53 protein-coding genes and 1 riboswitch are annotated in these 56,764 nt (G+C 59.4%); of the genes, 14 read left to right on the top strand and 39 right to left on the bottom strand.

What is annotated here, in order from left to right:
* The first annotated feature begins 76 nt into the window (after positions 1-76).
* Both QZR14_RS25740 and QZR14_RS25735 read left to right on the top strand, forming a co-directional pair.
* Positions 77-619 (top strand): TetR/AcrR family transcriptional regulator, encoded by a 543-nt coding sequence (locus tag QZR14_RS25740; protein ID WP_250604168.1) that lies wholly within the window; start codon positions 77-79, stop codon positions 617-619.
* Between the two features lie 259 nt (positions 620-878).
* The gene (locus QZR14_RS25735) at positions 879-4,349 is read left to right on the top strand and encodes a hybrid sensor histidine kinase/response regulator (RefSeq protein WP_250604166.1); all 3,471 of its coding nucleotides are present in this window, start codon (positions 879-881) and stop codon (positions 4,347-4,349) included.
* A gap of 88 nt (positions 4,350-4,437) precedes the next feature.
* On the opposite strand, the gene rmuC is transcribed toward QZR14_RS25735, so the two are convergent.
* Together rmuC and QZR14_RS25725 are read right to left on the bottom strand one after the other, a co-directional pair.
* Positions 4,438-5,802 carry a DNA recombination protein RmuC gene (gene rmuC / locus QZR14_RS25730; protein WP_311998076.1) on the bottom strand — a complete coding sequence of 455 codons (1,365 nt, stop codon included), beginning with the start codon at positions 5,800-5,802 and terminating at the stop codon, positions 4,438-4,440.
* 175 nt (positions 5,803-5,977) lie between these two features.
* On the bottom strand, positions 5,978-6,301 hold the full coding sequence (locus tag QZR14_RS25725) for a sel1 repeat family protein (protein ID WP_250604164.1): 324 nt from the start codon (positions 6,299-6,301) through the stop codon (positions 5,978-5,980).
* A 962-nt stretch (positions 6,302-7,263) separates the two neighbouring features.
* Between QZR14_RS25725 and QZR14_RS25720 the strand changes: the two genes are divergently transcribed.
* The 3 genes from QZR14_RS25720 (at position 7,264) to QZR14_RS25710 (ending at position 9,666) form a co-directional block, all read left to right on the top strand.
* On the top strand, positions 7,264-7,488 hold the full coding sequence (locus QZR14_RS25720) for a hypothetical protein (protein ID WP_003223079.1): 225 nt from the start codon (positions 7,264-7,266) through the stop codon (positions 7,486-7,488).
* A gap of 277 nt (positions 7,489-7,765) precedes the next feature.
* On the top strand, positions 7,766-8,248 hold the full coding sequence (locus QZR14_RS25715; RefSeq protein WP_250604162.1) for a hypothetical protein: 483 nt from the start codon (positions 7,766-7,768) through the stop codon (positions 8,246-8,248).
* A 146-nt stretch (positions 8,249-8,394) separates the two neighbouring features.
* Complete coding sequence (locus tag QZR14_RS25710) at positions 8,395-9,666, top strand: OmpP1/FadL family transporter (protein ID WP_250604160.1); 1,272 nt, start codon at positions 8,395-8,397, stop codon at positions 9,664-9,666.
* Positions 9,667-9,879: 213 nt separating this feature from the next.
* On the opposite strand, the gene QZR14_RS25705 is transcribed toward QZR14_RS25710, so the two are convergent.
* From QZR14_RS25705 to cobO, 14 genes are all read right to left on the bottom strand, one after another.
* On the bottom strand, positions 9,880-10,440 hold the full coding sequence (locus QZR14_RS25705; protein WP_250604158.1) for a glutathione peroxidase: 561 nt from the start codon (positions 10,438-10,440) through the stop codon (positions 9,880-9,882).
* A gap of 55 nt (positions 10,441-10,495) precedes the next feature.
* Positions 10,496-10,618, bottom strand: coding sequence for a hypothetical protein (locus tag QZR14_RS25700; RefSeq protein ID WP_268989378.1), 123 nt, complete (start codon positions 10,616-10,618; stop codon positions 10,496-10,498).
* Positions 10,615-11,823 carry an MFS transporter gene (locus QZR14_RS25695; protein ID WP_250604156.1) on the bottom strand — a complete coding sequence of 403 codons (1,209 nt, stop codon included), beginning with the start codon at positions 11,821-11,823 and terminating at the stop codon, positions 10,615-10,617. Before QZR14_RS25695 ends, QZR14_RS25700 begins: the two co-directional genes overlap by 4 nt.
* Positions 11,824-11,876: 53 nt before the next feature.
* Positions 11,877-12,281, bottom strand: a complete 405-nt coding sequence (locus QZR14_RS25690; RefSeq protein WP_007919794.1) for a MarR family winged helix-turn-helix transcriptional regulator — start codon at positions 12,279-12,281, stop codon at positions 11,877-11,879.
* 201 nt (positions 12,282-12,482) lie between these two features.
* On the bottom strand, positions 12,483-13,214 hold the full coding sequence (locus tag QZR14_RS25685; protein ID WP_311998065.1) for an adenosylcobinamide-GDP ribazoletransferase: 732 nt from the start codon (positions 13,212-13,214) through the stop codon (positions 12,483-12,485).
* 1 nt (position 13,215) lies between these two features.
* On the bottom strand, positions 13,216-13,791 hold the full coding sequence (cobC, locus tag QZR14_RS25680; protein WP_311998064.1) for an alpha-ribazole phosphatase family protein: 576 nt from the start codon (positions 13,789-13,791) through the stop codon (positions 13,216-13,218).
* Positions 13,788-14,843 (bottom strand): nicotinate-nucleotide--dimethylbenzimidazole phosphoribosyltransferase, encoded by a 1,056-nt coding sequence (cobT, locus tag QZR14_RS25675; RefSeq protein ID WP_311998063.1) that lies wholly within the window; start codon positions 14,841-14,843, stop codon positions 13,788-13,790. Before cobT ends, cobC begins: the two co-directional genes overlap by 4 nt.
* Entirely contained in the window at positions 14,840-15,361 is a 522-nt protein-coding gene (cobU, locus tag QZR14_RS25670; protein WP_311998062.1) for a bifunctional adenosylcobinamide kinase/adenosylcobinamide-phosphate guanylyltransferase, read from the bottom strand. Before cobU ends, cobT begins: the two co-directional genes overlap by 4 nt.
* A 149-nt stretch (positions 15,362-15,510) precedes the next feature.
* Positions 15,511-16,962, bottom strand: a complete 1,452-nt coding sequence (locus tag QZR14_RS25665; protein WP_250604146.1) for a cobyric acid synthase — start codon at positions 16,960-16,962, stop codon at positions 15,511-15,513.
* On the bottom strand, positions 16,959-17,951 hold the full coding sequence (cobD, locus tag QZR14_RS25660) for a threonine-phosphate decarboxylase CobD (protein WP_311998061.1): 993 nt from the start codon (positions 17,949-17,951) through the stop codon (positions 16,959-16,961). Before cobD ends, QZR14_RS25665 begins: the two co-directional genes overlap by 4 nt.
* Entirely contained in the window at positions 17,944-18,852 is a 909-nt protein-coding gene (gene cbiB, locus QZR14_RS25655; RefSeq protein WP_311998060.1) for an adenosylcobinamide-phosphate synthase CbiB, read from the bottom strand. The genes cobD and cbiB overlap by 8 nt, the downstream gene beginning before the upstream one ends.
* Positions 18,849-19,499 carry a 5,6-dimethylbenzimidazole synthase gene (gene bluB, locus QZR14_RS25650; RefSeq protein ID WP_311998059.1) on the bottom strand — a complete coding sequence of 217 codons (651 nt, stop codon included), beginning with the start codon at positions 19,497-19,499 and terminating at the stop codon, positions 18,849-18,851. The genes cbiB and bluB overlap by 4 nt, the downstream gene beginning before the upstream one ends.
* Positions 19,496-20,896 carry a cobyrinate a,c-diamide synthase gene (locus tag QZR14_RS25645; protein WP_250604138.1) on the bottom strand — a complete coding sequence of 467 codons (1,401 nt, stop codon included), beginning with the start codon at positions 20,894-20,896 and terminating at the stop codon, positions 19,496-19,498. Before QZR14_RS25645 ends, bluB begins: the two co-directional genes overlap by 4 nt.
* The gene (cobO, locus tag QZR14_RS25640) at positions 20,893-21,504 is read right to left on the bottom strand and encodes a cob(I)yrinic acid a,c-diamide adenosyltransferase (protein ID WP_250604136.1); all 612 of its coding nucleotides are present in this window, start codon (positions 21,502-21,504) and stop codon (positions 20,893-20,895) included. The genes QZR14_RS25645 and cobO overlap by 4 nt, the downstream gene beginning before the upstream one ends.
* A gap of 81 nt (positions 21,505-21,585) precedes the next feature.
* A riboswitch (cobalamin riboswitch) is annotated at positions 21,586-21,811 on the bottom strand.
* A gap of 163 nt (positions 21,812-21,974) precedes the next feature.
* Here cobO and QZR14_RS25635 point away from each other — a divergent pair.
* Both QZR14_RS25635 and QZR14_RS25630 read left to right on the top strand, forming a co-directional pair.
* Complete coding sequence (locus QZR14_RS25635; protein ID WP_250604134.1) at positions 21,975-22,559, top strand: hypothetical protein; 585 nt, start codon at positions 21,975-21,977, stop codon at positions 22,557-22,559.
* A 66-nt stretch (positions 22,560-22,625) separates the two neighbouring features.
* Positions 22,626-23,939 carry a PQQ-dependent sugar dehydrogenase gene (locus QZR14_RS25630; protein WP_311998058.1) on the top strand — a complete coding sequence of 438 codons (1,314 nt, stop codon included), beginning with the start codon at positions 22,626-22,628 and terminating at the stop codon, positions 23,937-23,939.
* Positions 23,940-24,072: 133 nt separating this feature from the next.
* Here QZR14_RS25630 and QZR14_RS25625 read toward each other — a convergent pair whose 3' ends face one another.
* From QZR14_RS25625 to QZR14_RS25605, 5 genes are all read right to left on the bottom strand, one after another.
* Positions 24,073-24,609, bottom strand: a complete 537-nt coding sequence (locus QZR14_RS25625) for a C40 family peptidase (protein WP_250604130.1) — start codon at positions 24,607-24,609, stop codon at positions 24,073-24,075.
* A gap of 219 nt (positions 24,610-24,828) precedes the next feature.
* Positions 24,829-25,446, bottom strand: coding sequence for a C40 family peptidase (locus tag QZR14_RS25620; RefSeq protein WP_007919826.1), 618 nt, complete (start codon positions 25,444-25,446; stop codon positions 24,829-24,831).
* A gap of 214 nt (positions 25,447-25,660) precedes the next feature.
* Entirely contained in the window at positions 25,661-26,365 is a 705-nt protein-coding gene (hda, locus tag QZR14_RS25615) for a DnaA regulatory inactivator Hda (RefSeq protein WP_008082931.1), read from the bottom strand.
* Between the two features lie 206 nt (positions 26,366-26,571).
* A complete protein-coding gene (locus QZR14_RS25610; RefSeq protein WP_250604128.1) occupies positions 26,572-27,645 on the bottom strand; it encodes an AI-2E family transporter in 1,074 nt (357 codons plus the stop codon).
* A 34-nt stretch (positions 27,646-27,679) separates the two neighbouring features.
* Positions 27,680-28,732, bottom strand: a complete 1,053-nt coding sequence (locus QZR14_RS25605; protein ID WP_311998057.1) for a DUF2066 domain-containing protein — start codon at positions 28,730-28,732, stop codon at positions 27,680-27,682.
* A 373-nt stretch (positions 28,733-29,105) separates the two neighbouring features.
* Here QZR14_RS25605 and purM point away from each other — a divergent pair, with 373 nt between their 5' ends.
* Genes purM through QZR14_RS25590 form a run of 3 tightly spaced genes read left to right on the top strand, consistent with a single transcriptional unit; the run spans position 29,106 to position 31,536 of the window.
* The gene (purM, locus tag QZR14_RS25600; protein WP_034156237.1) at positions 29,106-30,164 is read left to right on the top strand and encodes a phosphoribosylformylglycinamidine cyclo-ligase; all 1,059 of its coding nucleotides are present in this window, start codon (positions 29,106-29,108) and stop codon (positions 30,162-30,164) included.
* A complete protein-coding gene (gene purN / locus QZR14_RS25595; protein WP_095119952.1) occupies positions 30,164-30,814 on the top strand; it encodes a phosphoribosylglycinamide formyltransferase in 651 nt (216 codons plus the stop codon). The genes purM and purN overlap by 1 nt, the downstream gene beginning before the upstream one ends.
* Positions 30,815-30,822: 8 nt before the next feature.
* Positions 30,823-31,536, top strand: coding sequence for a DUF3108 domain-containing protein (locus QZR14_RS25590; protein WP_095114118.1), 714 nt, complete (start codon positions 30,823-30,825; stop codon positions 31,534-31,536).
* A gap of 274 nt (positions 31,537-31,810) precedes the next feature.
* On the opposite strand, the gene QZR14_RS25585 is transcribed toward QZR14_RS25590, so the two are convergent.
* Entirely contained in the window at positions 31,811-33,436 is a 1,626-nt protein-coding gene (locus tag QZR14_RS25585) for a methyl-accepting chemotaxis protein (RefSeq protein ID WP_311998056.1), read from the bottom strand.
* Positions 33,437-33,566: 130 nt separating this feature from the next.
* Positions 33,567-34,622 carry an amidohydrolase family protein gene (locus QZR14_RS25580; protein ID WP_311998055.1) on the bottom strand — a complete coding sequence of 352 codons (1,056 nt, stop codon included), beginning with the start codon at positions 34,620-34,622 and terminating at the stop codon, positions 33,567-33,569.
* A 129-nt stretch (positions 34,623-34,751) separates the two neighbouring features.
* Between QZR14_RS25580 and QZR14_RS25575 the strand changes: the two genes are divergently transcribed.
* Positions 34,752-35,168, top strand: coding sequence for an OsmC family protein (locus QZR14_RS25575; RefSeq protein ID WP_311998054.1), 417 nt, complete (start codon positions 34,752-34,754; stop codon positions 35,166-35,168).
* Positions 35,169-35,229: 61 nt separating this feature from the next.
* Positions 35,230-36,096: a pirin family protein gene (locus QZR14_RS25570; RefSeq protein WP_311998053.1), complete on the top strand. Its 867-nt coding sequence runs from the start codon at positions 35,230-35,232 to the stop codon at positions 36,094-36,096.
* Positions 36,097-36,320: 224 nt separating this feature from the next.
* On the opposite strand, the gene QZR14_RS25565 is transcribed toward QZR14_RS25570, so the two are convergent.
* From QZR14_RS25565 to QZR14_RS25550, 4 genes are all read right to left on the bottom strand, one after another.
* Positions 36,321-37,049 carry a dienelactone hydrolase family protein gene (locus QZR14_RS25565; RefSeq protein ID WP_250604117.1) on the bottom strand — a complete coding sequence of 243 codons (729 nt, stop codon included), beginning with the start codon at positions 37,047-37,049 and terminating at the stop codon, positions 36,321-36,323.
* A 68-nt stretch (positions 37,050-37,117) separates the two neighbouring features.
* Complete coding sequence (gene htpG / locus QZR14_RS25560; RefSeq protein ID WP_311998052.1) at positions 37,118-39,022, bottom strand: molecular chaperone HtpG; 1,905 nt, start codon at positions 39,020-39,022, stop codon at positions 37,118-37,120.
* 82 nt (positions 39,023-39,104) lie between these two features.
* Positions 39,105-39,557, bottom strand: coding sequence for a PaaI family thioesterase (locus QZR14_RS25555; RefSeq protein WP_123449649.1), 453 nt, complete (start codon positions 39,555-39,557; stop codon positions 39,105-39,107).
* The gene (locus QZR14_RS25550) at positions 39,554-40,030 is read right to left on the bottom strand and encodes a PaaI family thioesterase (protein WP_311998051.1); all 477 of its coding nucleotides are present in this window, start codon (positions 40,028-40,030) and stop codon (positions 39,554-39,556) included. Before QZR14_RS25550 ends, QZR14_RS25555 begins: the two co-directional genes overlap by 4 nt.
* Positions 40,031-40,188: 158 nt before the next feature.
* Between QZR14_RS25550 and QZR14_RS25545 the strand changes: the two genes are divergently transcribed.
* Entirely contained in the window at positions 40,189-40,425 is a 237-nt protein-coding gene (locus QZR14_RS25545) for a hypothetical protein (protein ID WP_007959016.1), read from the top strand.
* Positions 40,426-40,502: 77 nt separating this feature from the next.
* Here QZR14_RS25545 and QZR14_RS25540 read toward each other — a convergent pair whose 3' ends face one another.
* The 12 genes from QZR14_RS25540 to sdhC all read right to left on the bottom strand — a co-directional run bounded on the left by QZR14_RS25540 (position 40,503) and on the right by sdhC (position 54,942).
* Positions 40,503-40,904 carry an MAPEG family protein gene (locus tag QZR14_RS25540; protein WP_095119944.1) on the bottom strand — a complete coding sequence of 134 codons (402 nt, stop codon included), beginning with the start codon at positions 40,902-40,904 and terminating at the stop codon, positions 40,503-40,505.
* Positions 40,904-41,641 (bottom strand): DUF599 domain-containing protein, encoded by a 738-nt coding sequence (locus tag QZR14_RS25535; protein WP_095119943.1) that lies wholly within the window; start codon positions 41,639-41,641, stop codon positions 40,904-40,906. The genes QZR14_RS25540 and QZR14_RS25535 overlap by 1 nt, the downstream gene beginning before the upstream one ends.
* Before the next feature lie 266 nt (positions 41,642-41,907).
* Positions 41,908-43,221, bottom strand: a complete 1,314-nt coding sequence (gene brnQ, locus QZR14_RS25530; RefSeq protein WP_250604111.1) for a branched-chain amino acid transport system II carrier protein — start codon at positions 43,219-43,221, stop codon at positions 41,908-41,910.
* Between the two features lie 362 nt (positions 43,222-43,583).
* Positions 43,584-44,465, bottom strand: a complete 882-nt coding sequence (gene sucD, locus QZR14_RS25525) for a succinate--CoA ligase subunit alpha (RefSeq protein ID WP_008082972.1) — start codon at positions 44,463-44,465, stop codon at positions 43,584-43,586.
* Entirely contained in the window at positions 44,465-45,631 is a 1,167-nt protein-coding gene (sucC, locus tag QZR14_RS25520) for an ADP-forming succinate--CoA ligase subunit beta (RefSeq protein ID WP_007919879.1), read from the bottom strand. Before sucC ends, sucD begins: the two co-directional genes overlap by 1 nt.
* 199 nt (positions 45,632-45,830) lie before the next feature.
* Positions 45,831-47,267, bottom strand: coding sequence for a dihydrolipoyl dehydrogenase (lpdA, locus tag QZR14_RS25515; protein WP_123465866.1), 1,437 nt, complete (start codon positions 47,265-47,267; stop codon positions 45,831-45,833).
* Positions 47,268-47,364: 97 nt separating this feature from the next.
* The gene (gene odhB, locus QZR14_RS25510; protein WP_103307282.1) at positions 47,365-48,588 is read right to left on the bottom strand and encodes a 2-oxoglutarate dehydrogenase complex dihydrolipoyllysine-residue succinyltransferase; all 1,224 of its coding nucleotides are present in this window, start codon (positions 48,586-48,588) and stop codon (positions 47,365-47,367) included.
* 42 nt (positions 48,589-48,630) lie between these two features.
* Entirely contained in the window at positions 48,631-51,462 is a 2,832-nt protein-coding gene (locus QZR14_RS25505) for a 2-oxoglutarate dehydrogenase E1 component (RefSeq protein WP_250604109.1), read from the bottom strand.
* A gap of 251 nt (positions 51,463-51,713) precedes the next feature.
* Positions 51,714-52,418 (bottom strand): succinate dehydrogenase iron-sulfur subunit, encoded by a 705-nt coding sequence (locus tag QZR14_RS25500; protein WP_095050238.1) that lies wholly within the window; start codon positions 52,416-52,418, stop codon positions 51,714-51,716.
* An 11-nt stretch (positions 52,419-52,429) separates the two neighbouring features.
* A complete protein-coding gene (gene sdhA / locus QZR14_RS25495) occupies positions 52,430-54,202 on the bottom strand; it encodes a succinate dehydrogenase flavoprotein subunit (protein WP_250604107.1) in 1,773 nt (590 codons plus the stop codon).
* A 3-nt stretch (positions 54,203-54,205) separates the two neighbouring features.
* Positions 54,206-54,574 carry a succinate dehydrogenase, hydrophobic membrane anchor protein gene (gene sdhD / locus QZR14_RS25490; RefSeq protein ID WP_003222999.1) on the bottom strand — a complete coding sequence of 123 codons (369 nt, stop codon included), beginning with the start codon at positions 54,572-54,574 and terminating at the stop codon, positions 54,206-54,208.
* Complete coding sequence (gene sdhC / locus QZR14_RS25485; protein ID WP_016773673.1) at positions 54,568-54,942, bottom strand: succinate dehydrogenase, cytochrome b556 subunit; 375 nt, start codon at positions 54,940-54,942, stop codon at positions 54,568-54,570. The genes sdhD and sdhC overlap by 7 nt, the downstream gene beginning before the upstream one ends.
* A 363-nt stretch (positions 54,943-55,305) precedes the next feature.
* Here sdhC and gltA point away from each other — a divergent pair, with 363 nt between their 5' ends.
* The gene (gene gltA / locus QZR14_RS25480; RefSeq protein ID WP_003222994.1) at positions 55,306-56,595 is read left to right on the top strand and encodes a citrate synthase; all 1,290 of its coding nucleotides are present in this window, start codon (positions 55,306-55,308) and stop codon (positions 56,593-56,595) included.
* Positions 56,596-56,764: the final 169 nt, after the last annotated feature.

Genomic DNA, 56,764 nt, shown 5'->3' with positions numbered 1-56,764 from the left:
AGCTAATTTTTTGCTTTTGCGGAGTGTGCTACTGCCTCGCGCTTAAAGCAAATTCTTTGTGTTAAGGTCTGCCCCCATGGCTATTAAAGAAGGTTTACGCCCCGGCGGCCGCAGCGCCCGGGTGCAAGATGCAATTCATTCCGCAGTCCGTGCGCTCCTGCAAGAACAGGAGCGCTCAAGCGTGACTGTCCCGCAGATCGCCGCGCGCGCAGGCGTTACACCGTCGACGATTTACCGGCGTTGGGGTGATCTGTCGGCGTTATTGGCCGACGTCGCCCTCGCCCGCATGCGCCCGGACAGCGAACCGGCGCAGACCGGCAGCTTGCGCAGCGATATTCGCGCATGGGCCGAGCAGTATCTCGACGAGATGAGTTCCGAGCCCGGACGCCACATGATGCGTGACGTGCAGGCGAGCGCTACGCCGGGTTATTGCGTGACGATCATTGGCGCGCAGTTGCAGACGATCATTGACCGCCATCCGGATGAGTCGGCACCGAGTGTCGATCGGCTGATCAATCTGGTGGTCGCGCCGGTGGTTTTCCGGATTCTGTTTTCGGCGGCGGCGCTGGAGGTGGATGAACTGCATCGGCTGATCGATATTGCGTTGAACCAGCGCTGAGGCCGCCCCCCATGTAGGAGCTGCGGCACGCTGCGATCTTTTGATCTTGATTGCAAAGATCAAAAGATCGCAGCCTCGTTTCACTCGACAGCGCCTACAGGGTTTTGTGCTCGGCAACGTCACCGCAAAAACCACCCGGTTCCCCTCCTGCGACACCCCGCCACGCCAAGACCTTGGTCGACACTGACTAACCGCCCCGCGCATGCGAGACTGTCAGCCCGGGCAGGATTGCCGGGGAGTCTTTTGTCGGGAGTGTTGCATGTCGCTGTCCACCGGGCTGATCGCCGCCGTCGCCCTGGCCTATATGGCCATCATGTTCGCCATCGCCTTCTACGGCGACCGCCGCAGCACGCCGTTGCCGCCGCGCGTGCGTGCCTGGGTATACAGCCTGTCGCTGGCGGTTTATTGCACCAGTTGGACGTTCTTCGGCGCAGTCGGCCAGGCAGCGGAACAACTGTGGTCATTCCTGCCGATTTACCTCGGGCCAATCCTGCTGCTGGTCGGCGCGCCGTGGGTTCTGCAGAAAATGGTGATGATCAGCAAACAGGAGAACATCACCTCCATCGCTGACTTTATCGCCGCGCGCTACGGCAAATCGCAATCGCTGGCAGTGGTCGTGGCACTGATCTGTCTGGTCGGCGTCCTCCCCTATATCGCCCTGCAACTCAAAGGCATCGTCCTCGGCGTGAACCTGTTGATCGGCGCCGGTGCCGACGCCATGGGCACCCGCGCCCAGGACACCGCGCTGATCGTGTCGCTGGTGCTGGCGTTGTTCACCATTGTTTTCGGTACGCGCAACCTCGATGCCACCGAGCACCACCGCGGCATGGTGCTGGCGATTGCTTTCGAATCGCTGGTCAAACTGTTCGCTTTTCTCGCCGTCGGCGCTTTCGTCACTTATGGCCTGTATGACGGTTTCGATGACCTGTTCAACCAGGCCATGCTTGCCCCGCGCCTCGAGGAATACTGGAAAGAAACCATCAATTGGCCGTCGATGGTGGTGCAGACCGGCGTGGCGATGATGGCGATCATCTGCCTGCCCCGGCAGTTCCACGTCACGGTAGTGGAGAACATCGACCCGCAGGATCTGCGCCTGGCGAAATGGGTGTTTCCGGCCTACCTGGCCCTGGCCGCGCTGTTTGTCGTGCCGATCGCTCTGGCCGGTCAGATGATGCTGCCGAGCGACGTACTGCCCGACTCCTTCGTGATCAGCCTGCCACTGGCGCAGGCCCATCCGGCGCTGGCCATGCTGGCGTTTATCGGTGGTGCGTCGGCGGCGACCGGTATGGTGATTGTCGCCAGTGTGGCGTTGTCGACCATGGTCTCCAACGACATGCTGTTGCCGTGGCTGCTGCGGCGCAATAACGCCGAGCGCCCGTTCGAAGTGTTCCGCCAGTGGATGCTCTCGGTGCGCCGCGTCAGCATCGTCGTGATTCTGTTGCTGGCCTACGTCAGCTATCGCTTGCTCGGCTCCACCGCGAGCCTGGCGACCATCGGCCAGATCGCGTTCGCCGCCGTGACTCAATTGGCGCCTGCCATGCTCGGCGCGCTGTACTGGAAACAGGCCAACCGTCGCGGCGTTTTCGCCGGTTTGGCCGCTGGTACTTTCCTGTGGTTTTACACGCTGATCCTGCCGATTGCCGCGCACAGCCTCGGCTGGTCGCTAAGCAGTTTTCCGGGACTGGCGTGGCTGCACAGCAATCCGCTGAACCTGCCGATCACCCCACTGACCCAAGGCGTGGTGCTGTCGCTGGCGGGTAACTTCACCCTGTTTGCCTGGGTCTCGGTGCTGTCGCGCACGCGCGTGTCGGAGCACTGGCAGGCCGGGCGTTTCATTGGTCAGGAAATCAGTGCCCGGCCGAGTGCACGCTCAATGCTGGCGGTGCAGATCGACGACTTGCTGCAACTGGCCGCGCGCTTTGTCGGTGAAGAACGTGCACGCCAGAGCTTTATCCGTTTCGCCTACCGTCAGGGCAAAGGCTTCAACCCGAACCAGAATGCCGATGGCGAATGGATCGCCCATACCGAGCGTTTGCTGGCCGGTGTGCTCGGCGCATCTTCGACGCGCGCTGTCGTAAAAGCCGCCATCGAAGGCCGGGAGATGCAGCTGGAAGACGTCGTGCGCATCGCCGACGAAGCCTCGGAGGTGCTGCAGTTCAACCGCGCCCTGCTGCAAGGTGCGATCGAGAACATTACCCAGGGCATCAGCGTGGTCGACCAGTCACTGAAACTGGTGGCCTGGAACCGGCGCTATCTGGAGCTGTTCAACTACCCGGACGGCCTGATCAGCGTCGGCCGGCCGATTGCCGACATCATTCGCTATAACGCCGAACGAGGTTTGTGTGGCCCCGGCGAAGCGGAAGTGCACGTTGCCCGGCGTTTGCACTGGATGCGTCAGGGCCGCGCGCACACCTCTGAACGACTGTTCCCCAACGGCCGGGTGATCGAACTGATCGGCAACCCGATGCCGGGTGGCGGTTTCGTCATGAGTTTCACCGACATCACCGCGTTCCGCGAGGCCGAGCAGGCGCTGACCGAAGCCAATGAAGGGCTGGAACAACGGGTCAGCGAACGCACCCAGGAACTGTCGCAACTCAACGTCGCGCTGACCGAAGCCAAGGGCACCGCAGAAGCCGCCAACCAGTCGAAAACCCGTTTCCTTGCGGCGGTCAGTCACGACTTGATGCAACCGCTGAACGCCGCGCGGCTGTTTTCCGCCGCCCTCTCCCATCAGAACGACGGCTTGAGCAGCGAGGCACAACAACTGGTGCAACACCTCGACAGTTCGCTGCGCTCGGCCGAGGACTTGATCAGCGATCTGCTGGATATTTCCCGCTTGGAAAACGGCAAGATCAACCCGGATCGCAAGCCGTTTGCGGTCAATGAGCTGTTCGACATTCTCGGTGCCGAGTTCAAGGCGCTGGCGCAGGAACAAGGCCTGACCTTCCGCGTGCGCGGCAGTCATTTGCGTATCGACAGCGACATCAAATTGCTGCGACGGATTCTGCAGAACTTCCTCACCAACGCCTTCCGTTATGCCAAGGGCCCGGTGTTGCTCGGTGTGCGTCGACGTGGCGGCGACCTGTGCCTGGAAGTGTGGGATCGCGGGCCGGGGATTCCCAAAGATAAACAGCAGGTGATTTTCGAAGAATTCAAACGCCTCGACAGTCATCAGACCCGCGCCGAAAAAGGCCTGGGCCTGGGTTTGGCGATTGCCGATGGCTTGTGCCGGGTGCTCGGCCACACCTTGCGTGTGCGCTCGTGGCCGGGACGCGGCAGCGTGTTCAGCGTCAGCGTGCCGCTGGCTCGCTCACAAGCCATACCGGCAAGCGTCGCCGCCGAATTGAATGGCAAGTTGCCTAGCGGCGCGCGGGTGCTGTGCATCGACAATGAAGACAGCATCCTGATCGGCATGAACAGTCTGCTCAGTCGCTGGGGCTGCCAGGTGTGGACGGCGCGCAATCGTGAAGAATGTGCAGCGCTGTTAAATGACGGCGTGCGGCCGCAATTGGCGCTGGTCGACTATCACCTTGACCACGGCGATACCGGCACTGAGCTGATGGCGTGGTTGCGCACAAGTCTCGGTGAGCCGGTACCTGGGGTGGTGATCAGTGCTGACGGGCGACCGGAGATGATTGCGCAGGTGCATGCGGCGGGGCTGGATTATCTGGCCAAACCGGTGAAACCGGCGGCGCTGCGGGCGTTATTGAGTCGGTATCTGCCGCTTTAAAAGTGAAAAGATCGCAGCCTCCGGCAGCTCCTGCATTGGGATGGCGTACATCCTGTAGGAGCTGCCGGAGGCTGCGATCTTTTGATCTTTACTCAGGAAGTTCGACGAGGCCATCGACATCGGTCATCGCACGCTCCAGCAAGTCCGCCGGCAAGCTTTTGCTCGCCCGTGCGCCGAGCAATTTGAGCTGTTCACTGCGACTGACCAGATTACCGCGCCCTTCTGTCAGCTTGTTGCGTGCTGAACTGTAGGCTTTATCCAGCTGTTGCAGGCGATTGCCGACCTCGTCGAGATCCTGAATGAACAGCACGAACTTGTCGTACAGCCATCCGGCGCGCTCGGCGATTTCCCGGGCGTTCTGGCTCTGGCGTTCCTGCTTCCACAGACTGTCGATCACCCGCAAAGTCGCCAGCAACGTCGTTGGACTGACGATGACGATGTTGCGGTCGAAGGCTTCCTGAAACAGCGCTGGCTCAGCCTGCAATGCCGCCGAAAATGCGGCCTCGATCGGCACGAACAGCAAAACGAAGTCGAGGCTGTGCAGCCCTTCCAGACGCTTGTAATCCTTGCCGGCCAAGCCTTTGACGTGATTACGCAACGACAGCACGTGCTGTTTGATCGCGACCTGCCCGAGGCTGTCGTCGTCGGCAGCAACGTATTGCTGATAGGCGGTGAGACTCACCTTGGAGTCCACCACCACTTGCTTGTCGCCCGGCAAATAGATGATCACATCGGGCTGGAAGCGCTCGCCATCCGGGCCCTTGAGATTGACCTGGGTCTGGTACTCGCGACCCTTCTCCAGACCAGCGTGTTCGAGCACACGTTCGAGAATCAGCTCGCCCCAGTTGCCTTGGGTTTTCTGGCCTTTGAGGGCGCGGGTGAGGTTGGTGGCTTCGTCGCTCAGGCGCAGATTGAGCGCCTGCAAGCGTTCCAGTTCCTTGGCCAGCGAGAAGCGCTCGCGGGCCTCGGCCTGATAACTTTCTTCCACGCGTTTTTCGAAGGATTGAATGCGCTCCTTGAGCGGATCAAGCAACTGCCCGAGCCGTTGCTGACTGGTCTCGGCAAAGCGCTGCTCGCGCTCATCGAAGATCTTCCCGGCCAGCTCGGCAAACTGCGCACGCAGTTCATCGCGCGAGCCTTGCAGGTCGTTAAGGCGTTGCTGGTGGCTTTCCTGTTGCTCGCGCAGTTCGGCGTTCAGTGAGGCGGCTTGCGCGTCGAGGCGGCGCAGCTCAGCTTCCTTGTTCGCCCGTTCGAGGTTCCACGCGTGAGAGGCATCGCGGGCGTCATCACGCTCGATCTGCAGCAGTTCGACCTCCCGGCGCAGCGCCGCCAGGTCAGCCTGCTTGGCGGCGTTGGCCTGGCCAAGATCGGCAACTTCATCGCGGCTGGCGTCGAGCTGCGCGGTGAGTCCGTCCTGTGCCAGTTGCGCCATGGCCAGCCGTTCTTCGAGCAGGGCGACCTCGGCCTGGCCGTTGCTCGCCCGGCGTTGCAGTTGCCAGGCCAGCGCCAGCAGCGGCACCCCCGCCCCTGCAAGCCCCAGCAATACGCTGGTCAAGTCAATCGCCATAGCCACTCCCGCCGATCTTATAAAGCCTGAAGGTTAACCAAGGTGTCAGGTCTTGGACAGCTCAGTCTTCGAGCAGACCGAGTTCCTGCTGCGCACGACGGTCGCCGGCGCGGGCGGCCTGGCGCAGCAGATCCTGACCGATGCGCCGATCCCGAGCGTTACCGCACTCGCGGCACATCAACAGACCGAGACGGCTTTGTGCAGCCACCACGCCTTCACGCGCAGGTTGTTTGAGCAAGCGGCCAGCGAGATGTTTGGCATTGTGACTGTCGCTCAGGCGCGGGCTGTCGAGCAGCCATTCTGCGACGCGAACGGAAAATCGCTTGGGCGGGGTGACAGGAGAAGGTTGTGAGGTAACAGAGTCTGATACTGAGCGAAACTTCATAAAGCACTGTGGGACGAATCGGAAGGCGCGCCACTCTACTCTCTTTTTCTTACAGGTAAAGTCGAAAAACAACCCGGCACGCCCGTCCTAGAGCAAGCGCTCGGGACAATCCACAGAAGCTGTGGATAACTCAGTGGACAACCGTCCTCCAACCGCCGCAAAGCCTTATGGAATGGGGCTCGCAGTCAAACTGACGATTTTTTCACCAACAAAAAAAAGCGATGTTTTTCATTGACTTAAACTTTCGATACAGGCAGCCAGTGGAGTCAGGATCGGTATGACAGTGCCGTTACAGCTTGCGCAACTAATGTGCACAAGTACCTGTTACCCGGTTATATCGATGCGCTTTTTCGGGTCGTTTTGCTAACCGGTCCGGGGATAAACCGGTCTGGCGCGCGGCTTGATGAACACACCGTCACCGACCGACGGTCAATAGCTGCGCCAAATGCGGGCAATTCTGCGAACCTCAAAGCAGACTCAACAGGCGTCTGCAATCTTTTTCTACGCGAAGTTTGCTTTAGCCGTTTCGATCCGTTAGTATCCGCAGCGTTAGTACCAAGCTGAAAGTCAATTCCGGTCGAACACATCCCCACGGTCAACCTTCTACCAAGAAGCCCTACCGAAAAAAGCGGGAACGACCCCTCGATGGTTTCCAGGTAAATCTTGCGACAACACAGCCTTCCAATGATGTGAAGGGTGTTGCGAAGAGCACTTACTCTGACCGAACCAACCTGCAAATTGATCAGGATCTTCACCCCGGGCCCAGAACCTTTGCCCTCGTTGTGATGCCTGCCCTCCTAAGTACCTACCTGCCAGCCCAAGCGCGCCAACTTAATTGCGCTTCAAACTGGCTGCTTTGTTCCAGTCGGGTTCTTCGTTCGACCAATGGTGGTCGACGTTACTGGAACGTTTTAACGTTGCACGGTTCTTATCCGTGTCATTTGTAGGAACACCTAATAACTATGTCTACTCAAATCCACACTCAGGATGCCATTCGCACCCTAACCAACGCTTTTGCACCGATGAACTGCCTGATCATGGCCGCTCGCAAAGGCTGCTTCAGCTTCACCGTCGTCAATGAACACGGGATCGCCCGCCACAGCGAGCGTCTGTACCCCGATCAATACTCCAGCGCCGAACCGCTGCAGGCCGTGATCGACCGTACCCGTCAGGCATTGATTGCCTGAGAGCCGAAAAGGCTGCAAAAGCAAAAGCCCCGCACACAATGCGGGGCTTTTTATTGCCCGTTGTTTCACTTTTGGCCTCCAGCGCTTAAGCACCAACCGATATAACGGTTATAACTCGAAGCCGGAAATATTTTAAAAACAGGCCTTTACGTCGCGAATATGACACTACACTTCAACTCAAGCGGCGTGATCCGCTTGCGGCGAGCCTGAACCGATCCACAGCTGCCAAGCCCCCCCCCTTCAGGACTCGCCATCAATAACAAGAACCGAGGGTTATATGGGTATCGCTGCCAGCGAACTGTGCCGCTACGTGATCCGTCCCACGCTGATTTATCTGGGACGCCACAGCGCGACTGCCGAATCTCTGTTGCTGGGCATTGCCGCCAGCCAGTCAGCCCTGGGTTCCGCCCTGCATGACCGCCGTGGTCACGGCCTCTACCGTATCGCCGAGCATCGCCACCAGGCCCTTTGGGATGATTATCTGGCGCTCGATCCGGAACGCGCCAGCCTGGTTCGCGGCCTCGCCAGTCAGCATGCTTTCCTGACCGGTCCGCACCTGGAACTGACGGTCAATCTGCGTTACGCCACGGCCATTGCCTGGCTGCTGGTAGAAGAACAAAACCCCATCCTCCCCGATTCCAGCGATTTACTGGGAATGGCGCGCATCTGGCGCCAGACCTTCCAACCCCAAGGTCGTCTGCGCGACTTCACTTACGCCTGGCACACCTGTGTTTCAACGGTGAATCAGGTCGCTTGCTGACCGTCCGGTTTTAAAAGATCTGCCAACAGGCTGCGAATCTGGTCGGATTGTCCTACAAAACCACTCTAAATCAAGGCATACGAGCTATAGCGCTAGGGCGAAAATGTTGGTAATTTTCGCCCCGGTGATCACCAGGAGTTCTAATAATGAAAAAAGTCATGCTCAAAACCACCCTTAGCCTCGCCGTTACCCTTGCCTCCACTCAAATTTTCGCGGCCGGCTTTGCCCTCAACGAACAAAGCATCAGTGGGATGGGGACTGGTTTTGCCGGGCGATCTTCTTCTGCAGACGACGCAAGTACTGTTTATGGCAACCCTGCCGGCATGTCGCGCATCAAGCGCGAACAAGTCACCGGCGGTGTAGCCGTTGTCGATGCTCATACCGATATCAGCAATACCAGCTCCAGCCCCAACGGCGGCAGCAACAAAGGCGACATGGTGCCTTTGACCGCTGTACCTATGGGCTTCTACGTCAAACCAATTGATGAGCACTGGGCATTCGGCCTCGGCGTTTATGTGCCGTTCGGTCTGATCACTGATTATGAAAACGGCTTTGCCGGCCGTTACTTCGGCAGCAAGTCCGAAGTACAAGTCATTACCTTCCAACCGACCGTCAGCTACGCGTTCAACGACAAAGTGTCGATCGGTTTCGGCCCAACCATCAACCGCATCGACGGTTCGCTGGAATCCAATCTGTCGATCACCCAAGCTTTGCCGGATGGCAAGGTCAAGATCAAGGGTGACGACACTGCACTGGGTTACAACGTCGGCTTGCTCGTACAAGCCACCGACACCACTCGCGTCGGCCTGACCTACCACTCGAAAGTCGACTACAAGCTCGAAGGCAACACCAAGGTCAACTACGGTGCGCTGGCCGCAGTCGGTCTGGGCGCCAGCCAGAAGTACGATGCTTCGCTGAAGATCACCACGCCGGAATCCGTGGACCTGTCGGTCACCCAGGCCATCAACGATCGCTGGAACGTGTATGCCGGTACCACCTGGACCCGCTGGAGCCAGCTGGAAAAAATCACCGTGAAGAACTCCGGGGTACAGCCACTGCTGGCCGGTCAGTTCGGTTCGATCAACGAAGACCAGAACTGGCATGACTCCTGGGCCTACGCCGTGGGTACTTCGTACCAGTTGAACAAGGAATGGGTACTGCGTACCGGCCTGACGTTCGACCAGTCGCCAACCAATAACGAAGACCGTTCGCCACGCATTCCGACTGGCGACCGCACCATCTTCAGTATCGGTGCCGGCTGGAGCCCGACTGACGACCTGACCATCGACGTCGCCTACTCCTACCTGAAGGAAGAGTCGGTCAAGATCCGCAACGAAAACAATCGTGGCCAGACCTACGACGCCAAGTATGAAAACTCGGCAAACGGTTTCGGTGTCGGCGCGACCTACCGCTTCTAATGCTGCACGGCGAGGCTGTTCCCTCGCCCACAAAAAAGCCCCGTTCTCTTTGCAGAAAGCGGGGCTTTTTATTGCCTTGAGTTTGCTCACCACCACAACACACTTCCCATGTGGGAGCGAGCCTGCTCGCGAAGGCGGTGTATCAATCAATACACATGTCGACTGGCTGACCGCTTTCGCGAGCAGTCTCGCTCCCACAAAAAATTCAGCGCATCAGGGCTTCAGCGGTTTCGAGGCGATCGCCTTTTCGATCGCGGCAATAAACTCCGGATCATCCGGCTTGGTCAGGCTGGAAAAATTGGCGATCACCTTGCCCTGGCGATCGACCACATATTTATAGAAATTCCACTTCGGTGCGCTGCTCTGTGCGGCCAGCACCTGGAACAGATGCGTAGCGTCATCACCGCGAACCTTCTGCGGCTCGGTCATGGCGAACGTCACGCCATAGTTGGCGTAGCAGACCTTGGCAGTCTCGGCGCTGTCCTTGGACTCCTGTTTGAAGTCATTGGAAGGCACCCCGAGCATTTGCAACCCTTGCCCTTCGTAGCGTTTATGCAGCGCCTCAAGGCCTTCGAATTGCGGCGCGAAACCGCAGAAACTTGCGGTATTGACCACCACCAACGGTTTGTCGGCGTACTGCTTGCACAGGTCAATGGACTCCTTGGCGCGCAACTTGGGCAGCGAGCCTTGCAGCAATTCGGGACAGTCAGCGGCTTGAGCCAAACCAGTCAACGCCATCAGCAACGCGGGAACAGCACACCAGCGCATCAGCATGTCGAGCATCCTTTAGCAGTCGTTCAGAATTCGACGTTACGCGTCATGCCCGCTTCTAGCAAATGCTCATGCCCAACTGCATCAACGCCAGCCCGCCCTGCTGCCAGCCCCACCACACCAGCGCCAGCAAAGCGGCGCCGAGTGCAGTGATGGCCAATCGTGGCCAGAATCGACTCATGCGCCGCTCGCTGCGGCTTGCAGCCGCGCGACCGGACGCTCACGCACCGGCCAGTTCAGCGCGGCCGCCAGCAGGCTCAGCAGAATTGCCACTTGCCAGATCAAGTCATAACTCCCGGTTCGGTCATACACCACCCCGCCCAGCCAGCCACCAAGAAACGACCCCAACTGGTGGAAGAGGAATACGATGCCACCCAGCATGGACAGGTTTCGCACCCCGAACAAGGTCGCCACCGTACCGTTGGTCAACGGCACCGTCGACAGCCACAAGAAGCCCATGGCCATGCCGAACAGGTACGCCGAGGTAGTCGTCACCGGCAGCCACAGAAACAGCACGATCACCACTGCGCGCAACAGGTACAAGCCCGTCAGCAAGCGTGGTTTGGACATGCGCCCGCCGAGCCAGCCGGCGGTATAAGTGCCGAAGATATTGAACAGCCCGATCAACGCCAGCACCGTGGTACCGACACTGGCCGGCAGATGCTGATCGACCAGATACGCCGGCAGGTGCACACCGATGAACACCACTTGAAAACCGCAGACGAAAAAGCCGAATGCCAGCAGCCAGAAGCCGGAATGCGAACAGGCTTCACGCAGGGCTTCGGAGAGGGTTTGTTCATGGCCGAGCACCGGCAGCGGCTTGTCCTTGAGCATGCTTACCAGCGGCACGATCAGCGCCACCAGCAGGCCCAGGACCAACAACGCCGCCGACCAGCCGAGCCAGCCAATCAGACCGAGCGTGCCCGGCAACATGGCGAACTGGCCGAAAGAGCCGGCGGCGCTGGCAATGCCCATGCCCATGCTGCGTTTTTCCGGCGGCACCGCGCGGCCGACAACGCCGAGGATCACCGAGAACGAGGTGCCGGACAGACCGATACCGATGAGCAGACCGGCGCTCAGCGACAACGTCACCGCCGAATCCGACAAGCCCATGCACACCAAGCCCGCCGCGTAGAGGACCCCACCGACGAGCACCACTTTCGCCGCACCAAATCGGTCAGCGAGCGCCCCGGTGAACGGCTGCGCCAGGCCCCAGATCAAGTTCTGCAGGGCGATCGCGAAAGCAAAAACCTCACGCCCCCAACCGAACTGCGCGCTCATCGGTGACAGAAACAGGCCGAAACCGTGCCGCACGCCCAATGACAACGCCAGGATCAGCGCACTCCCCAGCAACACCCAACCGCACGTACGCCACATCGATGTCATTGTTATTCTCCGCTTGCGGGTATATACCCGCTTGAGTTTGGAAAAAACCGGCCTCAGGCCAGTTCATCCAGCAATCTGAGCAAGGTTTCACGCTTCTCGGCGCCCAGTCGGTCGATCAACCGCTGCTGCGCCGCTTCCCAGGCCGGCAGTGCCGCAGCCAGGCGTTGCACACCGGTCTCGGTAAGTTTGACGATGCGGTTGCGCATGTCCTCGCCTTCGGCCAGCGCCACCAGCCCCTCGCCTTCGAGCACGCGCAGATTGCGCCCGAGGGTGCTGCGGTCCAGACCCATCGCCTCGGCGAGTTCGGAAATACTCGGTTGATCCAGACGCTGCAGATTGCACAGCAAAGAATACTGGGCAACGTTGATCCCGAAGCCGTCGAGAGCGCCGTCGTAATGCCTGCTGACGCCACGCGCGGCGCGACGCAGGTTGGTGCACAAACACTGAGAAGGAAGCATGATGCGTGTATATACCCGCGACTGTGTTAAATCAAGTTACAGATGAGTTTACCCGTAACATTTGTGATGCCTGACAAACCGCTATCGCTGGCAAGCCAGCTCCCACAGGGTTCAATAGCGCCCACAAAATCTACGATCCAATGCAAAACCTGTGGGAGCTGGCTTGCCAGCGATAAGGCCAGCACATCCAGCGACAATCTCTCAGATCAAAACCCATCCAACCAACACCACCATCTCTAGCAATTCCAGCAACGCCCCCGCCGTATCGCCGGTTGTCCCGCCCAACCGCCGCATCATCACCTGCCGCAACCAGACAAACACAACAACCGAAATCAGCAACGCAACGACAGCCCCGAAACCGGCGATCAGCAAGCAGGCCAGCGCACTACCGCCCAGCACCCACCAGCCGGCCTTGCGCGGCAAATGATCCGCCAACGCCTGCCCCAACCCACCCGCACGCACATACGGCGTGATCAGAAAAAGTCCGAGCAACGCCGCCCGCCCAAGCAGCGGCACAATGATCAACGCCAACTCTTGCCCTTGCTCGATCAGCGCCAGCAACGCGGCAAACTTGAGCAGCAACACCAACACCAGCGTCACTACCGCAATCGGCCCGCTGCGCGGGTCTTTCATGATCGTCAACGTACGCTCGCGATCACCAAAACCGCCGAGCCAGGCATCGGCGCTGTCGGCCAGACCATCCAGGTGAAGTGCCCCGCTGAGCAACACCCACACCGTCAGCAACAACGCTGCATGCAGCAGCAACGGCGCCCCCGCCAACGCCAGATTCAGCGCCCACAGGATCAGGCCAAACAGCAACCCCACCAGCGGATAAAACAGCAGCGATCGCCCAAGCTGTTCCGGCTCAGGCATCCCCGGCAGGCGAATCGGCAGACTGCTGAGAAATTGCAGGGCGATCCACAGCGGCAACATGTCAGTGACCTTCCTTGAGTGAAGCGTCAGCCTCGACCGTCAGCGCAAACAACGCGCCGTGGGCAACTTCGACATTGAGCAACTGTTCGCGCGGCAACCCTCGCGCCCGCGCCAGCAACAAGCGCATCACACCGCCGTGACTGATCAGCAACACCCGCTCGCCGGCATAGGCGCGGTGCAGGCGTGCAACCGCTGCCAACACCCGAGCGGAAAACTCGCTGACCGGCTCACCCTGCGGCGGCGTGAACGAATACGGATCGGCCCAGAACAGCCCCAAGGCCTCGGCGTCCGTCTCCATCAACGCCGCTGCGCTCTGCCCTTCCCATGCGCCGAAATGCAGCTCCTGCAGATCCTTGTCCAGTTGCACCGCGAGATTCAGATGTTCGCCCAGCTCGGCGGCGAAGCGCGCACAACGCTGCAACGGCGAGCTGACGATTCGATCCCACGGCCCGCCCTCGACCACCGCCGCACGCATCTGCGCCCAGCCCTGTTCGGTCAGTGCATCGTCGAGGCTGCCGCGCAGGCCACCGCCGAGTTCAGTTTCACCATGACGCAGCAGATCCAGGTGCAGCGTCATGCCGGACGATCCGCCACTGCCGCTTCGGCGAACGTCGCCATCTGCCCGTGCAGATCACAGGCCAGACGCAACAGCGGCACCGCCAACGCGGCGCCACTGCCCTCGCCCAAACGCAGACCGAGTTCCAGCAACGGCTCAGCTTTCAGCGTTTCCAGCACATGGCGATGGCCCGGCTCGGCGCCCCGGTGACCGAACAACAACCACTCGTGGCAGTCCGGATTCAAGCGCACCGCAACCAGCGCAGCGACCGTGCAGATAAAGCCGTCGACCAATACCGCAACACCTTCTTGAGCCGCCGCCAGATACGCGCCGACCAGCGCAGCGATTTCAAAACCGCCGAGATTGAACAGGGTCTGCAAGGCATCGCCACGTTGCGCGGCATGCAACGCCAATGCGCGCTCGATCACTTGCGCTTTATGGCTGACGCCTTCGGCATTCAGCCCGGTGCCGGGACCGGTCAGGTGTGCCACCGGGCAATCGAGCAAGGCACAGGCCAAGGCGCTCGCGGCGGTGGTGTTGCCAATGCCCATTTCGCCACCGATGAACAACTGTGCGCCTGCGGCTTTCGCCCGCAGCAGACTTTCGCGACCGGCCTGCAATGCCTGCTCGCCTTGCGCCTGGGTCATCGCCGCACCCTGGACGAAGTTGGCCGTGCCCGGGCCGATGTTCAGGTGACGCACACCCGCCAGGTTCAGCGCCGGATTCACCGTGCCCAGATCAACCACTTCCAGCTGCGCACCGAGCTGCCGCGCCAACACACTGATCGCCGCACCGCCGCTGACAAAGTTGAGCAGCATCTGCCCGGTGACTTCCTGCGGGAACGCCGAAACACCTTCAGCGACCACGCCGTGATCACCGGCAAAAATCGCAATCCAGACCTGCGCCAACGTCGGTTTGACCTGGCCTTGCAGACCGGCCAGTTGCACCGCGACCGATTCCAGACGCCCCAGCGAACCCGCCGGTTTGGTCAGTTGCTGTTGCCGCGCCGTCGCTTGTTCAACGACGTTGAGATCGACCGGCTTACACGGGTTCAGCCACCAGGTTTGAGTCATAACGCAGGTCCTTTCAGAGTCAGGGGCAGGCCGGCGACGGTCAGGACAACACGCTGACAGCGCTCGGCCAGAGCTTGATGCAGCCAACCGGCTGCATCGACGTAGCGGCGAGTCAATTCGCCCAGCGGCACGACACCCATTCCGGTCTCGTTGCTGACAAAAATGATTTCCCCCGGCAAGGACGCCAGGCAGTCGAGCAAGGCTTCGCGCTCGGCGGCCAGGCGTTTGGTGTCATCGAGCATCAGCAGGTTGGTCAGCCACAGTGTCAGGCAGTCGACCAGCAGGCAACGCTCGGCGCTGGCGGATTCGCGCAGGACGCGGGCCAGCTCGAGCGGCTCTTCGATGAGCGCCCATTCGACGGGACGGCGCGCGCGGTGGTGGGCGACGCGGTCGTTCATCTCGCCATCAAGGGGTTGACTGGTGGCGATGTAGGTCACGGCGAGTTGGCTGTCGCTGGCGAGTTTTTCCGCCAAGCGACTTTTGCCGGAGCGGGCGCCGCCGAGGATCAGTTGGAGCATGGGTTCATCCAGAAAGATGTCTAGTGAGGCGGCCGCCGCCTTCGCGAGCAGGCTCGCTCCCACAGGGTTATGAGTGGTGCTCAAATTTTATGGCTAACCGCATTCACTGTGGGAGCGAGCCTGCTCGCGAAGAGGCCCATACAGCCACCTCAAATCCCACAGAGCTGACGCAATAAGCCGGTATCCAGATGCCTTTCCACCAGATCCGCCAAGCGCTCGATATCGCGCTCGCGCAAGCCGTGATAATCCACCTGCTGTACATCGCTCAACCCGGCCCAGCGCAACAGCGCCGCACTCGCCGCCGGCGATTCGAACACGCCATGCAGATAGGTGCCGAACACCTGCCCGTCAGCACTCAGCGCGCCGTCGCAACGACCGTCATCAAGATGCACCGCTGGGTTTTCCAGCGCCGGCCCCGTGGTCACGCCGGCATGAATTTCATAGCCACTGACTTCGGCATCTTCCAGCGCCAGCCGTCCACGTACATTGCGCAACTGCTTTTCGGCTTCAAGCGTGGTGTCGAACGTCAGCAAGCCCAGACCGGCACTGGAGCCGGGAGCACCTTCAAGGCCAAGCGGGTCATGCACCTGCTCACCGAGCATCTGCAGACCGCCGCAAATCCCCAGCACTTTGCCGCCGTAACGCAGATGCCGATTGATCGCGGCATCCCAGCCATTGGCGCGCAAATAGGCCAGATCGCTGCGCACGCTTTTCGAGCCCGGCAGGATGATCAGGTCGGCAGCAGGAATCGCCTGCCCCGGGCCGACGAATTGCAGATCAACCTGCGGATGCAGGCGCAGCGGATCGAAGTCGGTGTGGTTGCTGATGCGCGGCAGCACCGGCACCACCACTTTCAGCACTTGTTCGGCCTTGTCGGTCTGGCGCTGATCGATGCCGTCCTCGGCTTCCAGATGCAGGTCCATCACGTACGGCAACACGCCGACCACCGGTTTGCCGGTGCGCTGTTCGAGCCAGTCGAGGCCCGGTTGCAACAAGGCGATGTCGCCGCGAAACCGATTGATGATGAAGCCTTTGACCCGCGCCTGTTCGCTTGGCGACAGCAGCTCAAGGGTGCCGACCAGATGGGCAAAAACCCCGCCGCGATTGATGTCGGCAATCAGCAACACCGGGCAATCTACCGCCTCGGCAAAGCCCATGTTGGCGATGTCGCCAGCACGCAGATTGATCTCGGCGGGTGAACCCGCACCTTCGACCATCACCAGCGGATACGCGGCACTGAGTCGCTCATGAGAAACCAGCACCGCTTGCATCGCGATGGTTTTGTAGTCGTGGTAGGCAACCGCGTTCATCGTGGTGACGGCACGACCATGGATGATCACTTGCGCGCCAGTGTCGCTATTGGGCTTGAGCAGCACCGGGTTCATGTCGGTGTGCGGTTCGAGATGAGCGGCTTGCGCCTGCACCGCTTGCGCGCGGCCAATCTCACCGCCATCAGCGGTCACGGCGCTGTTGAGCGCCATGTTCTGCGGCTTGAACGGTACGACCGCCACCCCCTGACGAGTTGCCCAGCGGCACAGTGCCGTCACCAGTGTGCTTTTGCCGGCGTCGGAAGTGGTGCCTTGCACCATCAGAGTGGTCATGGGTGGTCCTTGGCGAAGGCTATCAAAGCCTGTTCAAGACGCGCCTCTTCGGCCGCATCGGCGGGCAGGCCAAAACGCAGGCTGCTGTTATGAGTGAAAATGCGCAGGAGAATGCCGCGACGGGCCATGAACTCGTGCAACGCTTCGGCGTGCTCGGTGATCAGCCACTGGAACAGCGCGCAACCGCCCTGGGACTTGAAGCCATAACGCTCCAGCAGCGCCGCCAGCCGCTCACTGGCTTCATCGCTGCGAATCCGTTGGCGGGTGTGACCGTCGGTGTCTTGCAGACACGCCTGGCCCAGCACACGCGTCGGCCCACTCACCGCCCATGGCCCGACCTGTTCGGCGAGCAGTTTGAGTAACTTGCGCTCGGCCAGCACAAATCCCAGTCGCACCCCGGCCAGCCCGAAAAACTTGCCGAATGAGCGCAATACGATCAGCCCGACTTGATGTGCATGGGGCGCCAGACTCAACTGCGGCGTGTTGTCCATAAAGGCCTCATCGACCACCAGCCAGCCACCGCGCCGAGCGAGTCGCGCGTGCCAGTCGAGCAGGCGTGCCGGGGTCAGACTCAGGCCGGTCGGGTTGTTCGGGTTGACCACCACCAGCACGTCGAGGCTGTCGAGAAAGAACTCGACTTCCTGCTCCAGCACTTCGCGCACGATGTAACCGCTACGGCGCCAGGCTTCGGCGTGTTCGGCATAACACGGCGACAACACGCCGACCTTGCCAGCGCGGCGCAAACGCGGCAGCAACTGGATGGCCATCTGTGAACCGGCCACCGGCAGCACCTGCGCGGTGCCGTAGTAATCGCACGCGGCTTGCTCCAGACCGTCATCGGTTTCCGGCAAACGCGCCCAGGCGCGCAGCGGGATGTCCGGGATCGGGAACGGCCACGGTGCGAGGCCGCTGGACAAGTCCAGCCAATCAGCCTCGGCAATGCCGTAATCGAGTGCAGCCTTGCGCAGCCGGCCACCATGTTCAAGCATAGAATTCAGCCCCCACGCAGAGAATCAGCAGCCATAACCATACCCCGCGCTGGACCAATTGCCAGCCGCGATCGATGGAATCGGCATCCGCTGGAACGCCTTCGCCGAGTTGCGGACGGTCGTGAAGCTCACCGTGATAAATCGCCGGGCCACCCAGTTCCACGCCCAAGGCACCGGCCCCGGCCGCCATCACCGGACCAGCGTTAGGGCTGTCCCACTGCGGCGCCTGGGTGCGCCAGCACTTCAACGCGAGTCGGGTTTTGCCCAGCAGAGCGTAGGTCAATGCCACCAGACGCGCAGGAATGTAGTTCAGCACATCGTCGATTTTCGCCGCCGCCCAACCGAAACGCTCAAAGCGTTCGTTGCGATAACCCCACATCGCATCCAGCGTGTTGCTCAGACGATAAAGAACCACGCCCGGTGCGCCGGCCACGACAAACCAGAACAACGCGGCAAACACCGCATCACTGCCGTTTTCGAGCACCGACTCAGTGGCGGCGCGGGCGACGGCGGTGCTGTCGAGTTCATCGGTCTGGCGGCTGACCAGATAGCCGACACGCTTGCGCGCCTCGTCCAGATCATCCGCGCGCAATGCGGCGGCCACCGGAGCGACATGCTCACCAAGGCTGCGCATGCCGAGGGCGCAATACAGCGCGAGAATCTCGACGATCCAGCCCACGTATGGCGCCCAGGAAAACGCCGTGGCGAGCAAGGTCAGCGGCAGCACCGCGATCACCCACGCAGTGACGCCGTGGCTGCGCCAGCCACGGCCACCAGCGTTGAAGCGTTGCTCGATGCGCCCGGCAAAGTTGCCGAACGCCACCAGCGGATGCCAGCGTTTCGGTTCACCCAGCAGCGCATCCAGCGCCACGGCGGCGACACTCAACAACGCCACACTCATTGACTCACTCCCCAATAATTCTCAAACAGCAACTCATTGAGCGGACGCGCCTGCGCCCACCCTTCGAGTACCAGCATCGGCGCCGGATAGAATTCCTTGACCGGGCCCAGGCATAAAACCGCCAGTGGCTTGGCGCCCTCGGGCAGCTTCAGCAGATCCGCCAGCGCTTGCGGCTCGAACAGCGAGACCCAGCCCATGCCCAGGCCTTCGGCGCGCGAAGCAAGCCACAGATTCTGGATCGCGCAGGACAGCGAGGCCATGTCCATTTCCGGCAATGTACGGCGACCGAAAATGTGCTTTTCGCGATCGTCCATCAGCGCGGCGACCAGTACTTCGGCGCAATCATTGATGCCTTCAACCTTGAGTTTCATGAACTCGTCACTGCGCTCGCCGAGGGCTTCAGCGGTGCGGATACGTTCTTCTTCCACGAGGCTCTGGATCTGGCCGCGCAAGGTTCTATCGCTGATGCGGATGAAACGCCATGGCTGCATCAGGCCGACGCTTGGCGCTTGGTGGGCAGCTTCGAGCAGACGGCGCAGCAGTTGCGGCTCGACGGTGCCACCGGTGAAGTGGCGCATGTCGCGACGTTCGGCGATGGCTTTATAGACGGCTTGGCGCTCGGCTTCGGAGAATGCGTTGTCGGTCATGGCCCCATCGCTGGCAAGCCAGCTCCCACAGTGGGCGGTGTAATGCCTGACGAAATGCAATTCCCTGTGGGAGCTGGCTTGCCAGCGATGACGGCCTCAAGGACTGGCGCAAACAAGGCAGCGACAGCCACAGGATTCGACGGGAAATAGAAGTGCACATAAGAAGCCGTCATCCGCCCCTCACGATAAACCGCCTCGGCACCCCGCCCACCATTTGGGCTCAAGCCACGGGCAATCGGCGTCAGCTCAGTGGTGGTCAGCGAATGGTGATAAGTGTGCCCGCGCAACGAACCTTCCGGCAGATCGACCGCTTGCAGCGCTAACGCCGCCAAACGCTTCTGCATCACCGCATCGCCCTTCAGCAGCCCGACCAGTTCGGCGCGAGTGCCCTCAACGTCAGTCAAAGAATCGAGCAGATACAACATGCCGCCACACTCGGCGAGCAACGGTTTGCCCGCCGCGTGGTGCGCGCGAATCGCCTCAAGCATCGCGGTGTTTTGCGCCAGTGCAGCGTGGTGCAATTCCGGATAACCACCGGGCAGATACAGACTGTCCGCCTCCGGCAATTGCGTGTCGCGGATCGGCGAGAAGAAACTCAACTCGGCGCCCATCGCGCGCAACAGATCGAGGCTCGCGCCGTAGGTGAAGGCAAACGCCTCATCGCGGGCGACGGCAATTCGCACATTCTGCAGCAGCGGCTCGACAGCGATGATGTCCGGCGCGGCGAACTCCACGGCCGGTGGCAGCGCTACCTCGCAACTGCTGGCCAATGCATCGGCGGCGGCGTCGAGACGCACATCCAGATCATTCAATTCGCTGGCCTGCACCAGGCCGAGATGACGACTCGGCAGCTCGATGCCCGTCTCACGGGACAACGCGCCATACCAACGCAAACCTTCGGTGAGGCTGCCTTCGAGCAACTGCGCATGACGCAAGGTGCCGACACGATTGGCCAGCACGCCGGCAAACGGCAGATCCGGCTGATACTTCGCCAGTCCCAGCGCCAACGCACCAAAGGTCTGCGCCATCGCCGTCCCATCAATCACGCCAAGCACCGGCACACCAAAATGCCGCGCCAGATCAGCGCTGGACGGCGTGCCATCGAACAGGCCCATCACGCCTTCGATCAGAATCAGGTCCGCCTCGGCGGCGGCTTCCCACAACAGACGGCGACTTTCCTGCTCGCCGACCATCCACATGTCCAGTTGATACACCGGCGCACCGCTGGCGCGCTCAAGAATCATCGGATCGAGAAAGTCCGGCCCGCATTTGAACACGCGCACCTTGCGCCCCTGATTGCGATGCAAACGGGCGAGCGCGGCGGTGACGGTGGTCTTGCCCTGACCGGAGGCCGGCGCGGCGATGAGGACCGCCGGGCAGTGACGTGGTTGATTCAAAGTTCGACGCCTTTCTGCGCTTTGATGCCGGCCTGGAAGGCGTGCTTGAGCATGCCCATTTCGGTGACTGTGTCGCCCATCTCGATCATTTCCGGCTTGGCCCCACGACCGGTGACAACAACGTGCTGCATCGGCGGACGCGCCTGCAAATCGCTGAGCACCTGATCGAGATCGAGATAACCGTGCTTGAGGGCGATGTTCAATTCGTCGAGCACCACCAGACCGATCGACGGATCGCGCAGCAATTCGCGGGAGACGGCCCACGCGGCTTCGGCGGCAGCAATGTCACGCTGGCGATCCTGGGTTTCCCAAGTGAAGCCCTCGCCCATCACGTGAAAACGCACTTGCTCGGGGAAGCGGCGGAAGAACAACTCTTCGCCAGTGCTGTTGCGCCCCTTGATGAACTGCACCACGCCGCACTGCATACCGTGGCCCATGGCGCGCGCAAGCATGCCGAACGCCGAGCTGCTTTTGCCTTTGCCGTTGCCGGTCAGCACCAGCACCAGGCCGCACTCGTCGGGCGAGTTGGCAATGCGTTCGTCGATCACGGCTTTTTTGCGCTGCATACGCGCCAGATGGCGCTCGTCGCGCTCGGGGGAATCAGTCATGGGGGAGCTCTCCGTTGAGGCTGGATAACGGCGGGCAGGCACAAGAATAGACGGCAAAAAGCCTGGCATCGCCCACCGTGATGCCGCTGGATGAATCAGGCCGGTCTCCGGGCTCATGAGTGGCGTATGCCGGACCGCGCGCCTTCCCGCTGTTGAGCAGTGGCATTCGACGCAGTTTTCACTCATTTACCGTTGCGGGGGCAGCGCCGGGATCGTGGTGGTTCTTCGCATGAAGACAACCCTCACCGGCTTCCCTGTTTCACTCTGTCGACACCGGTCACAGAGCACCTGAAACAAGCCGCGAAGGTTAGAGGGTTGGGGGTGGAGCGTCAATTAAAGAGGCCGCCACAGGGCGAATAACTGCCGTCGATCAATTATCTGACGCCAATCTTGTGCCACACTGATACAAATGACATCAAAGAGCCATGCTTTTCTCGAAAAGCCCACGACAACAATAAAGGATGATGACGATGCAAGGCATGATCATCAGCAACCCGCGCCTGGAATTCCTGCGCCCGGTGCTCGAACGCTGGTTTGACTGTATCGACCGCTACAACGCCGTGCGCGGCGACAGCGACACCCCTTACTGGCACGACGAGAAAGCCAATCTCGGATTGCTCTCGGCCGCAGCCTGGATGGCCGAGCTGGTCACGTTGAACGACACTGCCACGCGCAAGCAGAACGAAGAAGGCGAACGCAATGCCCGCGCCGACCTGTTTATCGCCGGCGCCGAAGATCGCGCCTTCATTCAGGCCACGCAACGCTGGCCACGGGTCACGAATCTCAATCTGACCCAAGCGCTGCTGGACATCACCAACGACGCCAAACGCATCAGCTACGCCAGCGACCTCAAGCTCGGCTGCCTGTTTGTCGCGCCGCAGAAAGCCCAGCACAGCGCCAGCCCCGAAGAGCTGCAAGACATGGTCGACGACCTGCAAAAGGAACACACCTGCGCCGTCGCCTGGTATTTCCCCTATGCCTACCGCAAATTACGCAGCGAAGCCGGCAACTATCACCCGGGCATCGCCGTGTTGTTCAAGGAAGCCCGCGGCTGAGCAGTTGAACCATCGGGCTTGCGCCCTCCTCTATGATTAGGAATGCATTCATAGGGAAGATCAGCAATGCGCAAGCCCCAGCTCGTTTTTGTCATCGCCTTCGCCGGAGGTCTCGCCGCTTGCGGTGAATCCTCCAGCCTGCAAGTCTCCGACGGCACCGGCCCGTCACCGAAACTGCCCGAACCGAACAAGACCCTGATCCCGACAGTGAACATCGCCCCGGCGATCGGCTGGCCCGAGGGCGGCAAACCGACCGCCGCAGCCGGCACCCAAGTCGCAGCATTCGCCGAAGGCCTCGATCACCCACGCTGGCTCTATGTGCTGCCCAACGGCGATGTGCTGGTGGCGGAAACCAATGCCCCGCCGAAGCCTGATGACAGCAGCGGCATTCGTGGCTGGGTGATGAAGAAGGTCATGGGCAAGGCCGGCGCTGGCGTGCCGAGCCCGAACCGCATCACCCTGCTGCGCGACGCCGATCATGATGGCGTCGCCGAGACCCGCACAGTGTTTCTGCAGAACCTCAACTCGCCGTTCGGCATGACTCTGGTCGGCAACGACCTGTACGTCGCCGATACCGATCGCCTGCTGCGCTTCAACTACGAACCCGGCGCGACCGAGATCAAGTCGCAGCCGATCAAGGTTGTTGATCTGCCGGGCGGGACGCTGAATCACCATTGGACCAAAAACGTCATTGCCAACAAGGACGGCAGCAAGCTGTACGTCACGGTCGGCTCGAACAGCAACGTCGGCGAAAATGGTCTGGACAAGGAAGAAGGCCGCGCGGCGATCTGGGAAGTTGATCGGGCGACCGGCAATCACCGCATCTTCGCCTCGGGCATCCGCAACCCCAACGGCCTGGCGTGGGAGCCTACCAGTGGCGCGTTGTGGACAGCGGTCAACGAGCGCGACGAGATCGGCAGCGATCTGGTGCCGGACTACATCACTTCCGTGAAGGACGGTGGCTTTTATGGCTGGCCTTTCAGTTATTACGGTCAGCATGTCGATGTGCGCGTTACACCGCAAAACCCGGACCTGGTGGCCAAAGCGATCGCCCCGGATTACGCGGTCGGGCCGCACACCGCCTCGCTCGGCCTGAGTTTTGCCGAGGGCAACAGCTTGCCGGCGCAGTTCAAGGAAGGTGCGTTCATCGGCCAGCACGGCTCATGGAACCGCAAACCGCACAGTGGCTACAAAGTGATTTTCGTGCCGTTTACCGGTGGCAAGCCGAGTGGCAAACCGGTGGATGTGCTGACCGGGTTCCTCGACAAGGACGAGAATGCACTCGGCCGCCCGGTGGGCGTGGTGATCGATCAGCAAGGTGGCTTGCTGGTGGCGGATGATGTTGGCAATAAGGTGTGGCGAGTGTCGGCCACGAAGTGATGCTGAATGTGACCTGAAACAACTGTGGGAGCAAGCCTGCTCGCGAATGCGGAGTGTCAGCCTCCATTGAGTTGACTGATACACCGCTTTCGCGAGCAGGCTCGCTCCCACATTAGGATTGCTGCGATTTTTACTATGGGTTATGCGCCAGATGCTCAGGCTGCAACACCCGCTTCGCACTCAGATAAGCCTTCTGCCAATACGCCTTCGACAGGCTGTCCAGCTTCACCGTGCCCCCCGTGGCCGGCGCGTGTACAAAGCGCCCCTCCCCGACGTAAATCCCCGCATGACTGACCTGCGAGCCGCCATTGGTGGCGAAGAAGATCAGGTCGCCGGTCTGCAGACCTTCCTTGCCGACATTCGGCGCCTGCATGACGATCAGCTCGCGCGTGGAGCGCGGCAGCGAAATGCCCGCCGCGTCACGGTAGACAAAACCGATCAAGCCGCTGCAATCGAATCCCGAATCTGGCGTATTGCCGCCCCAGCGATACGGCGTGCCGACCAGGCCAAGCGCGCGAAACAGCACGTCTTCAGCAGCAGGCGAAAAAGCTTGGGAGGGCCCGAATACGACCGGAGCGCGAACCACCGGCGCAGGTGGCGGTGTACGACTGGCACAGCCGCTGAGCAGCGCTGCGAAGAGCATCAAGGTGAGGCGGGCCGACATCGTCATAAGCAGAACATCCTGATCTGGCTGCGGCTTTTTCTGCCGATGGACAGAAAACAAAACCGCCTGCGTAAGCACGCAGGCGGTTTGCCATCAATATAGATTCAGGATTCTAGCGGCTACGCGGCAAACTTCAAGTAAGACTTTAACTTCACCTTGTAAAGTCTAGGTCTACTCCGTTAGCGGGAGCCTGATTGTCGCCGCGAGCGCAGCGACATCGGGGAATTACTTGCGAGCAGTGACTACCGTCGGAGCGTTGGCCAGAGCGCGTTTCGCTTCGATGAAGGTCTTGCTCCAGTAGCTGTCACCCAGGCTGTCGATGCGAACACCGCCGCTGCGACGACTGCTGGAGTGGATGAACTGGTTGTCACCGAGGTAGATCCCGGCGTGACTGACACGACCGCGACGACCGTTGGTGGCGAAGAACAGCAGATCGCCCGGCTCAAGGTTGCTGCGCGACACCAGCGGCGCATCAACGTTGATCATTTCGCGGGTCGAGCGTGGCAGGTTCATGCCAGCTTCTTCGCGAAACAGGTAACCGATGAAACCGCTGCAATCGAAACCGGCTTCAGAGGTCCCGCCGAAACGGTAACGGGTACCGATCAGGGACATGCCGCGTTCGAGGATGCTGTCGGCCAGAACAGGAAGCTGATAAGGCTTCTTGCCATTGAATTCGTTGAGTTCTTTTTCGGTGTCCAGCTCTTCCTGATAAATAACGGAAGACTGGGCCGTTGCAGAATTTTTAACCTGTTGAGGCTGCTCTTGAACTGGAGAATGAGCAGCGCAACCGTACAACAGGGTGACGAGTGCGAGAGGCACGAGGGGTGCGAAGCGCTTTAGCATGGGCACGACCGTGGCTGATAGTTGTAAAGAAGCCGAGACTATGCCCGCTATCAACCTCATTTGCAAATTCAATCGATCTTTTTGTGACTTCTCGGTTTCTCGTTTACATCTAAGCGCTTAAGCCCATTTGAACCGATACGCGGCCTGTACACCGTGCAGGAAAGCGGATTTTCTGGCGCCTGAAATATGCCAAAACTCGCTGAAAGCCGCGCCGTTACCAGCCCAGCGTTTCTTTCAGGAAGGGGATGGTCAGCTTGCGCTGAGCCTGCAACGAGGCCTGATCGAGCTGTTCGAGCAAGTCGAACAACGCACTCATGCTGCGGGTGCCGCGAGTCAAAATAAAATGCCCGACTTCGTCGGTGAGGTGCAAACCGCGACGAGATGCGCGCAATTGCAAGGCGCGCAGCTTGTCTTCATCGGAAAGTGGGCGCATCTGGAAAATCAGCGCCATAGTCAGGCGCGACTTCAAGTCAGCCAGTTTGACCGGCAATTCACGCGGAGAGGTGGAAGCGGCGATCAGCAGACGCCGACCGCTGTCCCGCAGACGGTTGAACAGATGAAACATCGCCTCTTCCCAGTCAGCCTTGCCGGCAATTACCTGCAAGTCATCCAGGCAAACCAGCTCGTACTGTTCAAGGTTGTCGAGGATTTCGACACCGCGATCCATCAACTCGGCCAACGGCAAATACACCGCCGGCTCGCCCATCTGTTCGAAACGCAAACATGCAGCCTGCAACAGATGCGTACGCCCTACGCCGTGTTTGCCCCACAGGTAGATCAGGCTTTCTGTCCAGCCGGCGTCGGCTTCGCATAGACGCTCGACATAGCCGAGTGCAGCGGCATTGGCGCCTGGGTAGTAGTTGATGAAGGTGGCGTCGTCACGCAGACGCACACCTAGGGGCAGCTGAATCGGTTTCATGCTGACTGAACAGTTCTCAAGGAACCGTTAGTGGCCTCTGTGTAAAGTTTGCGAAGTTTATACCCGTGAAGCTGAGCGCACAATGCGACAGAGTCCAAGCAAAATCAAAGGTTTGCGTTAACACGCTGGTTTTATGACAGATTCTTTGGCGCCAGCGCCTGCAGGACATGGGCCAACCCGGCTATTCGCCGGGCCGCCCTGCGCCACTACAGCTGCGGATCGTCAACGCCACTATAGATGTCGGAGTCCTTGTACAAGTCATGCACATGGCGCACCAGCACCATGATCACCGCGGCCACCGGCAACGCCAGCAGCACACCGGTGAAACCGAACAACTCGCCGCCAGCCAGAATCGCGAAGATTACCGCCACCGGGTGCAGACCGATACGATCGCCCACCAGCAACGGCGTCAACACCATGCCCTCAAGCGCCTGACCGACCATGAACACGGCGACAATGCCGACCATCGGGTACAGATCACCACCGAACTGGAACAACCCCGCAATCAGCGCTGCGCCAATGCCGATCACGAAGCCCATGTACGGCACGATCGCCGCCAGCCCCGCGATCAGACCGATCAACAGCCCCAGCTCGAGGCCGACAATCATCAGACCCGCCGCGTAAATCACGCCCAGCGCCAGCATCACCAACAACTGACCGCGAACGAACGCGCCCAGCACTTCATGGCATTCGCCGGCCAGCGCGACCACACGTTCTTCGCGATCACGCGGCAGCAGGCTGCGGATCTTGGCCATCATCACGTCCCAGTCGCGCAGCAGGTAGAAACTCACCACCGGGATCAGTACCAGATTGGCCAGCCAGCCGATCAACGCCAGACTGGAGGCCGTTGCCTGACTCAGCACCACGCCGACGATGTCGGTGGTCTGGCCCATGTGCTCGCTGATTGCGGCCTTGACCTTGTCGAACTTCCAGAAACCGTCCGACAGCCCCAGCTTCGACTGCGCCCACGGCACTGCCGTGTGCTGCAACCAGTCAAGCATCTGCGGTGCCAGTTCGTACAGTCGCAGCAACTGCTTGGCGAGCATCGGCACCAGCACCAGCATCAGCGCCGTGACGATCAGGGTGAACAGGGCAAACACCGCGATCACGCCCCAGGTGCGCGACAAACCAAGCCGTTCCAGGCGATCCACCAGTGGATCGAACAGATACGCCAGCAGCAGCGCCACCAGAAACGGCGTGAGGATCGGATGCAGCAACCAGACAAACGCGCAAAGCAGGATTACCCCACCGAGCCAGAACCAACGCCGAGTATCGGCCATGTACCACTCCTGCTTCTTCTATATAAGGAAAGACCTACCAGCGAAACCGCAGCGACGGCGCCGTCGGTGTTGGAGCCGCAACAGGCGCTGCCCCCACCACCCCAGGCTGCGGCGCTGCCACCGGAGCAGGCGTTTCGGCCGGCAACTCCTGCAACTTCGCCAGCGACAACTGCGCACGCATCTGGTCGGCACTGCCATTGACCCGATAAACGATGCGATCGCCATCAACACTTTGCAGACGCACGCCAAACGGTTCGAGTAACCGCAACAGCGCCGCGTAATGCTCCAGAGTCATGCCCTGCACTTCCAGGGTCTGCTGGCCCGAAGCACCGGGCTTGGCCACAAAACGTGGCGCCAGCCGCTCAGCCACCGCCAGCATCACCGCATCAGCGACTGCAGCCTGATCGGCGCCCTGCACGCTGCCCGCCTCTTTCTGGTCGCCCAGCCACAAATGCCACTTGGCTTGCCACTGCCCACCTTCTTCGCGGGCATGCACCGCCAGCAAGGCGTCAGCGTTGTAGCGTTCAGAGGCGCCACGCAACGGTGCCGGATCCGTGCCTTCCAGCGCTGGCGCCGTGGCAACCAATTGCTCGCTCAAGTCCGCCAACGGCAAACGCAATGGCAAGCCGCGATGTTGAGCGGCCGTGCGTAAAGGCGCGGCAGCGGCCTGACCGTCACCGACCAGGCTTGAGCCTTCGGTCGAATCGTTCAGCCACCAGCTCAGAATCGACGGGCGACTGGCGCCCCACACCGACAACCCGGCCCGACGCAGCGCCTGCTCGGTGGTCGCCGGATCGAAATCGACCTTGAGCACCTCCGGCGGCCCGGCATCGAAACCGAACTGACTGATGATTTGCTGCGGATCCTTGCGAATCGCCGCCAGCCCCGGATTCTGCGGGGCTTTCGGGTCGCCGGTAAGGCGCAACACCAGCGTATCAAGCGCCGCTTGCGTGGCGCGATCACGCTCTTCCGGTGCCTGGCCATTGACCGGCTCACGCACTTGATAAAGGCCTTTGAGGTTTTCGGCGTGACTCGCCAGGCTGATGAGAGACAAACAACCCACAAACAACAATTTACAAAAACGCATGGAGAATTCCCGTCGACAGGAGCGGCTGGAACAGGCCGCGTGAACCGGTTAAGCAAGGCTGTGACAATCTGCCATCGCAAAACATTCACACGGCAGCGGTAAGTTTTTGCACAGTGATAACGATAGACGGTTAATCGCCCCACCTTATACAGGCGTTCATACGGCTCAATTGCAAAAAATTTCCGTGGATATGGCTCTGCCCGTCGGTGCGAGGATGGCCGCTGCCCCTCAAGCCTGATAAAATCGCGCGCCTTCGCAGACCGGCAACAGCCGGGCACCTCGAAACTCGCGTGAGGCCATCGCCCCCTCGATTTCGAAGTTCCCGCTGAACTCGGTCGTTACCCCTGAATCCCCTCCCCTAAAGGCCTGGATCATGAGCAAGCAACCCTCCCTGAGCTACAAGGACGCCGGTGTAGACATCGACGCCGGTGAAGCATTGGTCGAACGCATCAAGAGCGTCGCCAAGCGCACTGCGCGCCCGGAAGTCATGGGCGGCCTGGGCGGTTTCGGCGCCCTCTGCGAAATCCCGGCCGGCTACAAGCAGCCTGTGCTGGTGTCCGGCACCGACGGCGTCGGCACCAAACTGCGTCTGGCGCTGAACCTGAACAAGCACGACAGCATCGGCATCGACCTGGTTGCCATGTGCGTGAACGACCTCGTGGTTTGCGGCGCTGAGCCACTGTTCTTCCTCGACTACTACGCCACCGGCAAACTCAATGTCGACACCGCTGCCCAGGTGGTAACCGGCATCGGCGCTGGCTGCGAACTGTCGGGTTGCTCGCTGGTTGGCGGCGAAACTGCTGAAATGCCTGGCATGTACGAAGGCGAAGACTACGACCTGGCCGGCTTCTGCGTCGGCGTCGTGGAAAAATCGGAAATCATCGACGGCTCGAAAGTGGCCACCGGTGACGCCTTGATCGCCCTGCCATCGTCCGGCCCGCACTCCAACGGCTACTCGCTGATCCGCAAGATCATCGAAGTCTCCGGCGCTGACATCGAAAACACTCAGCTCGACGGCAAACCGCTGACCGATCTGCTGATGGCCCCGACCCGCATCTACGTGAAGCCGTTGCTCAAGCTGATCAAAGACACCGGCGCCGTCAAAGCCATGGCCCACATCACCGGTGGTGGCCTGCTCGACAACATCCCGCGCGTTCTGCCAAAAGGCGCACAGGCCGTGGTTGACGTAGCTAGCTGGACTCGCCCTGCCGTGTTCGACTGGCTGCAAGAAAAAGGCAACGTTGACGAGACCGAGATGCACCGCGTGCTGAACTGCGGCGTTGGCATGGTTATCTGCGTAGCTCAGGAACACGTAGAAGTTGCACTGAACACCCTGCGTGACGCCGGCGAACAGCCTTGGGTCATCGGTCAGATCGCTGCCGCTGCCGAAGGCGCTGCTCAGGTTGATCTGCAGAACCTTAAGGCTCATTAATGTCCGCAACCTGTGATGTCGTGGTGCTGTTGTCCGGCACCGGCAGTAACTTGCAGGCTCTGATCGACAGCACGCGGACCGGCGATAGCCCGGTCCGCATCGCTGCAGTGATTTCCAATCGCGCCGACGCCTACGGCCTGCAACGCGCCAGCGACGCGGGTATCGCCACCCGCTCGCTGGATCACAAGGCATTCGAAGGTCGCGAGGCCTTCGATGCTGCCCTGATCGAACTGATCGACGAATTCAATCCGAAACTCGTGGTGCTGGCCGGTTTCATGCGCATTCTCAGCGCTGATTTCGTTCGCCACTACCAGGGTCGCCTGCTCAACATCCACCCGTCGCTGCTGCCCAAATACAAAGGGTTACACACTCATCAGCGCGCGCTGGAGGCCGGCGACACGGAGCACGGCTGCTCCGTGCACTTCGTCACCGAGGAACTCGATGGCGGACCACTGGTCGTACAGGCAGTATTACCGGTAGAGTTGCACGACACGCCGCAGAGTCTCGCGCAGCGAGTCCACGTTCAGGAACACCTGATCTACCCGATGGCAGTACGCTGGTTTGCCGAAGGCAGGCTGGCACTCGGTGAACACGGTGCTTTACTGGATGGCCAGTTACTCGCGGCCAGCGGCCACTTGATTCGAAACTAGGAGATATTATGCGTCGCGCCCTGCTCTTCGCTTGCGCTCTGCTCGCCCTGCCCTTCGCGCAGGCAGCCGAACTTCAACCGTTCTCCGCCAGCTACACCGCCGACTGGAAGCAGTTGCCCATGAGCGGCACCGCCGAGCGCAGTCTGGTCAAGGAAGCCAACGGCGTCTGGAAGCTCAGCTTCAAGGCCTCGATGATGATCGCCAGCCTGACTGAAGAAAGCACCCTGACCCTGGACAAGGACACCCTGCTGCCGCAGTCCTACCACTTCGAACGTGGCGGTCTGGGCAAAGCGAAAAAGGCTGATCTGGATTTCGACTGGAACAGCAAAATGGTCACCGGCACCGACCGTGGCGACGCGGTGAAAATCCCGCTGAACCGCGGCATGGTCGACAAGTCCACCTACCAACTGGCGCTGCAGCATGACGTCGCCGCCGGCAAGAAGACCATGAGCTATCAAGTGGTCGATGACGGCGAAGTCGATACCTATGACTTCCGCGTGCTGGGTTCGGAAAAAGTCGAAACCAAGGCCGGCCAGATCGATGCGATCAAGGTCGAGCGCGTACGCGATCCGACACAAAGCAAGCGCATCACCGTCCTCTGGTTCGCCAAGGATTGGGATTACCTGCTGGTTCGTCTGCAACAGGTTGAAACCGACGGCAAGGAGTACAACATCATGCTCCAGGACGGCACGGTCAACGGCAAAACCGTTAAAGGCAGCTGATCCGCCGCTAAAGCAAAGAGCCCCGCGAAATGCGGGGCTTTTTTTCGCCTGCGTTTAACCCGGCTTTTTGTGCCACCTTCGCCCCTCACCCCAGCCCTCTCCCGAGGGAGAGGGAGCCGACCGAGATGTCTGACCAGCTACATCGACCTGCAAGACCCAGTCGATTACGGATTCTCCAAAGCAAGATCAGGTCGGCGTAATTCTCTAATCTCCCACGGTCAGTCCCCTCTCCCCTTGGGAGAAGGCTAGGGTGAGGGGCTTTTGAAGGCAAGCCTCAAACCGAAAACTTCGCCACCATGCTGTTCAAATCCACCGCCAACCGCGACAACTCCTGACTCGCCGCACTCGTCTGATTGGCCCCCGCCGAGGTCTGCATCGCCAGATCACGAATATTCATCAGATTGCGATCCACCTCCCGCGCCACCGCCGCCTGCTCTTCCGAGGCACTGGCGATCACCAGATTGCGCTCATTGATCAGCGTGAACGCCGAGGCGATCTCTTCAAGCGCAGTCCCGGCGGCCTTGGCCAACTCGAGCGTCGAACGCGCACGCACATTGCTTTGCTGCATCGAATTGACCGCCGAATCGGTGCCCTGTTGGATGCCGCCGATCATCTGTTCAATCTCTTGCGTCGACTGCTGGGTACGATGCGCCAAGGCCCGCACCTCATCGGCCACTACCGCGAATCCGCGTCCGGCATCACCGGCCCGCGCGGCTTCAATCGCGGCGTTCAAAGCGAGCAGATTGGTCTGCTCGGCAATCGAACGAATCACGTCCAGTACCTTGCTGATGCCATGAACCTTCTGCGCCAGATCTTCGACCTGCGATGCATTGTTGGTCACGTCTTCGGCGAGTAACTCAATCGACGAAACGGTTTGCTGCACTTGTTCGCGACCATGCTGGGCGATGCGGTCGGATTCACGCGACGCCTCCGAGGTCGCCACTGCATTGCTGGCCACCTCCTCCACCGCCGCCGTCATTTGATTGACCGCCGTGGCGGCTTGCTCGATTTCCAGGCTCTGCTGGTGCAACCCGCGGGTAGCGTCTTCCGTGACGCAACTCAGCTCCTCCGAGGCCGAGGCCAATTGGCTGGAGGACTCCGAGATTTGCCGAATCGTATCGCGCAAGTTGTGCTGCATGCTCTTGAGCGCCTGAAGCAGCCGCGCCGGTTCGTCCTTGCCGCTGATGCTGATATCACCGGTCAGATCACCACCAGCCACCACCTCGGCTACGCCCAACGACTGCGCCAGCGGCAACACGATGCTGCGCGTCAGCAATAGGGCGAGGCCGATGGTGATCAGCGCGGTCACGCCGATCATCACCCCGACCCACACCCGCGAATTGATAAACACCAGTCGCGCCGCTTCTGTGGCGAGATTGGCGTTGTGTTTATTCAGCTCGACCAGTTCGCGCAGGATGACCGCGATTTCATCGGCCAACGGACTCATCTGGCCGTTGAGAATGGTCGCAGCCTCTTCCACCCGATTCTGCGCCGACAACTGCATGACTTGCGCCTGAAACTCCAGATACTGGTGCTCGGCGACTTTGAAGCGATCAAACAACTTGCGCTCTTCTGGTAATACGATCAGCACGTCATAACGCTGCTGGGCCTCACTCAGCACACCGCGCACGTCATTGAGCTTGGCGATATTCTGCTCCAGCGCCTGCGGATCACGATTGAGCAACAGGCGCATGGTCAACGCGCGCAGGCGCAGCATGTCCTGACTCATCTCGCCGACGGCCATCACACTCGGTAGCCAGTTGTTATCGACCTCATCGGACTGCGCGCGCATGTTCGACATTTGCAGCAGGGCGAACGCGCCGAGGGCAAACATCATCAACGCCAACAAACCAAACCCCAGGCCGGCGCGCGGGGCAATATTGAGACTACGGATACTCATTGCTCTGGTTCCTTCCAAAAGCGCTGCATCGACCCTGCAGCTGGTTGCTCTAGAAGGTATCGGCCTGGCGAAAATTTGCGTAAGACGAAAAGGCGATATCAAAAGGCCTTGATCGTTCGAACCGTTGGCATTAACGATTCAGCGTACTTTTGCCGGACTTGAGCCCCGTTCGCGGCAAGATCGCCAGGAAGTTATCCCGAGCGACTTTTTTCGCAACGCCTTCAGGTAACGCGTCGAGGAACGGCTTGAAGCTGCGCATTTCCTCACCGAGCTTGTTGAAGCGTCCGACCACATCCGAGCCGAGCATGAAGCGTTCCGGGTATTTCTCCACCAGCGCCAGCCACTCCGCTCGCGGCTTGCCCTGCTCGTCCAATAAATACGGGCTGAGCATGCTCCAGGACAGGTCGATAAACAGGTTGGGATAGGCTTCAAGCATGCGCGTCAGCGTAGGCAGGAGGAATTGCAGCTTCGTCTGATGCCGATGGATTTCAGCGCTGGTGCCGGCATGAGCCCAGATAAATCGCGTGTGCGGATGATTACGCAGCGGCTCTTCGATTTCCTTCAGGTACAGCGGATTTTTCTCACGCTTGGAGGTGATGTTCGAATGCAGCATCACCGGCAGATCGTTCTCGGCGGCCAGATGATAGATCTTGGTCATCGCTTCGTTGTTGGCCCGTGGCGTGTCGCCGGACGTCAGCGCTGTGAGGTCGTCATGCCGGGTGAACACCTCGCCGATGCCCTGCCACAGCCCCGGGTACAGGTCGAGCATGCGCTGGATGTGTGCGGCGGAGTTCTTGTCGTTGGGATTGAAGCCGGACAGGAACGGATGAAAGTACGGGCGCTGCTCGGGCGAAAGCTTTTGTACGGCATCAGCGACGATCACGTCAGTGGCGCTATACCAATAAGCGTCGGCGTCGTCGCCGGCGTAATAACGCGGACGCTTGGGTTCGTCTTCGTGCCATTTCTTCGCTACCGGGATACCGGAAATCATCACGTGTTCGACAGAACCGTCCTTCATCGCCGTCAGCAGTTTCGCCATGCCTGCGCTTTCCTGGAAAAAATCCACGTAATGCAGGTGCGCATCGCTGTAGGTGTATTCGCGGGCGCTGACGTTGCCGGCAAGCAGCAGAAGGCAGGCGAGACTCAAACGATACAGGGACACAAGTAATCTCCGAGAAGTAGGCATAGCCTAGACCCCACCCTGACGACAAGGGTTCATCCCGCAGGAAAGTGGAACGCGTGCCGGTGGGAATGCTCTATAACTGCAAGGTCTTTTTTGATCGAAACGACTTTTCCTACTGCCTGTGAGGTTCCCATGACTGTTACCGTCAATACCGTCTCCGCTGAAGGTTTTCGTCACACCGTACAGATTGATGACCACGAACTGTTTGCCGACGTGCCGAAATCCGCCGGCGGCGAAGGCACGGCGCCTGAGCCGCACGACTACTTCGATGCCGCCCTTGGCGCCTGCAAAGCGCTGACCCTGAAGATGTACGCGAAGAAGAAAGACATCCCGCTGACCGGCGTCGGGGTCGACGTCAAACGCGATAACAGCGAAGAACAAAAAGGCAAATACGTGCTGCACGTCACCCTCACCCTCAAAGGTGTACTCACCGATGCTCAGCGTGAGGAACTGCTGCGCGTCGCCGGCCGCTGCCCGATTCACAAACTGATGACCACGACCGACGTCAGCATCGAAACCCACGCCCCGCAAGGCTTCGATAGCCAGTAATCCTCCTCACGCCAGCGGCGGGTTATGCTTCTGGCATCACCCGCTCAGCCTGGAATGCACCATGGACACGCAACCTCTGATCATCCGCCCGCGCGCCGAAGACGTCGAAGGCCAGCCGATTCTGCGTCCGCTGCCGTCAGCCAAATGCCGCAGCGTCGGGCCTTTCGTGTTTTTTGATCACATGCTCGAGACGGTTTATCCGACGGGAAAAGGCATGAACATCCGACAGCACCCACACATCGGTCTGTCGACGCTCACCTATCTGTTTGAGGGGCAGATCCAGCACAAGGACAGCCTTGGCTCGGACCAGGTGGTCAGCGCAGGCGATGTCAGCTGGATGACCGCTGGCAGCGCGATTGCCCACGTTGAACGCACGCCTGAGCCGTTGTGGGACCAAAGCTTCACGATGCACGGCTTGCAGATCTGGCTGGCGTCGCCCAAGGATCACGAGCAGGGCCCGGGGCATTACAGCCACCACCCGGCAGCAACCTTGCCGGTGAGCGATAACCTTGGCGTACAGATTCGGATGATTGCCGGGTCAGGTTTTTGCCTGGAATCGCCGGTGCCGGTGCTTTCTCCTACGTTGTATGCAGAAGTGAAGATGCAAACGGCGACCACTCTGCTGATTCCGACCGAGCATGAAGAGCGGGCGTTGTATGTGTTGAGTGGCGATGCGCAGCTGAATGGCGAAACCATTGAAACGCATGCGCTGGTGGTGTTGCCGGCCGGGGAAGAAATGAGCCTGTTTGCCGAAAGCGATGTGCACGCGGTGGTGTTCGGCGGCGCGCCCTTGGACGGGCCTCGGCGGATCAACTGGAATTTTGTGGCGAGCGATCCGGCGGCGATCGATGAAGCGCGGCGCAAATGGGCGGCCGGGGACTGGCCGACGGTGCCGGGGGAAGTTGAGCGGATCGAGTTGCCGCGCTGAAAAGCTACCCTCACCCCAGCCCTCTCCCGGAGGGAGAGGGGGCCGACCGAGGTGTCTTCAGTCATCCATCGACCTGAGATATAGCGTCGATTATGGGCTCAGCTAAACGCAGCAGACGATTTCGGATTCACATAAGCATTTTCAGGTCGGCGGACCTCTGAAATATCCCCCAATCAGCCCCCTCTCCCTCCGGGAGAGGGTTAGGGTGAGGGGCTTTTCGCTTTTCAGCCCTTGAACACTTCATCCAGCAAGTCATGCATCGACTTGAAGGCGCGCTTGGCGGTCTTCGCGTCGTACATCATCTTGCCCGGTACATTGGCATGCGGATCAGTAAACGAGTGCACCGCACCGCCGTAGCTGAGCAACTGCCAATCCACCTTCGCCGCGTTCATCTCGTCTTCAAACGCCGGCAATTGCTCTTTCGGCACCAACGGATCGGCAGCGCCGTGCAGTACCAGCACCGAACCTTTGATGTTCTGCGCGTCGGCAGGATTCGGCGAATCCAGCGTGCCGTGGAACGATACCGCCGCCTTCACCGGCGCACCGGTGCGCGCCAGATCCAACGCACAGCAACCGCCGAAGCAGAAACCGAACACCGCTAGCTTCGACGTATCGACCGCCGCTTCGCCCTGCTTCTGCAATTGCTCGAACGCCGCTTGCATACGCTTGCGCAGGAGCGCGCGATCATCCTTCAGTGGCATCATCGCGGCACCCGCCTGATCAGCGTTTTGTGGACGCACAGCCTGGCCGTAAACGTCAGCAATCAACACCACGTAGCCCTTGGCCGCGACCGACCTGGCGATCTCTTCGGCACCGGCGCTGACGCCCATCCAGTTCGGCGCCATCAACAAACCCGGACGCGCGTCTTTGTGCTCGGCGTCGAACGCCAGACGACCTTCATAAGGCTGGCCGTCGATCTGATAGACCACGGAACGTACAGTGACTTGGCTCATTTCTGACTCCTGATTGGTTAAACACCAGAATGAAAAAACCCGCCGAAGCGGGTTTTTCAACAGCTTGGTTAAACCGACAGTTCAACCAGCAGCTTGTTCAGACGGGTCACGTAAGCGGCCGGGTCTTTCAAGCTTTCGCCAGCCGCGAGGGCGGCCTGATCGAAGAGGATGTGCGACAGGTCGCCAAAACGCCCTTCGTTCTGCTCGCCGTCGAGTTTCTCGATCAGCGGGTGGCTTGGGTTGAATTCGAAGATCGGCTTCGAGTCCGGCACTTTCTGCCCACTGGCTTCGAGGATCTGACGCATTTGCAGACCTAGATCCTGCTCGCCAATGGCCAGGATGGCCGGCGAATCAGTCAGACGATGGGATACGCGGACTTCAGCCACGGAATCGCCCAGCGCGGTTTTCAGACGCTCAACCAGACCTTCTTTGGACTTGGCGACCTCTTCTGCGGCTTTCTTGTCCTCTTCCGAGTCCAGGTTGCCCAGATCGAGATCACCACGTGCCACGTCAACGAAAGTCTTGCCGTCGAATTCGCTGAGGTAGCTCATCAGCCACTCGTCGATGCGATCCGTCAGCAGCAGCACTTCGATGCCTTTCTTGCGGAAGACTTCCAGGTGCGGGCTGTTCTTGACCTGCGCGTAGGTTTCGCCGGTGAGGTAGTAGATCTTGTCCTGACCTTCCTTGGCGCGTGCCAGGTAGTCGGCCAGACCGACGATCTGCTCGCCGTCGTCGCCATTGGTCGATGCGAAACGCAGCAGACCGGCAATTTTCTCTTTGTTGGCGAAATCTTCTGCCGGGCCTTCTTTCATGACCTGACCGAAGTTCTTCCAGAAGCCTTTGTATTGCTCAGGCTCGTTTTTCGCCAGTTTTTCCAGCATGTCGAGCACGCGCTTGGTCAGCGCGGTTTTCATCGAATCGATGATCGGGTCTTTCTGCAGGATCTCACGCGACACGTTCAGCGACAGGTCGTTGGAGTCGACCACGCCTTTGATGAAGCGCAGGTACAGCGGCAGGAACGACTCGGCCTGATCCATGACGAACACGCGTTGCACATACAGCTTCAGGCCTTTCGGCGCTTCACGCTGGTACAGATCGAACGGCGCGCGGGCCGGCACGTACAGCAGCGAGCTGTACTCAAGCTTGCCTTCAACCTTGTTGTGGCTCCAGGCCAGCGGGTTTTCAAAGTCGTGCGCGATGTGCTTGTAGAACTCCTGGTATTCCTCGTCCTTCACTTCAGTGCGCGGACGGGTCCACAGGGCGCTGGCGCGGTTGACGGTTTCCCATTCAACGGCCGGAGTCTCTTCACCTTCGGCTGCTGTAACTTCTTTTGGCAACTCGATCGGCAACGCGATGTGGTCGGAGTACTTCTTGATGATGTTGCGCAGACGCCAGCCATCGGCGAATTCGTCTTCACCGGATTTCAGGTGCAGAACGATGCGGGTACCGCGCTCTGGCTTGTCGATGGTGGCGACTTCGAACTCGCCCTCGCCTTTCGACGACCAGTGCACGCCTTCGCTGGCCGGAGTGCCGGCACGACGGCTGTACACGTCAACTTTGTCGGCAACGATGAAGGCAGAGTAGAAGCCGACACCGAACTGGCCGATCAGGTGCGAATCCTTCTTCTGATCGCCCGAGAGATTCTTCATGAAATCGGCGGTGCCCGATTTGGCGATGGTGCCCAGGTGGGTGATCACATCGTCACGGTTCATGCCGATACCGTTGTCTTCGAGGGTGACGGTCTTGGCGTCCTTGTCGAAGCTCACACGGATTTTCAGATCAGCGCCGCCCTCAAGCAACTCTGGCTTGGCCAGGGCTTCGAAGCGCAGTTTGTCGACAGCGTCAGAGGCGTTCGAGATCAATTCGCGAAGGAAGATTTCCTTGTTGGAATACAGCGAATGGATCATGAGGTGCAGCAGCTGCTTTACCTCGGTCTGGAAGCCCAGGGTTTCCTTTTGAGTTTCCACACTCATGGTCATCAAACTCCAATCAGATGGCAGTGGCCGCGACCCGAAATGGTCGGCGGCGGGTTGTCTTGTGAGTTTGGGGCGCTGTTCAGGATTTCAAGGGCTCATCGATTTTGAAGTGCGCACGAGCGGTGGCAATCGGTTCGCTTTCGGTGCTTTGCCAGGCGGTGATGGCGACGTTGGCCACGCGACGCCCCTGACGGCACACCTGACATTTGGCCCAGGTATCGCGGAACTGCCCGGCGCGCAGGTAATCGAGGGAGAAGTCGATAATCTTCGGTACTCCGGGTGCGCCGGTGAAAATCAGCAGATGCAGCGCGGCGGCCAGCTCCATGAACCCGGCAATCACCCCGCCGTGGATCGCGGGCAATAAAGGGTTACCAATGTTGTCCTTGTTAGCCGGCAGCTTGAACAGCAGTTCATCACCGACACGCGAACACTCGATGCCGATCAGCCCGGCGTAGGGAATCAACTTCAGCAACGGCGCGTAATCACCTTGTGCATGGGCCTGCTGCAGTTGCTGCTTGAGATCATCGCTCACTGCCGCTCTCCCTTTATCGCGCCGCCGAAACCTTTGGTGCCTTTGAGACCCTTGCCCATGCGCATAAAGGTGCCGACCACATGAGCGATAGGCTGTTCGGGGTCGTCCTGATAAGCGAAACCACGGGCAAAAATCACATCAGTGGTCACCCGATAGCACTGGGCGAAGCCATACACATCCTTGTTCGGCTCCGCCGCGTGCATGTAGTCGATGCGCAGATCGAGGGTCGGGCAGACCTCGAATTCCGGCAATACGCACAGGGTCGACATCCCGCAGGCCGTGTCCATCAATGAAGTAATCGCACCACCATGGATGACACCGGTTTCCGGATTTCCGACGATTTTCGGGCTGTACGGCAGAATCACCGTGAGCCCTTCGCAGGAGGCGCCGTGCACCTGTAAACCAAGGACCTGGCAGTGTCGCAACGCAGAAAGAAACCGCGTTGCACGCTCAAAAACGGTGTTTTCAGCCATTTGATAATTACTCTCGTTAGAGCCTTTTGCCAGTAGTGAGCAAAACAGCAAAAGTTCCGTATAAAAACAAACTTATATATCTGAAAGAAATGAGGAACTTAACCTGTAGCGCCAGGTTCTTAAGGCCAGTAGTTATTTTCCATAAGGAGAAACACCCCATGCGTAAGACTTTAGCTATTGCCTTGATGTTGACCGCTTCCCTCGGTCTCGCTGCCTGCGATAAAAAATCCGAGGACAAAGCTCAAGATGCAAACCAACATGCTGAACAAGCTCAGCAAGACATGAACAAAGCTCAGGATAAAGTGAACGACGCTGCGAAAGAAAACGCCGAAGCTGCCAAAGCTCAGGCCGAATCTAACGCTGCTGCACAAGAAGAAGCTGCCAAGAAGCAATAATTTGCTTTTTGCTGCAGAAAAAGAAAACCCGCCAAGTGCGGGTTTTCTTTTGCCTGTCATTTAGGGTCGTGCTCGCCTTAGAGCAAGACAGTTCTAAAAGTCGGACTAATCATAAGCAACAGCGAACAGACTAAACCAACTAGCCAGACCAGACTGCGCAGCTTGGGCAGATCGGCCAGATAGAACCACAGGTAGAGGATTCGCGCGATCACGAAGATGATCGCCAATGTATCGATCAGCCAGCCTGCCGTTTGCGTGGTGTGCGCCATCAACACACCGACTGCGAACAAGATGAATGCTTCGATACTGTTCTGGTGAGCCGCCAGCGCCCGCGCGCCGTAGCCGGTCAGTTGCGCCTGTTGCTGTCGCGGCAAGTGGTTGTTGTAACCGCCCTGCTCTTTCATCGCTTTGCCCACCGGCATACGCGCGATATAGATCATCAGTGCACTGATAAACACACACCAGAACGGAATACTCATCAAGCAGCCTCTTTGTTCGCCTCGGGGATGGGCGCCTCTGTAGGGGTATAGACCATTACATCGAGAACGTCGGAATGAAACTCGCGCCGATACAAGACCAATACCACCCCGGCGCTCATCAGCATGAACAGCCACGGGCTGACGAACCAGGCCAGCATGGTCATGCCGAAGTAGTAAGAGCGCAGCCCGAAGTTGAACTGGTTGGCTGCCATCGAAATCACCCGCGCCGCCCGCGCAGCGAAGGCCTTGCGCTCCTGTTCGGAAACATGTCGTTCACCGATCATCGGCGCCGAGCCAACCAGCACGGCCGCGAAGTTGTACTGACGCATGCACCAACTGAAGGTGAAGAACGCGTAGACGAACACCATCGCCAGACACAGCAACTTGATTTCCGACATGCCCTGCGACGCCTGCTGCACCATCGGGATGTCTGCCAGCAACGACACTGCCCGCTCGGACGCGCCAAGCACGGTGAGAATACCGGCGAGGATGATCAGCGTGCTGGAGGCGAAGAATGAGGCATTGCGTTCCAGGTTGCCGATCACACTGGCATCGGCAATGCGGTTGTCGCGCAGCAGCATGCGGCGCATCCAGTCTTCGCGGTACAGGTGCAGCACACTGGCCAGACACGCTGTATCGCGCCCCTTCCAAGAGGCATAACGGGTATAACCACCCCAGCAGATGACAAACCAGACGGCGGCGAGCAGGTGGATCAGGTTGGCTTGGATGAACGACATGCAATTCCTTGTGAGGTGTGTACACGGCACTGATTACTTGTGGGAGCGAGCCTGCTCGCGAAAGAGTTGTGTCTGCCGCCATCAATGTTGCGTGATACGCCGCTTTCGCGAGCAGGCTCGCTCCCACATTAAGATTTCGGCAACCTTTCGACGTTAGCTCAGGGAAAAAGACACTGCCTGACGCGCATAAAAAATGCCCCGTATCGATTGATACGGGGCATTTCTGTTTAAGCGTTGAAGACCCGCTTGTGGCGGGTCAGACAACATCAGGCAACCGCTTCGCTGCGCTTGCCCAGCAGGCGATCGCAAACCACCGCGACCACCAGGGTCATCACACACGGCACCAGCCATGCCAGGCCCTGCTCGCTCAGCGGCAGATGGGACAACTGCGACGGCATCCAGTCGGCCAGACCCGCACCTTTCAGCGCGTCGATGGTGCCGAACACGAACGACACCAGCATCACCGGACCGAGAATGCGGCCGTGCTCATGCCAGAAGTCTTTGCAGAAGCTCAGCGCGACCAGCACGATGCACGGCGGATAGATCGCAGTGAGCACCGGAATCGAAAACGCGATCAGCTTGGTCAGGCCCAGGTTGGACACCAGCAGCGAGAACGCCGCCAGAATGATCACCAGGGTCTTGTAGGACAGTGGCAGCACACGGCTGAAGTATTCAGCGCAAGCACACGTCAGACCAACCGCTGTCACCAGACAGGCGAGCGAGATCAGCACCGCGAGGAAACCGCTGCCCAGCGAACCGAAGGTGTGTTGCACATAGGCGTGCAATACCGCTGCGCCGTTGGTCGCGCCTACGGCCACTTCATGGCTGCCGGAACCGAGGCGGAACAGGCTGACATACACCAGCGCCAGACCGACACCGGCGATCAGGCCGGCGATAATCGCGTAACGGGTGATCAGCGCCGGCGACTCGACGCCACGGGAGCGGATCGCGTTAACGATGACGATGCCGAACACCAGTGCACCGAGGGTATCCATGGTCAGGTAACCATTGATGAAACCCTGGGAGAACGGTGCCGCCACGTACTCAGGCGTGCCATGGCCGATGTCACCCGCCGGCAAGGCAAATGCCGCGATACCGAGCACCGCCAGCGCGATGATCTTCAATGGTGCAAGGAAGCGGCCAACGGTGTCCAGCAAACGCCCAGGGTAGAGCGAGATGAAGAACACCAGCAGGAAGTACACCGAGCTGTAGAGGAACAGCGCCAGCGGGCTTTCGCCGGTCAACGGCGCCAGACCCACTTCGAAGGATACGGTCGCGGTACGCGGGGTGGCGAACAACGGGCCGACCGCCAGGTAGCACGCTGCAGCCAGAATGCCGCCAGCGATCTTGCCGATCGGGCTGCTCAGCGCATCCATCGCCCCACCAACCTTGGCCAGTGCGACGACGGTGATCACCGGCAGACCCACCGCAGTGATCAGGAAGCCCAGTGCAGCCATCCAGACGTGAGGTCCGGCCTGCAAGCCCACGATCGGCGGGAAGATGATGTTGCCAGCCCCAACGAACAGGGCAAATGTCATAAAGCCAAGTGCCAGGATGTCCTGACCTTTCAAAACTTTCATTAAGGTAATACCACACTACTGAATCGGAATTTAGAGGGGGATTGCCCTGTGTAATTAGGGAAATGCTGTCGATCCGTATGGGACTGACCCTTAAAGCGCGTTGCATGCCTTGTGGGCGGCAGACGCAAAAATGGCTGCTAGCCTAACGAATTTGGCCTGCGAACGCACTGTTAGAGGGCGAACTATCCGATACGCGACGTTTCCGTGTCGCGTTTATGTATGAAAAGCAGCTGCAAGCTACAAGTTTCAAACTGCAAGAAAAAAGCTTGTCGCCTGAAACTTGTAGCTTGTAGCTGCTCTTGAACGACAAAGGCCACCCGAAGGTGGCCTTTGTTTGGTGAAGCGTCAGCTAAGCGCGAGGCTTACTTGACAGCCCAACCGGTCAGCTCGGCCAGGGCCTTGCCGATGTCTGCCAGCGAACGCACGGTTTTCACGCCTGCGTCTTGCAGCGCAGCGAATTTCTCGTCTGCAGTGCCTTTGCCGCCAGAGATGATTGCGCCAGCATGGCCCATGCGCTTGCCCGGAGGAGCAGTCACACCAGCGATGTAGGAAACAACCGGCTTGGTCACGTGTGCCTTGATGTAGGCAGCCGCTTCTTCTTCAGCCGAACCGCCGATCTCACCGATCATTACGATCGCTTCGGTCTTCGGGTCTTCCTGGAACAGCTTCAGGATGTCGATGAAGTTCGAACCCGGGATCGGGTCACCACCGATGCCGACGCAAGTCGACTGACCGAAACCAGCGTCAGTAGTCTGCTTCACAGCTTCGTAGGTCAGGGTGCCGGAACGCGAAACGATACCAACCTTGCCTGGCAAGTGAATATGACCTGGCATGATGCCGATCTTGCATTCGCCTGGGGTGATCACGCCAGGGCAGTTAGGGCCGATCAGGACTACGCCCAGCTCGTCGCACTTAACTTTGGCGTCCAGCATGTCCAGGGTAGGAATGCCTTCGGTGATGCAGACGATCAGCTTGATGCCGCCGAATGCCGCTTCCAGGATCGAATCTTTGCAGAAAGGAGCCGGAACGTAGATCACGCTGGCGGTAGCGCCAGTGGCTTCTACTGCGTCTTTAACGGTGTTGAACACTGGCAGACCCAGGTGCTCGGTGCCGCCTTTGCCTGGAGTTACGCCGCCAACCATCTTGGTGCCGTATTCGATGGCTTGCTGGGTGTGGAAACTACCTTGCGAACCGGTAATACCCTGGCAGATAACTTTGGTGTCTTTATTGATCAGGACGCTCATTATTTGCCCTCCGCAGCTTTGACAACTTGTTGAGCAGCGTCGGTCAGGCTGGTAGCAGCGATGATGTTCAAACCGCTTTCTGCCAGTACTTTAGCGCCCAGCTCAGCGTTGTTGCCTTCAAGGCGAACAACAACCGGGATTTTCACGCCGACTTCTTTCACAGCGCCGATGATGCCTTCGGCAATCATGTCGCAGCGAACGATGCCGCCGAAGATGTTGACCAGTACTGCAGCGACGTTGGTGTCGGACAGAATGATCTTGAACGCTTCAGTTACGCGTTCTTTGGTAGCGCCACCACCTACGTCGAGGAAGTTGGCTGGCTTGCCGCCATGCAGGTTGACGATGTCCATGGTACCCATGGCCAGGCCAGCACCGTTGACCATGCAGCCGATGTTGCCTTCCAGTGCTACGTAGTTCAGTTCGAACTTGGCAGCGTGCGCTTCGCGCGGATCGTCTTGCGACGGATCGTGGAAAGTCTTCAGCTTAGGCTGACGGTACATTGCGTTGGCGTCGATGTTGATCTTGGCGTCCAGGCAGTGCAGATCGCCATCAGCCTTGATCACCAGCGGGTTCACTTCCAGCAGAGCCAGGTCGTGATCCTTGAACAGTTTGGCCAGACCTACGAAGATCTTGGCGAACTGAGCAACCTGCTTGCCTTCCAGACCCAACTGGAATGCCAGCTCGCGACCCTGGAATGGCTGAGCGCCAACCAGTGGATCGATAGTGGCTTTCAGAATTTTTTCTGGAGTGTCGTGAGCGATTTTCTCGATGTCCACGCCACCTTCGGTGGAAGCCATGAACACGATGCGACGGCTCGAACGGTCAACGACAGCGCCCAGGTACAGCTCTTTAGCGATATCAGTGCACGATTCAACCAGGATCTTGGTGACTGGCTGGCCATTGGCGTCAGTCTGGTAAGTCACCAGACGCTTGCCCAGCCACTGCTGTGCGAAGGCTTTGGCGTCTTCTTTGCTGCGAACCAGCTTGACGCCGCCCGCTTTACCGCGACCACCGGCGTGGACCTGGGCTTTGACAACCCACTCGCTGCCGCCGATTTTGTCGCAAGCTTCTGCTGCTGCTTCCGGGGTGTCTACTGCGTAACCAGTGGAAACTGGCAGGCCGTATTCAGCGAACAGCTGCTTACCCTGATACTCGTGAAGATTCATGCTTTTTACCGTCTTCGTTAGGTACTGCGCATTCGGCGCTGCGCTCGTTTGAGTGCCGCGCCACCTGTGACTGCTGCTTGCGTAGCCTTTCCGGATACCCGGTGCAGCTACGCAAGACTGCGTCCAGCGGACATTCCGCGGTGAGACTTGCTCGCAAGGCTCACGACGGGCCGTTACCGCCGTGGTTTCTTATTGTCTATTAACGCTTCTTGCGGTTGGCAATGTGGATGGCGCCGCCATTCACAGCCAGAGCAGCTTCGTGCAAGGCTTCAGACAGGGTCGGATGGGAGAAAACCATCATGCCCAGGTCTTCAGCGCTAGTGCCGAATTCCATACCGATCGCGCCCTGCTGAACGAGTTCTGCAGCGCTCGGGCCAATCACGTGCACGCCCAATACGCGGTCGGTCTTGGCATCAGCGATGACCTTGACGAAACCACCGGTATCGTTGGCGGCCATGGCACGGCCGGAAGCGGCGAACGGGAAGGTGCCGACGTTAACTTCAACGCCTTCAGCTTTCAAGGCCTGCTCGGTTTTGCCAACCCACGCGATTTCCGGGTGAGTATAAATAACCGAAGGGATCAGGTCATAGTTCATCTGGGCTTTGTGGCCCTTGATGCGCTCGACAACCATGATGCCTTCTTCCGAAGCTTTGTGAGCCAGCATCATGCCGCGAACCACGTCACCGATGGCGAAAACGCCCGGTACGGTGGTCGCGCAGTGATCGTCAACGTGCACGAAACCGCGCTCGTCGAGGGTCACGCCGCTGTCGGCAGCCAGCAGATCAGTGGTCACCGGACGGCGACCAACGGCCACGATCAGCTTGTCGAACGTGATGGTCTGTTCGCCGTTGGCATCGGTGTAGTTCACAACGACTTCGTCGCCGTTCACTTTCGAGCCGGTGACGCGAGCGCCCAGCTTGATGTCCAGACCCTGTTTGGTCAGGGTTTTCAGCGCTTCCTTGGAAACAGCGGTGTCCGCTGCCATCAGGAAAGTGTCCAGCGCTTCGAGGACAGTCACTTCTGCACCCAGACGCGACCATACCGAACCCAGTTCCAGACCGATCACGCCAGCGCCGATCACGCCCAGACGTTTTGGTACGGACTGGAATTCCAGTGCGCCAGTCGAATCAACGATGACTTTCTGATCAACCGGAGCCGGTGGAATGTCGATCGGACGCGAACCTGGAGCGAGGATGACGTTTTCAGCTTCGATGACTTCAACCGAGCCGTCTGGCTTGGTGACTTCGACTTTCTTGCCAGCCAGCAGTTTGCCGTGGCCCTGGATCGAAGTAACGCCGTTGGCCTTGAACAGGGTGGCAACGCCGCCGGTCAGGTTCTTGACGATGCCAGCCTTGCGGCCAACCATCGCAGCGACGTCCATTTTGACTTCGCCAGTCGAGATACCGTGAACGTTGAAGCTTTCTTTCGCTTCCTTGTATTTCCAGGAGCTGTCGAGCAGCGCCTTGGAAGGAATGCAGCCGACGTTCAGGCAGGTGCCGCCCAGGGCTTGCTTGCCTTCAGCGTCGGTGTACTTCTCGATGCAGGCAGTGGTCAGACCCAGCTGCGCGGCCTTGATGGCAGCTACGTAACCGCCAGGGCCGGCACCGATCACTACTACGTCAAATTTCTGCGACATTCAAAAAATCCTCTTTAGCGAAAAGCTTCAAGCCGCGCGCTCCAAGCCAAGCTGCCTTTTCCTGCAGCTTGAAACTTGAAGCCCGCAGCTGCTTCTATCAGATATCCAGCAACAGACGAGCCGGATCTTCCAGCAGGTTCTTGATGGTCACCAGGAAGGTTACAGCTTCTTTGCCATCGATCAGACGGTGATCGTAGGACAGCGCCAGGTACATCATCGGACGAATAACGACCTGACCGTTGATGGCCATAGGACGCTGGATGATGTTGTGCATGCCCAGAATCGCTGCCTGCGGCGGGTTGACGATCGGGGTCGACATCATCGAACCGAAGGTACCACCGTTGGTGATGGTGAAGGTACCACCGGTCATCTCGTCCATCGACAATTTGCCGTCACGGGCTTTCTTGCCGAAAGTGGCGATGCCGCCTTCGATTTCAGCCAGGCTCATCAGTTCGGCGTTACGCAGAACCGGAACCACCAGACCGCGGTCGCTGGAAACAGCAACACCGATGTCGGCGTAGCCGTGGTAAACGATGTCGCCACCGTCGATCGACGCGTTGACAGCCGGGAAGCGTTTCAGCGCTTCGGTAGCCGCTTTGACGAAGAACGACATGAAGCCCAGGCGTACGCCGTTGTGGGACTTCTCGAACAGGTCCTTGTACTTCGAACGCAGGGCCATGACTTCGGTCATGTCGACTTCGTTGAACGTGGTCAGCATCGCCATGTTCGACTGTGCTTCAACCAGACGCTTGGCCACGGTGGCACGAACGCGGGTCATCGGCACGCGCTTCTCGATGCGGTCGCCAGCGGCGAACACTGGAGCGGCAGCCGAAGGAGCAGCAGCCTTGGCAGGTGCAGCAGCCGGAGCAGCTTTCTTGGCAGCAACAGCAGCCACCACGTCTTCCTTGGTCACACGACCGCCCTTGCCGGTGCCGGCAACGGAAGCGATGTTGATGCCGTTTTCTTCAGCCAGCTTGCGCGCAGCCGGTGCAGCAACAGGATCGTCTTCGCCTTCGGCAGCAGCCGGAGCAGCGGCAGCAGCGGCCGGAGCAGCAGCGGCGGCTGGCGCAGCGGCAGCAGCGCCACCCGCTTCGATGGAGCCCAGCACTTCGTCGGACAGAACGGTGTCGCCTTCGTTCTTGACGATTGCGCCCAGCACGCCATCAGCGGTAGCCAGCACTTCCAGTACGACTTTGTCGGTTTCGATGTCGACGATCAGATCGTCGCGCTTGACAGCGTCGCCCGGTTTTTTGTGCCAGGTGGCAACGGTGCCATCGGCAACCGATTCCGGGAAAGTGGGGGCTTTGATCTCGATAGCCATTATCTGTGGTTCCTTAAATTCGGTTTCAGGTGCGCGAAGGCGTTAAACAGTAAACGCGTCTTGCAGGAGTTTTTCCTGCTGCTCGGCGTGCATCGATGCGTAACCACAAGCAGGTGCAGCAGAAGCCTCGCGGCCCGCGTACTCAAGTACGAGAGACTTGTCGAGGTTAGCGATGCTGCGACGCAAGTGGTGCTGGCTGCAGTACCAGGCGCCCTGGTTCATCGGCTCTTCCTGACACCAAACGGCATGTTTGACGTTGGTGTATGGAGCCAGGACTTCTTTCAAGTCGTCCTCAGGGAACGGATACAGCTGCTCGATCCGCACGATGGCGATATCGTCACGGCCTTCGGCACGGCGTTTTTCCAGCAGGTCGTAGTAGACCTTGCCGCTACACAGAACAACGCGCTCGACCTTTTTCGGGTCCAGTGCATCGATTTCCGGGATCACGGTCTGGAACGAACCTTCGGCCAGATCTTCCAGGGTCGAGATAGCCAGTTTGTGGCGCAGCAGCGACTTCGGCGTCAGCACTACCAGCGGCTTGCGCAGCGGGCGAATCACCTGACGGCGCAGCAAGTGGTAGATCTGGGCCGGGGTGGTCGGCATGCACACCTGAATGTTGTGCTCGGCGCACAGCTGCAGGTAACGCTCAAGACGTGCCGAGCTGTGCTCAGGGCCCTGACCTTCGTAGCCGTGTGGCAGCAGCATGGTCAGACCGCAGAGACGGCCCCACTTGTGCTCGCCGCTGGTGATGAACTGGTCGATAACAACCTGTGCACCGTTGGCGAAGTCGCCGAACTGGGCTTCCCAGATCACCAGCGCGTTTGGCGTGGTGGTCGAGTAACCGTATTCGAAGGCCAGTACTGCTTCTTCCGACAGGAACGAGTCGTACAGGTCAAAACGTGGCTGACCGTCGTACAGGTTCTGCAGCGGAATGTAGGTGCCCGCGTCTTTCTGGTTGTGCAGCACAGCGTGACGGTGCGAGAACGTACCGCGGCCGATGTCCTGACCGGTCATGCGGATCGGGTGACCTTCGAACGCCAGGGTCGCGTACGCCATGGTTTCGGCGTAACCCCAGTTGATCGGCAGGCCGCCGGCTTGCATCTTCTGACGGTCTTCGTAGATCTTCGCGACCTGACGCTGAACCACGAAGCCTTCCGGAATTTCCAGCAGCTTGGCGGACAGTTCTTGCAGGGTCTTCAGATCGAAACGAGTGTCGTGACGAGCAGTCCAGGCGTGGCCCAGATACGGACGCCAGTCCACGAACAGCTCTTTGTTCGGCTCTTTGACCAGCGATTTCACCACGTGCAGACCGTTGTCCAGCGCGTTGCGGTATTCGTCGACTTTCGCCTGAACACGCTCTGCGTCCAGTACACCGCCCTGGGTCAGACGATCAGCGTACAGCTCACGGGTGGTGCGCTGTTTGGTGATCTGCTGATACATCAGAGGCTGGGTACCGCTTGGCTCGTCGGCCTCGTTGTGGCCGCGACGACGGTAGCAGACCAGGTCGATCACCACGTCACGCTTGAACTGCATGCGGTAGTCGATGGCCAGCTGGGTCACGAACAACACGGCTTCCGGATCATCACCATTCACATGGAGGATCGGCGCCTGGATCATCTTCGCAACGTCGGTGGCGTACTCGGTGGAACGCGAGTCCAGCGGGTTGCTGATGGTGAAACCAACCTGGTTGTTGATGACGATGTGCACGGTGCCGCCGGTCTTGAAACCGCGGGTCTGCGACATCTGGAAGGTTTCCATGACCACGCCCTGACCTGCGAATGCAGCGTCACCGTGGATGGAGATCGGCAGAACCTTCTCACCGGTCGGGTCGTTACGACGATCCTGACGGGCGCGCACCGAACCTTCTACCACCGGGGAAACAATTTCCAGGTGGGACGGGTTGAATGCCATGGCCAGGTGAACTTCACCGCCGGTGGTCATTACGTTGGACGAGAAGCCCTGGTGGTATTTAACGTCACCGGAACCCAGCTCGACCTTCTTCTTGCCTTCGAACTCGTCGAACAGCTCGCGCGGGTTCTTGCCGAAGGTGTTGACCAGCACGTTCAGACGGCCACGGTGGGCCATGCCGATGACGACTTCCTTGGTGCCGTAGGAACCGGAACGCTGGATCAGTTCGTCGAGCATCGGAATCAGGCTTTCGCCGCCTTCCAGACCGAAACGCTTGGTGCCCGGGTATTTGGTGCCCAGGTATTTTTCCAGGCCTTCACCGGCAGTCACGCGCTCAAGCAGGTGACTCTTGATGTCGGCGGAGTACGTCGGACGACCACGCACGCTTTCCAGACGCTGCTGGAACCACTGGCGCTGCTCGGAATCGGTGATGTGCGTAAATTCAGCGCCGATGGTGCGGCAATATGTCTGCTGCAACGCTTCGTGAATTTCGCGTAGGCTCGCTTCCTCTTTGCCGATGAACAGGTCGCCGGCACGGAAGGTCGTATCAAGATCGGCATTGGTCAAGCCGTAATGATTGATCGACAGGTCTGCAGGTGCAGGACGCTGCCACAGTCCCAGCGGGTCAAGCTGGGCTGCCTGGTGGCCACGCATACGGTAGGCCTGGATCAATCGCAACACTTCAACTTGCTTCTTCTCGTGCTCACTGCTCACGCTGCCGGCGGAAACCGGTTGGGCGCGGCGCTGGTTCTTTGCCAGCAGCACGAAATGATCGCGAATCGTGGAGTGCGAAACATCAGTGGCAGAGTTGCCGTCGGCAGGCAACTTCTGAAAGTAGGTGCGCCACTCTTCTGGCACAGCGTTAGGGTCGTGCAGGTAGAGCTCATAAAGCTCTTCCACATAGGCAGCGTTTCCACCTGAAAGGTAGGCGCTGTTCCACATGCGCTGCATCACGCTTTCTTGCATGCTTGGTCACCCTCGGTTAGGGGAACACCATCGGTGTCGACACCGAGCAAACTTGCAGAAGTCCGAATGCAGCGACTAAAACAAGCCACTTAGGATCACACTGATAGTCCGGGTACCAGCCCGGATGCCCCTGCTTGTCTCATTTCTTCAAAATAAGAGCGGCAGCTTGTGGCTACTGCTCTGGTTATAGCCATGACGCGGGTTGAAGCCCGCGCCACAGCCTCTACGGTACAGCGGTTACAGCAGCTGAATCACACGCCGCTCGAAAGCAGCATGTTACGGATGTGACCGATGGCCTTAGTCGGGTTCAGGCCTTTCGGACATACGTTGACGCAGTTCATGATGCCCCGGCAGCGGAAGACGCTGAACGGGTCATCGAGCGAAGCCAGACGCTCGTTGGTCTTGGTGTCACGACTGTCTGCCAGGAAGCGGTAGGCTTGCAGCAGTGCAGCTGGACCCAGGAACTTGTCCGGGTTCCACCAGAAGGACGGGCAAGAGGTCGAGCAGCAAGCGCACAGGATGCACTCGTACAGACCGTCGAGCTTTTCGCGCTCTTCTGGCGACTGCAGACGCTCGATGGCCGGAGCCGGCGTGTCGTTCTGCAGGTAAGGCTTCACCTTCTCGTATTGCTTGTAGAAGATGCTCATATCGACGACCAGGTCACGGATAACCGGCAAACCTGGCAACGGACGAACGATCAGCTTGTTACCTTTTACAACGGCGGACAGCGGCGTGATGCATGCCAGACCGTTCTTGCCGTTGATGTTCATGCCGTCGGAGCCGCAGACGCCTTCACGGCAAGAGCGACGATAGGAGAAACCCTCGTCCTGCTCTTTGATCAGCGCCAGCACGTCCAGCACCATCAGGTCTTTACCACCGGTATCGACCTGGAATTCCTGCATGAACGGCGCAGCGTCCTGATCAGGGTTGTAGCGATAAACACTGACATTCAACATGGCGGTCACCCTTAATAAGTCCGGACTTTAGGTTCGAAAGTCGGAACAGTCTTCGGCGAGAAGTTCACGGCACGCTTGGTGACGCGCTTGTCACCCGGGAAGTACAGGGTGTGGCACAGCCAGTTTTCGTCATCACGATCTTCAAAGTCTTCACGGGCGTGTGCGCCGCGGGACTCTTTACGTACTTCGGCCGCGATGGCGGTAGCTTCAGCCACTTCCAGCAGGTTTTGCAGTTCCAGCGCTTCGATACGTGCAGTGTTGAAGGCCTGCGACTTATCGTTGATCTTCACGTTGGCGATACGCTTGCGCAGATCGGCCAGCTGAGCGATACCCTTCTGCATGTATTCGCCAGTACGGAATACACCGAAATAGTTCTGCATGCAGCTCTGCAGCTCGCGACGCAGGGTAGCGACGTCTTCGCCGTCGGTACGGTTGTTCAGTGCGTTCAGGCGCGACAGGGCAGCTTCGATATCGGCTTCGGTAGCGTCGTCGTATTCGATGCCGTCGGTCAGTGCTTTTTCCAGGTGCAGGCCGGCAGCGCGGCCGAATACCACCAGGTCGAGCAGCGAGTTGCCGCCCAGACGGTTGGCACCGTGCACCGATACGCAAGCCACTTCACCGACCGCGAACAGACCTGGGATGATCTTATCCACGCCATCGGCGTCCTGGGTGATCGCCTGGCCATGAATGTTGGTGGCAACGCCGCCCATCATATAGTGGCAAGTCGGAACAACCGGAACCGGCGCAACAACCGGGTCAACGTGAGCGAAAGTCTTCGACAGTTCGCAGATGCCTGGCAGACGACTGTGCAGCACTTCCTCGCCCAAGTGGTCGAGTTTGAGCATTACGTGGTCGCCATTCGGACCACAACCGTTGCCGGCGATGATTTCCTTAACCATCGAACGAGCAACCACGTCACGACCGGCAAGGTCTTTGGCGTTCGGAGCATAACGCTCCATGAAACGCTCGCCGTGCTTGTTGATCAGGTAACCACCTTCACCACGGCAACCTTCTGTAACCAGTACACCGGCGCCGGCGATGCCGGTCGGGTGGAACTGCCACATTTCGATGTCCTGGACCGGTACGCCAGCACGCAGAGCCATACCAACGCCGTCACCGGTGTTGATCAGGGCGTTAGTGGTGGAAGCGTAGATACGACCTGCACCGCCGGTAGCCAATACGGTGGCTTTAGCGCGGATGTAGGAGGTTTCGCCGGTTTCAATGCAGATCGCGATCACACCGACAAAGTCGCCTTCCTGGTTTTTCACCAGATCGACAGCGTAGTACTCGTTCAGGAACGTGGTACCGGCTTTCAGGTTGCCCTGATAAAGGGTGTGCAGCAGTGCGTGACCGGTACGGTCGGAAGCCGCGCAAGTACGGGCAGCCTGGCCACCTTTACCGTAGTCCTTGGACTGACCACCGAACGGACGCTGGTAGATACGGCCTTGCTCGGTACGCGAGAACGGCAGACCCATGTGGTCCAGCTCGAACACGGCAGCCGGGCCTTCCTGACACATGTATTCGATAGCGTCCTGGTCACCGATGTAGTCGGAACCCTTGACGGTATCGTACATGTGCCAGCGCCAGTCATCGTTCGGGTCAGCGGACGCGATTGCGCACGTGATGCCGCCCTGAGCGGATACAGTGTGCGAACGGGTCGGGAAAACCTTGGTGATCACAGCAGTTTTGTGACCGCCCTGCGCCAGTTGCAGCGCAGCGCGCATGCCGGCACCGCCACCACCAATAATGATGGCGTCGAAAGAAATCGTTGGAATGTTAGCCATGACTCAGATACCCCAGAGAATCTGCACACCCCAGACGAAGTAAGCGAACATCGCAACGCCGCATACTGCCTGGAAAAGGAAACGTATCGCCGTTGCGGACTTGCCGAACGCCATGGGCGTCAGGTAGTCAGTCGCGATGGTCCACATGCCGACCCAAGCGTGAGCGCCGAGAGCAACAAGGGCCAAGAGGCTGAAAATACGCATTCCGTTGTGGGCGAACAGTTCATGCCACTGGGCATACTCGAGGCCGGGGTGGGCCACGACGTATCCGATCAGAAAGATGAAGTAAGCCGCGAGAACGACCGCAGACACACGTTGCGCCATCCAGTCATAGAGGCCCGAACGCGACAGGTTCGTGACGTTAGTTACCATATCCAAACTCCTGCCAGAACGATTACCACCACGGAAACGGCGATAACGATTTTCGAGCCCAGCTTGCCGCCTTCCAGCGTCTCACCGATGCCCATGTCCATGATCAAATGGCGCACACCGGCTACCAGGTGATACAGCAGAGCGGACAGGATGCCCCAAATCACTAGCTTGGCTAGCGGACTGGTCAGACACGCTTTCACCTGACCGAAGCCTTCCTCGGAGCTGAGCGACTTGTCCAATGCATAAAGCATGATGGCAAGGCACACGAAGAGGATGACACCGGAGATACGGTGAAGAATGGACGTGTAAGCAGTGACTGGGAGTTTGATGGTCCTTAGGTCTAGGTTTACAGGTCGTTGGCTTTTCACGGCTTTTTTTTCACACTGAAGAGCCCCTAACAATCAGGGCAAAGTTGTTGGGGAGTGCACTGGTCAGGTAACCACCACCCAGGGATGCGACCCCCAATGAAAGCAAGCCCAAAAGCCCTTGGCGGTCGGTGGCCGAGTATAGACAGTTAGGCTACTAATGACAACGCAATCACCTACCCCAAATAGCTGATTGCACAAGTCGTATAAAAGGCGTAAATGGCAGTCAATTTCGAGGAAAAAGTACGCTTAAAGCCTTCTGGAGCAAGACTTTAGGCAAATTGACATTCGAATTTATCTCACTATAGTGGTGCGGGCCCTGCGTGGGGGGTCTGTCTGATGGTTCAAGCATAAATAGGAGGCCACATGGCTGACAAAAAAGCGCAGTTGATCATCGAGGGCGCAGCCCCCGTCGAGCTGCCCATTTTAACCGGCACCGTTGGTCCCGATGTAATCGATGTTCGGGGCCTGACGGCCACGGGCCGCTTCACTTTCGACCCAGGCTTCATGTCGACCGCCTCGTGCGAGTCGAAGATCACCTATATCGACGGCGACAACGGCATTCTGTTGCACCGCGGCTACCCGATCGAACAACTGGCTGAAAAGTCGGACTACCTGGAAACCTGCTACCTGCTGCTCAACGGCGAATTGCCGACCGCAGAACAGAAGGCCCAGTTCGTCAGCACCGTGAAAAACCACACGATGGTTCACGAGCAGTTGAAAACCTTCTTCAACGGTTTCCGTCGCGACGCCCACCCGATGGCCGTCATGTGCGGTGTAGTCGGCGCCCTCTCGGCCTTCTACCACGACTCCCTGGACATCAATAACCCGCAGCATCGCGAAATTTCCGCGATCCGCCTGGTTGCCAAGATGCCGACCCTGGCAGCGATGGTTTACAAGTACTCCATGGGCCAGCCCATGATGTACCCGCGCAACGACCTGACGTACGCGGAAAACTTCCTGCACATGATGTTCAACACCCCGTGCGAGATCAAACCGATCAGCCCGGTGCTCGCCAAGGCCATGGACCGGATCTTCATCCTCCACGCCGACCACGAGCAGAACGCCTCGACTTCCACCGTGCGTCTGGCCGGCTCTTCGGGTGCCAACCCGTTCGCCTGTATCGCCGCCGGTATCGCCGCACTGTGGGGCCCTGCCCACGGCGGTGCGAACGAAGCCGTATTGACCATGCTTGACGAGATTGGTGATGTTTCGAACATCGACAAGTTCATCGCCAAGGCCAAGGACAAGAACGATCCGTTCAAACTGATGGGCTTCGGTCACCGCGTTTACAAGAACCGCGACCCTCGTGCGACTGTAATGAAGCAGACCTGCGACGAAGTGCTGAAGGAACTGGGCATCAACAACGATCCGCAACTCGAACTGGCCATGCGCCTGGAAGAGATCGCGCTGACCGACCCGTACTTCATCGAGCGCTCGCTGTACCCGAACGTCGACTTCTACTCGGGGATCATCCTCAAGGCGATCGGCATTCCGACCAGCATGTTCACCGTGATTTTCGCGCTGGCACGTACTGTTGGCTGGATCTCCCACTGGAAAGAGATGCTCTCCAGCCCGTACAAGATTGGCCGTCCGCGCCAGTTGTACACCGGCTACGAGTCGCGTGACATTACCAAGCTGGAAGACCGCAAATAAGACTTGTCTTGCGATAATGTCTTGAAGTTGTACCGGGAACGGCCTCTATTTATATAGGGGCCGTTTTTGTTTGTGTGGCCTCAGCGGCCTGAGGGCCGACTGGTTTTTTGGGGCTTGGGGGCATATCCATTGCTGCGGGTGACGCCGCTGGCGGTTTCGCTCTTACAGC

The organism is Pseudomonas sp. rhizo66, from assembly GCF_031931925.1.
Taxonomy (GTDB): Bacteria; Pseudomonadota; Gammaproteobacteria; order Pseudomonadales; family Pseudomonadaceae; genus Aquipseudomonas.
Note: the sequence above shows the minus strand (reverse complement) of the source record. Positions and strands in the feature narration are given on the sequence as shown.

Excerpts from the sequence above, each read along its gene's own strand:
- QZR14_RS25710 (WP_250604160.1), top strand. The coding sequence starts at position 8,395 with ATGAAAAAAGTCATGCTCAAAACCACCCTTAGCCTCGCCGTTACCCTT.
- QZR14_RS25620 (WP_007919826.1), bottom strand. The coding sequence starts at position 25,446 with ATGCTAAAGCGCTTCGCACCCCTCGTGCCTCTCGCACTCGTCACCCTG.
- QZR14_RS25500 (WP_095050238.1), bottom strand. The coding sequence starts at position 52,418 with ATGTTGAATGTCAGTGTTTATCGCTACAACCCTGATCAGGACGCTGCG.
- QZR14_RS25665 (WP_250604146.1), bottom strand. The coding sequence starts at position 16,962 with ATGACCACTCTGATGGTGCAAGGCACCACTTCCGACGCCGGCAAAAGC.
- QZR14_RS25580 (WP_311998055.1), bottom strand. The coding sequence starts at position 34,622 with ATGCCTACTTCTCGGAGATTACTTGTGTCCCTGTATCGTTTGAGTCTC.
- lpdA (WP_123465866.1), bottom strand. The coding sequence starts at position 47,267 with ATGTCGCAGAAATTTGACGTAGTAGTGATCGGTGCCGGCCCTGGCGGT.
- QZR14_RS25685 (WP_311998065.1), bottom strand. The coding sequence starts at position 13,214 with ATGTTGCCGCTGTGGATCGCCCTGCAATTTCTCAGCAGTCTGCCGATT.
- purN (WP_095119952.1), top strand. The coding sequence starts at position 30,164 with ATGTCCGCAACCTGTGATGTCGTGGTGCTGTTGTCCGGCACCGGCAGT.
- cobT (WP_311998063.1), bottom strand. The coding sequence starts at position 14,843 with ATGACTCAAACCTGGTGGCTGAACCCGTGTAAGCCGGTCGATCTCAAC.
- QZR14_RS25735 (WP_250604166.1), top strand. The coding sequence starts at position 879 with ATGTCGCTGTCCACCGGGCTGATCGCCGCCGTCGCCCTGGCCTATATG.
- QZR14_RS25610 (WP_250604128.1), bottom strand. The coding sequence starts at position 27,645 with ATGGCCGATACTCGGCGTTGGTTCTGGCTCGGTGGGGTAATCCTGCTT.
- sdhD (WP_003222999.1), bottom strand. The coding sequence starts at position 54,574 with ATGGTAACTAACGTCACGAACCTGTCGCGTTCGGGCCTCTATGACTGG.
- QZR14_RS25725 (WP_250604164.1), bottom strand. The coding sequence starts at position 6,301 with ATGAAGTTTCGCTCAGTATCAGACTCTGTTACCTCACAACCTTCTCCT.
- QZR14_RS25575 (WP_311998054.1), top strand. The coding sequence starts at position 34,752 with ATGACTGTTACCGTCAATACCGTCTCCGCTGAAGGTTTTCGTCACACC.
- QZR14_RS25535 (WP_095119943.1), bottom strand. The coding sequence starts at position 41,641 with ATGTCGTTCATCCAAGCCAACCTGATCCACCTGCTCGCCGCCGTCTGG.
- QZR14_RS25540 (WP_095119944.1), bottom strand. The coding sequence starts at position 40,904 with ATGAGTATTCCGTTCTGGTGTGTGTTTATCAGTGCACTGATGATCTAT.
- cobD (WP_311998061.1), bottom strand. The coding sequence starts at position 17,951 with ATGCTTGAACATGGTGGCCGGCTGCGCAAGGCTGCACTCGATTACGGC.
- hda (WP_008082931.1), bottom strand. The coding sequence starts at position 26,365 with ATGAAACCGATTCAGCTGCCCCTAGGTGTGCGTCTGCGTGACGACGCC.
- purM (WP_034156237.1), top strand. The coding sequence starts at position 29,106 with ATGAGCAAGCAACCCTCCCTGAGCTACAAGGACGCCGGTGTAGACATC.
- cobU (WP_311998062.1), bottom strand. The coding sequence starts at position 15,361 with ATGCTCCAACTGATCCTCGGCGGCGCCCGCTCCGGCAAAAGTCGCTTG.
- QZR14_RS25700 (WP_268989378.1), bottom strand. The coding sequence starts at position 10,618 with ATGAGTCGATTCTGGCCACGATTGGCCATCACTGCACTCGGCGCCGCT.
- QZR14_RS25505 (WP_250604109.1), bottom strand. The coding sequence starts at position 51,462 with ATGCAAGAAAGCGTGATGCAGCGCATGTGGAACAGCGCCTACCTTTCA.
- QZR14_RS25545 (WP_007959016.1), top strand. The coding sequence starts at position 40,189 with ATGCGTAAGACTTTAGCTATTGCCTTGATGTTGACCGCTTCCCTCGGT.
- QZR14_RS25625 (WP_250604130.1), bottom strand. The coding sequence starts at position 24,609 with ATGACGATGTCGGCCCGCCTCACCTTGATGCTCTTCGCAGCGCTGCTC.
- QZR14_RS25715 (WP_250604162.1), top strand. The coding sequence starts at position 7,766 with ATGGGTATCGCTGCCAGCGAACTGTGCCGCTACGTGATCCGTCCCACG.
- QZR14_RS25585 (WP_311998056.1), bottom strand. The coding sequence starts at position 33,436 with ATGAGTATCCGTAGTCTCAATATTGCCCCGCGCGCCGGCCTGGGGTTT.
- htpG (WP_311998052.1), bottom strand. The coding sequence starts at position 39,022 with ATGAGTGTGGAAACTCAAAAGGAAACCCTGGGCTTCCAGACCGAGGTA.
- sucD (WP_008082972.1), bottom strand. The coding sequence starts at position 44,465 with ATGAGCGTCCTGATCAATAAAGACACCAAAGTTATCTGCCAGGGTATT.
- QZR14_RS25570 (WP_311998053.1), top strand. The coding sequence starts at position 35,230 with ATGGACACGCAACCTCTGATCATCCGCCCGCGCGCCGAAGACGTCGAA.
- QZR14_RS25690 (WP_007919794.1), bottom strand. The coding sequence starts at position 12,281 with ATGCTTCCTTCTCAGTGTTTGTGCACCAACCTGCGTCGCGCCGCGCGT.
- QZR14_RS25605 (WP_311998057.1), bottom strand. The coding sequence starts at position 28,732 with ATGCGTTTTTGTAAATTGTTGTTTGTGGGTTGTTTGTCTCTCATCAGC.
- QZR14_RS25635 (WP_250604134.1), top strand. The coding sequence starts at position 21,975 with ATGCAAGGCATGATCATCAGCAACCCGCGCCTGGAATTCCTGCGCCCG.
- sucC (WP_007919879.1), bottom strand. The coding sequence starts at position 45,631 with ATGAATCTTCACGAGTATCAGGGTAAGCAGCTGTTCGCTGAATACGGC.
- QZR14_RS25565 (WP_250604117.1), bottom strand. The coding sequence starts at position 37,049 with ATGAGCCAAGTCACTGTACGTTCCGTGGTCTATCAGATCGACGGCCAG.
- QZR14_RS25630 (WP_311998058.1), top strand. The coding sequence starts at position 22,626 with ATGCGCAAGCCCCAGCTCGTTTTTGTCATCGCCTTCGCCGGAGGTCTC.
- QZR14_RS25590 (WP_095114118.1), top strand. The coding sequence starts at position 30,823 with ATGCGTCGCGCCCTGCTCTTCGCTTGCGCTCTGCTCGCCCTGCCCTTC.
- brnQ (WP_250604111.1), bottom strand. The coding sequence starts at position 43,221 with ATGAAAGTTTTGAAAGGTCAGGACATCCTGGCACTTGGCTTTATGACA.
- QZR14_RS25705 (WP_250604158.1), bottom strand. The coding sequence starts at position 10,440 with ATGCTGATGCGCTGGTGTGCTGTTCCCGCGTTGCTGATGGCGTTGACT.
- QZR14_RS25740 (WP_250604168.1), top strand. The coding sequence starts at position 77 with ATGGCTATTAAAGAAGGTTTACGCCCCGGCGGCCGCAGCGCCCGGGTG.
- QZR14_RS25550 (WP_311998051.1), bottom strand. The coding sequence starts at position 40,030 with ATGGCTGAAAACACCGTTTTTGAGCGTGCAACGCGGTTTCTTTCTGCG.
- sdhA (WP_250604107.1), bottom strand. The coding sequence starts at position 54,202 with ATGGCTAACATTCCAACGATTTCTTTCGACGCCATCATTATTGGTGGT.
- odhB (WP_103307282.1), bottom strand. The coding sequence starts at position 48,588 with ATGGCTATCGAGATCAAAGCCCCCACTTTCCCGGAATCGGTTGCCGAT.
- gltA (WP_003222994.1), top strand. The coding sequence starts at position 55,306 with ATGGCTGACAAAAAAGCGCAGTTGATCATCGAGGGCGCAGCCCCCGTC.
- cobO (WP_250604136.1), bottom strand. The coding sequence starts at position 21,504 with ATGACTGATTCCCCCGAGCGCGACGAGCGCCATCTGGCGCGTATGCAG.
- QZR14_RS25720 (WP_003223079.1), top strand. The coding sequence starts at position 7,264 with ATGTCTACTCAAATCCACACTCAGGATGCCATTCGCACCCTAACCAAC.
- cbiB (WP_311998060.1), bottom strand. The coding sequence starts at position 18,852 with ATGAGTGTGGCGTTGTTGAGTGTCGCCGCCGTGGCGCTGGATGCGCTG.
- cobC (WP_311998064.1), bottom strand. The coding sequence starts at position 13,791 with ATGACGCTGCACCTGGATCTGCTGCGTCATGGTGAAACTGAACTCGGC.
- QZR14_RS25695 (WP_250604156.1), bottom strand. The coding sequence starts at position 11,823 with ATGACATCGATGTGGCGTACGTGCGGTTGGGTGTTGCTGGGGAGTGCG.
- bluB (WP_311998059.1), bottom strand. The coding sequence starts at position 19,499 with ATGACCGACAACGCATTCTCCGAAGCCGAGCGCCAAGCCGTCTATAAA.